We start from the raw sequence: 57,295 nt of genomic DNA on the forward strand, positions 1-57,295 counted from the left end.
CGGGTCCCCCGCGACGAACGGGTTGTCGCGGAAGCGCTCATCGGCAGTGGTGTCGTCGATGATCACCGGGGCGTCGGTTCGCACGGTGAGGTCGCAGAACGAGGCCTCGCGCGGCGCCTCACGGGTGAGCCCGAGGTGCGACTTGCGCCACTGGCGGTCGTCGTCGAGCAGGGTGATGCTGACCATCGGGACCCCGAACAGCTGCTGCGCCATCCGGGTGATCCGGTCGAACCGGTCCTCCGGGGCCGTGTCGAGGATCTCCAGAGCCTCCACCGCGCTCTGCCTGCGCAGTTCCGCCTCCAGCGTCCCTACCGCCTCGATGGTCATCCGGCCTCCCGTCGTCACGTCCGTCAAGCCTATCGACGGGAGGTTCGGAACCGGCAGGCCCGGCGGATGTCAGTGGTAGTCGGCGCCGCCCGGGCAGTGGAAGAACTCCTCCAGCGTCGTCACGCCCGTGGCATGCATCTGTGTCGTGAGCGGCAACCCGACGTAGCGGAAGTGCCACGGCTCGAAGGTGAACCCGGTGACCGGGACCTTGTCGGCCGGGTAGCGCAGCAGGAAGCCGAAGCGCCAGGCGTTGGCGGCCAGCCACTGCCCCTGCGGGGTGTCGGCGAAACAGGCGGAGAGCGAGCAGCGCGCGGGCACGGCGCTGATGTCGACCGCGAGTCCCGTCTGGTGCTCGCTGTGCCCCGGGCGCGCGGTGTCGGTGTCGGCGTACGCCTGCCCGTTGCGCGCGACGTCGTCGTCGTAGACGCGGGTCTGGGAGTCGAACGAGCGGTAGGCGCTCTGCACCGAGAAGTCGAGCCCGGCCTCCTGCTTGCCCGCGTGGAACATCGCGACCAGCGCGTCCGCGACCTCGGGACGCATCGGCTGGCGGTTCACATAGGTGACGTCCGGGTAGACGAGGTCGGGCGGCGTGAAGGCGAGCGGCTGGAGGGCGCGCGGCTTGTTCACGACGACCCAGCTGCTCGCGGGGTCGTCGAACGACTGGGCGGAGGCGTCGAATCCCGCGGCGGTCGGTGCCGGGACGACGGACGGCGTCGGCCGCGGATGCGGGCGCGGGTCCGGATCGGTGTGCGGCCGGTGGTGGGTCGGCCGGCCTCCCGCCTGGCTCGACGGCACGGCGGCGCAGCCTCCGAGCGCGAGCAGCACCGCGAGGGCGCCGCCGGCGATGGCCGCGCCCAGCGTCGTCGCCCGTAGGCGGGTCACCCCCGAGATCACGCGCCGAGCATAACGCGTCCCGATGGGAGGGACGCGCGCGCCGGGCCGCTACTTGGACAGGCTCCAGAAGTGGCCGATGGCACCGGGGTGGTCGACGGTGATCGTGGTGTCGAGGTCGCGGTAGTCGGTGTCCTCGTTGTGCCCGACCATCTTGATCTGGATCTTGCCGTCCACGTTCTGCACGGAGGAGACGATCTGCACGTGATCGAGCGAGTCGTTGTCGTTCCAGTCGAACATGACGATGTCGCCGACCTTGATCTTGTCGCGCTGGTCGAGCGGGTACTCGGTGAGGCCGAGGGAGGCCGCGTTCGCCTGGAAGTAGGCGTCCATCGAGGGCACGTAGCCCCAGGCCGGGCTCCAGTCGGCGGCGGCGTTCTTGTTGTACCAGTCGTCGTTCATCGTCCACCCGCGGGCGATGAGGGTCTGGCTGACGAAGTTGGCGCAGTCGCCGCCCACCGAGTTGAGGTCGCCCCACTCGGCCGAGTTGTAGTTCTTCCAGTACGTCATCGCGTAGGCGAGCTGCTTGTCGACCGGGGTCTGCACCTGGTAGTCGTACGTCTTGCCGTCGGTCGCGACCGCCTTGCCCGACTTGTCGGTGACGGCGATCGGTACGGAGCCCGCCTGGAAGCTCTGCGAGGCGGGGACGGCGACGGTGACCTTGTCGGCCGTGGCCGCGGTCACGGCCGCGGGCTGGGTGCCGATCTGCACGCTCGCCACGTTCTGGAGGTTCGAGCCGGTGAGGGTGATGGTGCCGCCGGAGACGCTGCCCGCGGCGGGCTCGACGGCCGAGACGCTCGCGGTGTCGGGCGTGGCCTTCGTGGTCGCGCCGACGAGGGCCTTCGTCGCGGGGGACGGCTCACCGGCGCATCCCGTGAAGAGGAGCGCGGCGGAGGCCGCCACGGCGATCACGCCGGCGATGCGGCGGGATCGAGGGCGGTGCGGGCCGCGTCCGGGGGAACGCAGCGTGGAGATGAGAGAACTCATACGTCCTTCGGAGGGGATTCGGAGGGTGACGGGTTCGGGTACTCATCACGGTACGCCTCCTACCTATGCGCCACCTGGACGGGGGACATCCGGCGGCGTAGCGTCGCGGGAGTTCCGCATGATTCCGCGGATCGCGTGCGTGCGTTCGCCCCTCGCGAACGCGCGCGGGAACGTGGTCCCCGCGTTGCTCGAAGACGCGCACCGGGTGTAACTTTGCACTCTCCGCAAAAATCTTCACGACTCTCACACCGGTGTGACGCCCGAGCGCCGGGCGTCGCGCTTTCGACTCTCGACTCGGAGTTCAATGTCCAGCACTGCCCCCGCGGCTCCCGCCGCACCCAAACCGATCATGTCGCACCGGCAGATCCTCTTCGTGATCTTCGGTCTCATGGCCGGCATGTTCCTCTCGGCCCTCGACCAGACGGTCGTCGGCACGGCCATCCGCACCATCGGCGACGACCTCCACGGTCTGAGCCAGCAGGCGTGGGTGACCACCGCGTACCTCATCGTCTCGACCATCGCGACGCCGATCTACGGCAAGCTCTCCGACATCTTCGGCCGGCGCCCGCTGTTCATCTTCGCGATCGTCGTCTTCATCATCGGCTCGATCCTCGCCAGCTTCTCGACCTCCATGATCGAGCTGGCCGCGTTCCGCGCCATCCAGGGCCTCGGCGCCGGTGGCCTGATGTCGATGCCGCTGGCGATCATGGGCGACATGCTCGCCCCCCGCGAGCGCGCCAAGTACCAGGGGTACTTCCTCGCCGTGTTCGGCATCTCGAGCCTCATCGGCCCGCTGGTCGGCGGCCTGTTCGCCGGCGCGGACCAGATCCTCTGGATCGCCGGATGGCGCTGGGTCTTCCTCATCAACGTGCCGATCGGCCTCATCGCCCTCGCGATGGTCCTGCGGTTCCTGCACCTGCCCAAGCGCGAGCGCGGCTCGGTGCGGATCGACTGGTGGGGCGCGACGGCCGTCGTGGTCGCCCTCGTCCCGCTGCTCCTCGTCGCAGAAGAGGGTCGCGAGTGGGGCTGGGACAGCGTGGGGGCCATCGGCTGCTACGTGCTCGGCGCCATCGGCATCCTGGCCTTCATCCTCATCGAGATGCGCATGAAGGACGACGCGCTCATCCCGCTGAAGCTGTTCCGCTCGAACACCTTCTCGATGGCCACCATCATCGGCGTCTTCGTCGGCTTCGGGATGTTCGGCGCCATGCTGACCCTCCCGCTGTACCTGCAGCTGGTGCTCGGCGCGACCCCGACCGAGTCGGGTCTGCAGATGCTCCCGATGATCCTCGGTCTGATGATCTCCTCGATCGCCTCTGGCCAGATCATCGCGCGCACCGGTCACTACCGGCAGTTCCCGATCATCGGCACCGCGCTGCTCTCCGGCGGGTTCTTCTACCTGACCTTCATCAAGTACGACGACTCCTACTGGTTCATCGCCGGCGCCATGCTGCTCATCGGCCTCGGCCTCGGCCAGCTGATGCAGACCCTCACGATCGCCAGCCAGAACTCGGTCGGCGTGCGGGACATGGGCGTCGCGACCAGCGCGTCGACGTTCTTCCGCCAGATCGGTGGAACCCTCGGCACCGCCGTGCTCCTGTCGCTGCTGTTCACGGTCATGCCGGGCAACATCAAGTCGTCCCTCGCGGACGAGCCGACGCTGAACAGCGCGCTGAACGCCGCGCTCGACCCGGCCGTGGCCCAGGCTCCCGAGAACAAGCAGATCATGGAGCAGAGCTACAACAAGATCGTCTCCGGCATCGAGGACAAGACGACGGCGGGCCTCCAGGCCGGCGTCACCAAGGCGCAGGACGCGGCCAAGCAGGCCGTGGCCGACGCCGTGGCTGCGGGCCAGATCCCGGCCGCCGCTCAGGAGCAGGCGACCGCCGCCGCCGTCGAGAAGGCGACCGCCGCGGCGGGCACCGCGATCACGGCGAAGGCCCCGTACGCGACCGTCGCCCCCGACGGCACCGTCACGCTCGACTTCTCGAACGACACGGTCCGTCAGGACTTCGTCGACACGGTGGCCCCGAGCCTGTCGAGCAGCCTCAAGAAGTCGACCGCGGCCACCGGCAGCGGCAACCTCGACGACACGTCGTTCCTCAACAACGCCGACCCGCGTCTGGCCAAGCCGTTCCTGGTGGGCTTCAACGCCTCCGCGATCCAGGTCTACTGGGTGGCGCTGATCGTGGTGCTGATCGCGTTCGTGCTCACCTGGTTCTTCAAGACCCCGCCGCTGCGCGCCAAGTCGGCTCTGCAGGAGGCCGCGGACGCGAAGGCGGAGAAGGACGCCGCCGACCGCGAGGAGGAGGAGAACGAGGACGTCGGGATCCTCGCCAGCCGCGCGGCCGCCGAGGTCGGCGCGCTGATCGAGCCCGGGGCGGACACCGCCTCGGTGCGCGCCCAGCGCCCGCAGGCCTCCGCCGGCGAGTAGCACCGCACCAGCAGCTCAGCCTCGATGGCCGTCGTCCCCCGGGACGGCGGCCATCGTCGTCTCCGGGGCCGTCCTGCGCAGGACGAGCGGTGCGGCGACGCCGTGGAGCAGGATGCTGCCCACGACGGTCAGCACGGTGACGCCCAGCACGTCGCCGCTGTCGGCCTCCGGGAGGCGGTTGAAGGCGAGGAGGCCGAAGACGATCGACGCGGTCCCCCGCGGCCCCAGGAGCCCCAGGAAGGTGCGATCGCGCCAGCCGATCGGCGAACCCAGCATCGACAGATAGACGGGCACCGCGCGGAAGGCCGTGAGCGCCAGCACCGCGATCACCAGCAGGCGCCAGTCGATGCCGTCCGCGATCACGGCCGTCGTCATCCCGCCGAGGATGAACCAGACGAAGTTGGAGGCGACGGCACTGGCCTCCTCCACGAGCAGGAGCTCCTCGTGCGGCACCGAGCGCAGCTCCGTGCGCCGCGTGCGTGCCACGCGGTAGATCGCGCCCGCCACGAACGCCGCGACGAACCCGTTGGCGCCGAGCCCGTGGAGCGTCGCGATGCCGTAGGCGAGCAGCGGCGTGAGGAGCGTGACGAACCGGATGCCGGTCGAATCGGCCCAGCCGCGGCGCGCGGCCCAGCGGGTCAGGAGGCCGAACGCCCCTCCCAGCAGGACCCCGACCACGACGGCGGACAGGGTGGCGGGCACCGCCCCGAAGAAGGCGTCGAAGAAGTCGGTGAAGTCCTTCTCGAGCTGACTCTCGTCGCCGGCGGCCTCCCCTCCCGTGTCGACGATGCGGAGGAGGGTGGGGAGCGCCACGGCGATGGCCAGCGACATCCCGAACACCGGGGAGACGAGGCCGTCGTTCCAGCCGCTCTCGACGTTGAGGATGCGGCGCACACGAGCCGGGATGCGCTTCGAGCGGAGCAGGGCGGTCGCCGGCGCGAAGTCCGTCGGCATCACGATGCAGGCGATCACGATCAGCACGAAGACGCCCGTCTGCGGCAGCAGCCAGATGCCGGTGACGACCACCAGCGCGAGGGAGAGCGGCAGGGCGATGAGCACGAGGCGGGCGAGCGAGCGACCCTCCCCGCCGAAGAGCCCGCCGCGCACCTCGCACGCGTCGACGAAGAGCAGCACGGCCAGGATGAGCTCGACGACGTGCTGGGCCACGTCGCTGTCGATCGCGTCGGTGAAGGCGGAGACGTTCGGGAGCACGACCAGGGCGCCGAGCACGGCGAGACCCGCCGGGCCGGCGATGCCGACGCGGTCGAACCGGTGCGCCACGAGCGACCAGAGGGCGACCGCGGCGAACCCCAGGAGGATGATGATCGGCATCCACGGACTCCCCTCGTCGTCGTCCAGTCTGCTCGGCGGACGCCCGGCCACCGGGACCGGACACGAGTCCGATCAGGTCACGATTAGGTCACGGCGTGGAGGGAGGCGCCGCCGAGTCCCGCGGAATTCCGCGGTCCTGAGTTCCCCGTGTTTTCAACGATGAGAGCGCGATCACGGCTGCGCTTGACAATGCCACCTGACTCGTTCTAGATTCTCCAGCAACGCGTGAGAGCGCTCTCACGGTCGCGAACTGAGAGCGCTCTCACAGCGCCTCATCAGACCCAGCACACACCACAAGGGAGTGAACCGTGAAGCTTTCACGACGCACCAAGGTCGCGGCCGCCATTGCCGGCGCCGCGTCCTTCGCCCTCCTCGCCGCCGGCTGCTCATCCAGCGGCAGCGACGGCGGGAGCAGCTCTGACCCCATCACGCTGACCGTCACGACGTTCGGCACGATGGGCTTCGACAAGCTCTACTCGCAGTACGAGAAGGAGCACCCGAACATCAAGATCAAGGCGACCAACATCGACACCGGTGACAACGCCCTGACCGACTGGCAGACCAAGGAGGCGGCCGGCAGCGGCCTCCCCGACGTCCAGGCCGTCGAGGAGGGCTGGCTCTCCAAGGTCATGCAGGTCTCCGACCAGTTCAACGACCTCAAGGACTACGGCGCCGACAAGATCAAGGACCGCTGGGTCGACTGGAAGCTGAAGCAGGCCACCGACAAGGACGGCCGCATCATCGGCTACGGCACCGACATCGGACCGGAGGGCCTCTGCTACAACAGCAAGCTCTTCGCCGCGGCGGGCCTGCCGAGCGACCGCGACTCCGTCGCCAAGCTCTTCGGCGGCGACAGCGCAACCTGGGCCGACTACTTCAAGATCGGCGAGCAGTACAAGGCCGCGACCGGCAAGGCCTTCTACGACCAGTCCGGCTTCCTCTGGAACGCCATGGTGAACCAGCAGCCCGAGGGCTACTACACCAAGGACGGCAAGCTGAACATCGAGGACAACTCCGACCTCAAGGCGCTGTGGGGCCAGCTGGCCGACGGCGCAGCGGCCGGCCTCTCCTCCAACCAGACCCAGTGGGACTGGGGCAAGGGCAAGGCGTTCACCGACGGCTCGTTCGCCACGTTCGTCTGCCCGGGCTGGATGCTCGGCGTCGTCAAGGGCCAGGTCGAGGCGGGCGGCGGCAACGCCGACACCGGCTGGGACTTCGCCAACGTGTTCCCGGGCGGCGCGGCCAACTGGGGCGGCTCGTTCCTGACCGTGCCGAAGCAGTCGAAGCACCCGAAGGAGGCGGCCGACCTCGCCGCCTGGCTGACCACCGCCAAGTCGCAGGTCGCCACCTTCCAGGCCGCGGGAACCTTCCCGTCGGTGACCGCAGCGCAGAGCGACCCGGGCGTGACCGGTGAGAGCGACCTGACGAAGTTCTTCGACAACGCTCCGATCGGCCAGATCCTCGGCGAGCGCGCCAAGGGCGTCGTCGCCCAGTACAAGGGCCCGGACGACTCGGTCATCCAGTCGCAGGTCTTCGGCCCGTCCGTCCAGGAGCTCGACTCCGGCAAGGCGAACGGCGACCAGGCCTGGGCCAACGCCATGACGCTGCTGAACCAGCTGGTCGTCAACAAGTAAGCACGACCCTCCCGGGCCCCCGCCGCTCGCCGGCGGCGGGGGCCCGTACCCCGCACGACCCGACCCACCGGAGATCCGCATGACAACCGTCACCCGCCCGGAGACCGCCTCCGCGGCCCGGCGCGACCGGGATGCGCGCAACGCGCTCACCTTCAAGCAGAAGCTCAACCGTTTCGACGTCAAGGCGTCGCCGTACTTCTACGTGGCGCCGTTCTTCATCCTCTTCGCCCTCGTCGGCCTGTTCCCGCTGGTGTACACGTTCGTCGTGTCGCTGAACAACTGGAACCTGCTCACCGGCCCCGGCGAGTGGGTCGGCTTCAGCAACTACCTCACCGAGCTGAAGGACCCGTTCTTCTGGAACTCGCTCTTCAACACCCTCAGCATCTTCCTGCTCTCCGCCATCCCGCAGCTGATCGGCGCCGTCTTCATCGCGGCCATCCTCGACCAGAACATCCGCGCCAAGACCTTCTGGCGGATGAGCGTCCTGCTCCCTTACGTGGTCACTCCGGTGGCCGTCACCCTGATCTTCTCGAGCGCGTTCGACGAGAAGTACGGCCTGATCAACAACATGCTCCAGGCGATCGGCCTCGACCCCGTGATGTGGAAGACCGAGACGTTCCCGTCGCACGTCGCCATCGCGACGATGGTCAACTGGCGCTGGACCGGCTACAACGCGCTCATCCTGCTCGCCGCCATGCAGGCCGTGCCGCGCGACATCCACGAGTCGGCCTCCCTCGACGGGGCGGGCGCGTTCCGCCGCTTCTTCTCGATCACGCTGCCGAGCATCCGCCCGACCATGATCTTCGTCATCATCACGGCGACCATCGGCGGCCTCCAGATCTTCACCGAGCCGAAGCTGTTCAACCCGTCGAGCGCCGTGCCCGGCGGTCCCCAGCGGCAGTACCAGACCACCGTGCTCTACCTGTGGGACATGGCCTTCAACCGGCAGAACTTCGGCAAGGCGTCCGCGATCGCGTGGATGCTGTTCCTCCTGATCGTGCTGTTCGGCCTCCTGAACTTCCTGATCTCGCGCCGCATCGCCTCCACCGAGGCGCGGCTGCACACCAAACGGACGGCGAAGCGGCTCGCCCGCAGCCGGGCCGCCGCATCCGACACCCGCATCGACGGCGGCATCGACAGCGGCGAGTCCACCGCCGAGGGCGCCCGCGCTCTCGCCGCCGCCAGCGAGGAGAAGAACCTGTGACCACGACCGCCTCCAAGCCGCGCCCGACCACCGCGCAGCGGCCCCCGAAGCGCAAGGCTCTCGGCATCGACCGGCGCCCCGGCTTCCTCACCTACGGCATCCTGTTCGTCCTCTTCGTCGGCAGCGCGTACCCGCTCTGGTGGTCGGCGGTCGCCGGCTCCAGCGACAGCACCGTCCTGACCGCCACCTGGCCGCCGCTGCTGCCGGGCGGGCAGTTCTGGAAGAACGTGGGCGAGGTGCTCGGGACCGTGCCGTTCTGGCAGGCGCTCGGCAACTCGATCATCGTCTCCACCGTCATCACCGTCTCGGTCGTGCTGTTCTCGACGCTCGCCGGCTACGCATTCGCCAAGCTGCGCTTCCGCGGCCGCGAGGGGCTCATGGTGTTCGTCATCGCGACCCTTGCGGTCCCGACGCAGCTCGGCATCATCCCCCTCTTCATGGTGATGAAGCAGTTCGGCTGGACCGGGACGCTCGGAGCGGTGATCGTGCCGACCCTCGTCACCGCGTTCGGCGTGTTCTTCATGCGCCAGTACCTCGTCGACGTGATCCCCGAGGAGCTGATCGAAGCGGCCCGCGTCGACGGCGCCAGCATGATCCGCACCTTCTGGCACGTCGGGGTGCCGGCCGCGCGGCCCGCCATGGCGATCCTCGGCCTCTTCACCTTCATGACGGCCTGGACCGATTACCTCTGGCCGCTGCTCGTCGCCCCCCAGAACCCCACCCTGCAGGTCGCCCTCAGCCAGCTGCAGTCCGCGAAGTACGTCGACTACTCGATCGTGCTCGCCGGCGCGGTGCTCGCGACCATCCCCCTGCTCATCCTCTTCGTGCTCGCCGGCCGGCAGCTGGTCTCCGGCATCATGGCCGGCGCGGTGAAAGGCTAAGAATGACCGACAACCGCTGGCCCGACGGCTTCCTGTGGGGCTCCGCCACCGCCGCCGCGCAGATCGAGGGCGCCGCCCACGAGGACGGCAAGGAGGACTCCATCTGGGACGCCTTCGCCCGCGTGCCGAACGCGATCGCCGGCGGCGACACCCCCGAGCGCGCGGTGGACCACTACCACCGCATGCCGGAGGACGTCGCCCTGATGGCCTCCCTCGGCCTCCAGTCGTACCGCTTCTCGACCTCCTGGGCCCGTGTGGTGCCCGGCGGCCGCGCGGTGAACCCGGCCGGACTCGACTTCTACAGCCGGCTGGTCGACGAGCTGCTCGGCGCGGACATCCTGCCGTGGCTGACGCTCTACCACTGGGACCTGCCGCAGGCGCTGGAGGAGAAGGGAGGCTGGGCGAACCGCGACACGGCCTACCGCTTCCGCGACTACGCCGTGGCCGTCTACGACGCGCTCGGCGACCGGGTCGACCACTGGACGACCTTCAACGAGCCGCTGTGCTCCTCCCTCATCGGCTACGCCGCGGGCGAGCACGCACCCGGCCGGCGCGAGCCCGACGCCGCCCTCGCCGCCCTGCACCACCAGCACCTGGCGCACGGCCTCGCTGCCCACGCCATCCGCGAGCGGGCGACCATCGCGTCGGCCGGCGCCGGGGGCGACTCCGGGCGGCTGGATCGCCTGCGCCTCGGCATCACGCTCAACCTCACCACGGCCGTGCCGAACGACCCGAGCGACCCCGTCGACCTCGACGCCGCCCGCCGCATCGACGGGCTCTGGAACCGGATGTACCTCGAGCCGCTGCTGCTCGGCGCCTACCCGACCGACGTGCTCGACGACCTGCGCGAGCACCGGTTCGAGGCGCTCGTGCACGACGGCGACCTGGAGACCATCGCCCAGCCGATCGACTTCCTCGGCGTGAACCACTACCACGACGACAACGTCAGCGGACATCCCCTGCCCGCCGATGCCCCGGCCGCCGTGGTGCCCACCGACAGCCCGAAGGCGTCGCCGTTCGTCGGCAGCGAGTTCGTCACCTTCCCGTCGCGGCACCTGCCGACCACGGCGATGGGCTGGGAGGTCAACCCCGACGGCCTGCGCGCCCTGCTGGTGCGCCTCACCGCCGACTACCCGACCCTCCCGCCGCTCTACATCACCGAGAATGGCGCCTCCTACGACGATGCCACCGACCCGGACGGTCACATCCGCGACACCGAGCGCGAGGCGTACATCCTCGCCCACATCGACGCCGTGCACGCGGCGATCGACGAGGGCGCCGACGTGCGCGGCTACTTCGTGTGGTCGCTGCTCGACAACTTCGAGTGGGCGTGGGGCTACGAGAAGCGCTTCGGCATCGTGTCGGTGGACTACGAGACGCAGGTGCGCACGGTGAAGGGGTCGGGTCACGCGTTCGCCCGGCTCATCGCGGACGCGCGCGCCGCGGAGTCGTCGGACGTCGGCGCGGCGGCGGCGCGCGCTTAGCATGGACGACGGACGAGGAGGAGAGCGATGACCACGGATTCGGTGGATGCCGTGGCCGTCCCGACCCTGGAGGCGGTGGCGGCACGCGCGGGAGTCTCGCGCGCCACGGTCTCGCGCGTCGTCAACGGCTCGACGAAGGTCACGCCCGAGGTCGTCGCCGCGGTGACCGCCGCCATCGCCGACCTCAACTACGTGCCGAACCGCGCTGCACGCTCGCTGGCCTCCCGCCGCACGCAGGTGATCGCGCTGGTCGTGCCGGAGTCGACGGCCAAAGTCTTCGCCGACCCGTTCTTCGCCTCCATCGTGCAGGGCGTCGCGCTGAGCCTCGCCGACACCGAGTACACGCTCAACATGGTCATCTCGTCCGAGACGAACCCCGACAAGACCCGGCGCTACCTCATGGGCGGCAATGTGGACGGCGCGCTGGTCGTGTCACATCACTCGGGCGACCACTCCTACGTCGCGCTCGGCGCCTCCCTCCCGATCGTCTTCGGCGGCCGGCCGGTCGGCGACGAGACCGGGGAGTCGTACTTCGTCGACGTGGACAACGTGTCCGGGTCGGCGGGAGCCACCGAGCACCTCATCGCGCGCGGGCGGCGGAACATCGCCCTCATCACCGGCCCGCAGGACATGCCGGCCGGCCTCGACCGGCTGACCGGCTGGCGCCGGGCGCTCGACGCGCACGGGCTGGACGCCTCCCTCGTCGAGCTCGGAGACTTCTCGCCCCTCTCGGGCAAGGAGGCCATGCGCCGGCTGCTCGCCCGCGGGGTGCCGATCGACGGGCTCTTCGCGGCGAACGACCAGATGGCCGCCGGGGCCTACTCGGCGATCCGGGAGGCGGGCCTCCGCATCCCGGACGACATCGCCGTGGTCGGCTACGACGACGACAACTTCGGCATCACCGCCGCGCCGCCCCTCACGACGGTGCACCAGCCGTCCATCGGCCTCGGCGAGGCGATGGCGCAGGTGCTGGTGCGGCGCATCGCCGGCGAACCTGCCGAGCGCGTGACGCTGCTGCCGACCGAGCTGGTCGTCCGCGAGTCGACCTGACGCTGCTGTTGCTGCCGCACATTCGGCACGAATCTGGACTTAGCGCGCCGCTTTCACGACATTCGTGCCGAATGTGCGCGGCGGTTCGCGACGCGTGACGCCCCGCCTCGCCTCGGCACGCCACGCCACGCCGCGGGCGAGAGCGCTGAGGATTCGTGACGAATGTGGAGTTAGCGCGCCGCTTTCGCGACATTCGGCACGAATGTCGCAAGAGCGGCGGCGGCGGGGGTCAGCGCAGGAACGCGGTGAGCTCGGCGGGGGTCGGGTAGGAGGCCTGCGCTCCGGCGCGGGAGGCGGCGAACGCGCCGACCCCGACCGCGAAGCGGGCCGCGTCGAGCAGGGCGTCGCCGTCGGCGAGACGGAGGAGCAGCGCGCCCATGAAGGCGTCGCCGGCGCCGGTCGTGTCGACCGCATCCACCCGCACGGCGGGCACCGCGACGGGCTCGCTGTCGCCGTCGACGACTACGCAGCCATCGGCTCCCCGCGTCACGACGGCGCGGGTCACGCCGAGCGCGGCCAGGCCGTCGCGCAGAGCTCCGGGAGTCGCGTCCTCGGCCACACCGAGCAGTGCGGCGGCCTCCCCCTCATTGACGAGGAGGACATCCACCAGGGGCAGCAGCTGGCGCGCGCCGTCGTGGAACGGGGAGGGGTTCAGCACGACCGCGAGCCCGGCGGCACGAGCGCGCTCGGCGGCATCCACCACCACCGCCTCCGGCACCTCGAGGCAGAGTCCGAGGACGGAAGCGCCGGCGAGCACGGCGTCGTCGAGATCGGCGGGACCGAGCGTCCCGTTGGCGCCCGGCGAGACCACGATCGTGTTCTCGCCGTGCGCGTCGACGGTGATGAGCGCGGTGCCGGTCGCCACACCGTCGCGCACGGCGACCGACGAGACGTCGACCCCGGAGGCGGCGACGGCCGAGCGGAGGAGCTCGCCGTGCGCATCCGCGCCGACCGCACCGACCATGCTCACCGCACCGCCGAGCCGTCCGGCGGCGACGGCCTGGTTCGCGCCCTTGCCGCCGGCGCCCGTCGAGAGGTCGCCTCCCGAGACGGTCTCGCCCGGCTTCGGGAAAGCGGCGGTCTGCACGACGAGGTCGGCGTTCAGCGAGCCGACGACGACGATCCGGCCGCGGTCCGGGGTGCTGCTCATCGGGAGGCCGCCGTGGCCGTGACCTCGGCCGAGTCCGGCCGGGGGATCAGGAACGACACCGCGAGGGCGACGGCGGTGATGGCGGCTCCGAGCATCATTCCGGCAGAGTATCCGGTCGTGGAGTCCGGCGCCGCCGATGTCGCGACCTGCAGGGCGGGCAGCAGGGCGAAGCTCAGCCCGGCGCCGAGGTTGAACGCGCCCGCGTTGAGCCCGGGGAGGAAGCCGGGGTTCTCGGCCGGCGACAGCACGATCCCGAGGCCGTTGAGCATGATGTTGCCGATGCCGGCGTAGCCGATCCCGATCACGACGGTGGTCGCGATCAGCACGGGCAGCGAGTGCACGCCGACGAACGCCATCACGACGGTCGCGACGATGGTGCCCGAGAGGCCGATGCGCAGGATGCGGCGGTAGCCGAGCACGGGCGCGAGCCGGCCGGCCAGCGGGCCGACGATCCAGCCGACCAGGGCGTACGGGGTGAGGAAGGCCAGCGAGGCCAGGTCGGGCGCCATCCCGAAGCCCGCGTCCGCGTTCTGCGCGAGGGAGGTCACCAGGCCGTTCACGACCGCGAAGACGCCGGTCATCGTGAGCAGGGTGGTCGCGAGGAGCGCCCAGGTCGAGCGGCGGCGCAGCAGCGGGGTCGGGACGAGCGGCTGCGCGACCCGGTTCTCCACCCGCCAGAAGATCACGAAGGAGACGACCGCGACGGCCAGGGACAGCCCGACGAGCACCCAGTTCGCGGAGGCGAGACGACCCGCCTCGTTGAGGCCGGTGAGCAGCGCACCGATCGAGACGACCAGCGGGAGCACGCCCCACCAGTCCATCCGCACGCCTTCAGAGGGCCGGGACTCGGCACCCCAGACGACCACCATCACGAGCGCGACGACGGTGACGACCGCGATCGCCCAGAAGACGGAGCGGAAGCCGAAGGTCGTGGCGAGCCAGCCGCCGGCGATCGCGTCGATGCCCGCGATGCCGCCGTTGACCGCGGTGAGGAGGCCCATCGCCGCGCCGTACTTGCGCGGGTCGGAAATCTCGGCTCGCAGCATGAGCAGGCAGATCGGGACGACCGGGCCGGTGACGCCCTGGATGAGGCGGCCGGCGAACAGCATCCCCACGTTCAGCGCGAGCGCGGCGACGACGCTGCCGATCAGCATGACCGCGAGCATCGCGAGCAGCACCCGCTTGCGGCCGACGATGTCGCTCAGCCGCGGGAGGAACAGCGAGAACAGGGCCGCGATGGTGAAGAAGAGGGTCTGCGAGAGGCCGATGGTGGCCTCGTCGGTGTTGAGCTCGTGCGACATGGTGACGAGCACGGGGCTCAGCATGCTGGCGTTGAGCTGGAAGGCCACGCAGGCGGCGAGCAGCGCCGCGGTCAGAGCGGCGATGCGGACGGGGCGCCCGGTGGGCGAGGAGACGGGGGTGGGGGCCGTGATGCTCACGCGGTGGCTCCCGCGGTCTCGGCCCCAGCGTCGGCCTCGGTCCCGGCGTCCGACGGGTCGCCGATGCGCTCGAGGGCGTCGACCACGAGGTCCCAGAAGCCGGTGTGGTCGAGCTCCATCGCGGCCCAGGTCGGGCAGTCGGCGGGGGCGGACGAGCGGAGGTCGGCAACGGTCATCCCCGTGGTCAGGCGTCCCTGCGTCTCGATGGCGATCGGCATCTGCACGGCGCGCACGACGGTCGGGTCGATCACGTAGGCGACGGCGACGGGGTCGTGGACGGGCGGGCTGTCGAAGCCCTGCACGTCGGCGTAGGTGCGGCCGAAGAACTCGAGCAGCTCGCCGACGAATCGCGCCGGCGCGGTGCCGATCCCGGCGATGCGCGCGGCGACCTCCGGGGTCGCGAGCGCCTGGTGCGTGACGTCGAGGCCGCACATGACGACCTTCCAGCCCGCGCTGAAGACGATGTCGGCGGCCTCCGGGTCGATGACGATGTTGAACTCGGCCACCGGGCTCCAGTTGCCGACGTGCACGCCACCGCCCATGAGCACGACCTGCTTGACGCGCTCGACGAGGCGCGGCTCCTGCCGCACGGCGAGCGCGATGTTGGTGAGCGCACCGGTGGGGACGAGCGTGACCGTGCCGGGCTCGTGCGCCATGACCGTGTCGATGATGAGCTGGACCGCGTGGCGTCCGTCGAGCTCGAACGACGGCTCGGGGAGCTCGGGGCCGTCGAGACCGGACTCGCCGTGGATGCTGGGGGCGACCTCCACGGGCCGCGTGAGCGGACGGTCGGCTCCGGCGGCGAACGGCACGCCGGCGATCCCGGCGACGCGCGCCACGGCGAGCGCGTTGCGGGTCACCTTCTCGAGGGTCTGGTTGCCTGCCACGGTGGTGACCGCGAGCAGGTCGATGTCGGGATTGCCGTGGGCGAGCATGAGCGCGATCGCGTCGTCATGCCCCGGGTCGCAGTCCAGGATGATCTTCTCCATGGGGAGCCTTCCGCTTCGTCGGGGACGTCAAACGCTTGACACTGTAAGCGTAAAGCGCTTGACGCCGCAAACCGGCGGATGCCCACCGATACGATCGAGACCATGTCCACGCTCCCTCCCGCGCCCCGCCGGGTGACCGCCGCCATGGTCGCCGAGCGGGCGGGGACGAGCATCGCGACCGTCTCCCTGGTCGTCAACGGCAAGGCCCGCGGGCGCATCTCGGACGAGAACGCCGCGCGCGTGCTCGCCGCCGTCGCCGAGCTCGGGTACGTGGTCGACGGCGCCGCGAGCGCGCTGGCCCGCGGGACGAGCGACATCGTCGTGCTGCTGGCCCCCGACCTCCCGAACCCGTTCTTCGGTCGCGTGATCAAGGGGGTGCAGGAGGAGCTCGGCTCGCGCTACCAGCTGCTGCTGTCGGCCGCCGCGAGCGGTGCGCAGCCGAACGCCACGGATGTGCGGCGCCTCTCGTCCCTCCGCCCCGCCGGGCTGCTCGTCTCGGCGCCCGGCCCCGACTTCCTCGACGACCTGCCCACCGGCACCCCGCTCGTGCTGCTGGACGCCCCCGGGCTCGAGGCGCGCGCCGCCGTCGTCAACTACGACCTGGCTCCCGGGGTGGAGGAGCTCGCGCGTCACCTCGCCGAGCGCGGCCACCGCGTCATCGGCTACCTGGACGGCGCGACGCCCGCCGCGACCTACCTGCTGCGGCGCGAGCTGCTGCGCGAGGCGGCCGCCCGGCACGGGATGACGCTGCTGGCCGATCCCGACGTCCGCAGCGGGCCGGACCTCGCCGAGGCCGCCGCTGCGACGCTCGCGGCGCTGCCCGCGTGGCGCGAGGCGGGGGCGACCGCCATCGTCGCCGCGGCGGACACGCTGGCCCACGGCGTGCTCGCCGCCTGCGCGGAGGCCGGGCTGCGGGTTCCGGAGGACGTCGCGGTCGCCGGCTTCGACGACCTCCCCGCGTCGGCGGTCACCGCACCGAGTCTCACGAGCGTGGCGCTGCCCGGCGACGCGCTGGGCCGCGCGGCGGCGCACCGGCTGCTCGCGCTGATCGCGCCCGACGAGGCGGCTCCGGAGGAGGCTCCCGGCCCCCTCGCCGCGACGCTCACGGTCCGCGCCTCGACCTGACGCGCGCGCCCGACATTCGTGCCGAATGTGGGGAATGGCGCCGCTATTCGCGACATTCGGCACGAATGTCGCGGCGGCGCTACGGCAGCGCGCGGTAGACGCGGTTGCCGAGCACGGCGAGCGTCAAGCCGGAGGCGACGATCGCGGCGACCCCGCCGGCGTAGGCGATGAAGAGGTGCGACGACCCGTCCAGCGACGAGAAGTACGTGACCAGCAGCGACACCAGCGCGCCGATCGCGCAGACGGCCGCGATCCACAGCAGCGGCCACAGCTTCGTGCGCACCGGAGGGTCTGCGGGACGCAGCCGCAGCTGGCTCAGCACGAGACCGGCGATGCACGCCCAGAACGCCACGACCAGCATCCCGGCGATGACGTCGCTCGGCCGGTGCCACTGCTCGACGAGGGTGGAGGCTCCCGCCGCGATCGTGAAGACGGCCCCGACCACCGCGGCGAGCGGCCGGTAGCGGGGCGACGCGACGAGGAAGACGACCAGCGCCGCCGAGGCCGCGACGGCCGTGTGACCGGAGGGCAGCGAGTTGGACAGCCCCGCATCCACTCCTTTCTCCGGCCGGGACAGGATGGAGTACTTGAGCACCTGCGTGCTCACGTTCGCGCCGATCGCCGCGCCGACCGCCACCGCGAACACCAGCCAGTTGCGGCGCACGAGCACCACGACCACGGCGATCACAGCACCGATGAAGACGGCGGCGACGGGGAGGGCGTTGAGGAAGGTGTGGGCGAAGTCGATCAGGTCGCCCTTCCACGCGTCGGCCCCGGCGAAGGCGCGCTCGTCGATCACCTGGCCGACATAGCTGCGCACGAACAGCAGATAGACGCCCGTGAAGGCGAGCGCGGTCCCGATCGCGCCCCACAGGAAGGGCAGGGCTCGCAGGACCGGTCGCATAGTCATCAACCTTTCCACACGCGCCTCGGAAATCTCCGGACGGAGGCCGGGAAGGCGCCGGTCGGGAGCGCGCGCCGCTAGCCTGGTCCCGTGCGCAACGTCTCGATCGACGCGCTGGACCACCTGCCCGTCGATGTGCTCCCCGTGGGCACCGAGTATCCGCCCGATCATCTGCTCGCGCGGCACCGGCACCGGCGCGCGCAGCTGCTCTACGGCGCCAGCGGTGTGATGCAGGTCGTCACCGACGACGGATCCTGGACGGTCCCGACCGACCGCGCCGTGCTTATCCCGCCGGGCGTCGGCCACGAGGTGCTCATGCGCGGGGTGACGACGTGGAGCCTCTACATCGAGCCCGACGCCGTGCCCTGGTGGCCGGCCGTCTGCACGGTGGTGGAGGTCGGCCCCCTGCTGCGGGAGGTGCTCCGCGCCGCCAACGAGCTGGAGGCCGACTACGACACGGCGGGACGCGACGGGACGCTCGTGCGGCTGGCGCTCGACGAACTGCAGCGGGTCTCCCCCGCGCCCTTCGCCATCACCCTCCCGCGGGAGGAGCCCTTCCGGTCGCTCTGCCGCGACTACCTCGCCGCGCCGGATGCCGGCGTGACGAACGCGGTGTGGGCACGCCGGGTCGCGATGAGCGATCGCAGCTTCGACCGCCACTTCCGGGCGGCGACCGGCACGGGCCCGGCGACCTGGCGCTCCCGCGCCCGGCTGCTCGCGAGCCTCCCGCTGCTGCAGTCGCGGAGCGTGACGAGCGTCGCGGGGCAGCTCGGCTACGCGTCTCCGGCGGCGTTCACCGCCGCGTTCACGCGGGCGTTCGGCGCTCCCCCGTCGCGGTTCGGCGCCGCGGTGATTGGCTGACTCTCAATCGCATCGGGCGCAACTACGATTGCTCGCCAGCATCGTCCGGGATGGGATGGACGGGTGTCCTTCCTCATCCTCGCTCTCATCGGCCTCCTCGTCGGCGTCACCACCGTGCTCTTCGGCTTCGGCGGCGGCTTCGTCACCGTTCCCGTCATCGTCATCGCCGACCTGTCCCTCGGCGCGGACGCGGTGCGCGTGGCGACCGCGACCTCCGCCCTCGTCATGCTCGTCAACGCCGTCGTCGCGACGGTCTCGACGCGACGGGAGGTCCTGCGCCGGCTGTCAGGACGCGGGGCGCTGTTCGCCCTGCTCGCCGCGGGCGGGGCCGTCGGTGCGGCGCTCGCCCGCGTAGCCCCGGACGCGATCATCCGCTGGGGCTTCGTGCTCTACATCGGCGCGACGATCGTCGACCTGATCGTGCGCCCGGGGTTCCTGCGGCCGGCACCGGCGATCGAGAGCCACGGCGCAAGCACGAGCGCCACTGCAGCCGCCGGCCTCCCGACGTGGCTCGGGCTCCCGATCGGCTCGGTCGCCGCCTTCCTCGGGGTCGGCGGGAGCGTGATGACCGTGCCGCTCATGCGCCGCGCGGGCGCGCCGATGCCGATCGCCACCTCCCTCGCCAATCCGCTCACGCTCGCGATCGTCGCGCCCGCGCTGGCGGTGTCCCTGCTCCTGCGCGGTGCGGTGCCCCCGACCCCCGGGCTCGTCGGGTCGGTGGACGTGCTCGCCGCGGTCGCCCTGCTGCTCGGCTCGATCCCGGTGGTCGTGCTCCTGCGCCGCCGCCCGCCGCGCATCCCGGACGGCGTGCACGCGTGGTCCTATGTCGCGCTGCTGGCCGCTGCCGGGATCACGGTCGCCGCGACGGGATGACGTCAGTCGACGAAGCGGACGTCGCGCTCGTCCCGAGCGAACCGCTCGCGCATGACTGCGACCGCCTCCCGGTTGCTGTCGACGAGCAGGAAGCGCCGGCCGAGCGCCGCAGCGACCGCGCCCGTCGTGCCGCTGCCGGCGAAGAAGTCGAGCACCCAGTCGCCCTCACGGCTCGACGCCTGCACGATGCGGCGCAGCACGCCCTCCGGCTTCTGGGTCGGGTAGCCGGTCTTCTCGCGGCCGGTCGGCGAGACGATGGTGTGCCACCAGACGTCAGTCGGCAGCTTGCCGAGCTCCGCCTTCTCGGGCGTCACCAGACCCGGCGCCATGTAGGGCTCGCGGTCGACGGCCGAGGAGTCGAAGAAGTACGCGGACGGGTTCTTGACGTACACGAGGATGGTGTCGTGCTTCGCCGGCCAGCGCGTCTTGGACTTGGCGCCGTAGTCGTACGCCCAGACGATCTCGTTGAGGAAGCTCTCCCGGCCGAACAGCGCGTCGAGCAGCACCTTGGCGTAGTGCGACTCGCGGTAGTCGAGGTGGAGGTACAGCGTGCCGTCGTCGGCGAGCACCCGCCAGGCCTCGATGAGCCGCGGCTCGAGGAACTCCCAGTAGTCCTCGAACCGGTCGTCGTAGCTCAGGAGGTCGCCCTTGATACGCTCGTAGCTGCGGCCCTTGAAGCCGATCACGCTGCCGCCGGCGCCGGGCTCGGACCGCTTCGACGTCATCGCCTGCCGCGCCTGCGACCGCCCGGTGTTGAAGGGCGGGTCGAGGTAGATCAGCCGGAACGACTCGTCCGGCAGCGCGGCGACCACGTCGAGGTTGTCGGCGTGCACGACGGTGCTCGGTGCGGCGGGATGCCACAGGGGCGCCGCATCGTCGGCGGCGGGGACGGTCTCGAGCATGGGTCCATTCTCGCAGCGCCCCGGGGCGACCGGAGTAGCGTGGCCCCCATGAGCCTCACGGTGCAGAACGAGCCCGACGCGTCCCGGTACGCGCTCTACAAGGACGGCGAGCGCATCGGCGTCGCCGAGTACGACCTCCGGGACGACGCGATCGTCTTCACCCACACCGAGGTCGACCCGGAGAAGCGCGAGAAGGGGATGGCGTCGACGCTCGTGCAGACGGCGCTCGACGACGTGCGCGACAACTCCGAGCGACGCGTGATCGCCTCCTGCCCCTACGTGCGGAGCTGGATCAGCGAGCACCCCGAGTACGACGCCCTGCAACGGCGGTAGCCCGGCCGTCGTCGTCGACCGCGCGGCCCTCGGCCCGCTGGCCGTTGCCCTGGGAGCCGACGTCGATCGTGATCTTGCCGCCCTCCCAGACGCCCTTCTCCCCGTCGCCGGGAAGCGGGGCGGGCGCCGGCAGGAACGACTGGCGGTCGAGCTCCTGCTGGGCCTCGTGACGGGTGGGCGCGAAGATCTCGTCGAACGATCCGCCGATGGCGCCGCTCATCGTCCCCGAGCCGCGCTGCGCCTTGTTGGAGAGGTCGATCCAGCCGAGCTTCACCGCCACGACGATCACCGCGACGAGCGCCACGACGACGCCGACGACCCACCAATTCACCCCTCGATGGTACCGGAGGGTCGCCGCACACCCTGTGGACGCACAGGAAGCACCAAGGGTGCGCCGCTCTCCGGGTGCAGGATGACGTCGACCGGATACGCGTACACGTCGGCCAGCCGGTCGGCCGTGAGGACCTCCTCCGGCGTCCCCTCGGCGACCACTCGACCGTCGCTCAGGAGGACGACCCGGTCGGCGTAGGCGGCCGCGAGATTGAGGTCGTGCAGCACGGCAAGAACGGCGCAACCGGCGCGCGCCAGCTCGGCCGCGAGGGTGAGCACCTGCTCCTGGTGGCCGAGGTCGAGCGCGTCGGTCGGCTCGTCGAGCAGGACGATCGGGCAGCGCTGCGCGAGCACCCGCGCCAGCGAGACGCGGGCGAGCTCGCCGCCCGAGAGCGTGGTGACATCGCGGTCGGCGAGGTGGGCGGTGGAGGTGCGCTCGAGCGCGTCCGCGATGATCGCGGCGTCGTCGTCGCTCTGCGGCGTGCGCGCCCAGGGCATGCGGCCCATCGCGACGACCTCGCGCACCGGGTAGGAGAACGAGACGCCCTTCTGCTGCAGGAGCACGGCGCGCAGCCTCCCGAGCTCCCCGACCTTCACGGTGCGGGCATCCCGCCCGTCGATCAGGGCGGTGCCCGACTCGGGTGCGGTGTCCCCGGCGAGCACGCCGAGCGCGGTGGACTTGCCGGCACCGTTCGGCCCGATGAGCGCGACCAACTCGCCGGCGCGGACCGCGAGGTCGACGCCGTCGAGGATGCGGCGGCCGGCGATCGTCACGCCGACGCCGCGCAGCTCGGCTCCCGCGGTGGTGGCGACGGCGGTCCCGGTGACGGCGCTCATGCGCTCTCCCCCGCCGCGACGGTGCGCCGCAGCAGCACGAAGAAGACGGGACCGCCGACGAGCGCCGTGAACATCCCGATCGGGAGGTCGGCGAACGGGATGGCCGTGCGGGCCACGACGTCGGCGACCGAGATCAGCAGTGCGCCGCCGAGAGCGCTCGCGGGGAGCAGGGCGCCGTGGCCGGGCCCGATCAGCAGGCGCAGCAGGTGCGGCACGATCAGGCCGACGAACGCGATGATCCCGGCGAACGACACGGCCACCGCGGTCAGCAGGGCGACAAGGAGGATGGAGACCAGCCGCACGCGCTCGACCGGCACCCCGAGGTGGCGGGCGCTGCGGTCGCCGAGCGCCAGCGCATCCAGCCGCCGCGACATCAGGCACGCGCAGAGCACACCGACGATCAGCAGCGGGAGGGTCACCCCGACCGCGGACCAGGTCGCGCCGTTGAGGGAGCCCAGCTGCCAGAACATGATCTGCTCGCGGCTGGCGGTGTCGGCGAGGAAGACGAAGAGGGCGATCACCGCGTTGGCGATCGCGTTCACGGCGATGCCGGTGAGCACGAGCATGAGCACGCGGGTGCGGCCGCGCGCGCGGGCGAGCACGTACACGAGCACGGTGGTGATCACACCGGAGATGAACGCCGCGGCCGGGACCGTGGCGGCGCCGAAGGTCTGCAGGCCGAAGACGATCGCGGCGCAGGCCCCGACCGCGGCGCCCGCCGAGACGCCGACGACCGCGGGCTCGGCGAGCGGGTTGGCGAACACGCCCTGCATCAGCGCGCCCGCGACGCCGAGCGCGGCGCCCACGATCAGGCCGAGCACGATGCGCGGGAAGCGGACGTTCCAGAGCGCTCCGTCGGCATAGGCGTCGGCGGGCGCGGTGGGCGCGAGTCCCAGCCGGCGCGCGAACGAGGCGAAGATCTCGGCCGGCGACAGCGAGAACTGCCCGAGTGCGGACGAGGTCAGCACGACGGCCAGAAGCAGCACGATCATCGAGCCGATGACGAGCGCGCGCCTCCCTCGCGCCCGGGTCACCGCAGCGACGGCGACCCGGTCGGCGCGGGAGGCGCGACCCGCCCGTTCGGTGCGGGTGGCCTGCGCGGTCATCCCGTCGCCCCGGGCCGGTACAGCGCGTCGGCGAGCGAGCGCAGCACAGCGGGAGTGGTCGGGCCGAAGGAGAGGATCTGCCCGTCGGACATGTCGACGATGCGGCGGTGCTGGCCCGCGAGCGTGTCCGCGACACCGGGCCGCTTCAGGAGGCCGTCGACGCCGCCCGTGGACTCCAGCCCGTCGGTCATCATCAGGAAGACGTCGGGGTTGGTCGCCAGCAGTGCCTCGCTGTTCGCGGGTTTCGCGCCGGTGATGCCCGCCGCGGTCGCCACGTCCACGGCTCCGACGCCGGAGATCAGATCGTCGGCGCCCATCCCCTTGCCGAAGAGGAAGAACACGCCGGCCGTGCCACGCACGTAGAGGAACGCGACGCGCAGCTTGTCGGCGTCGGATTCCGGGGCGAGCTTCGCGATGTCGGCCTTCGCCGTCACGAGCTCCTCGTCGGTGCGCTTCACCAGCTTGTCGCCGACGGCGTCGAGGCCGACCGCGTGCGCGACCGCCTTCGTCTGCGCGCCGATGGTGGCGATGCTGCGCTTGGGGTCGAAGAACACGACGGGCACGCCGGAGGCGCGGAGCTGGTCCTGCACCTCGCGCGGGCCGAGGGTCGTGTCGGTGAGCACGAGCGTCGGGCGCAGGGCGAGGATCGCCTCGCCGTTCAGCTCGTGGCCGTTCTGGGTGACCAGCGGGAGGTCCTTCATCACGTCGAGCGTGTTGGAGGAGCCGCGGCCGACCAGTTTGTCGCCGAGACCGAGCCCGACGACCGTCTCGGCGAGGGTGCCGTAGATGTCGAGGGCCAGGATGCGGCTGGTGTCGGTGACGGTCACGGAGGTGCCGGACGCGTCGGTGACGGTGACCGGCAGCGACGGCTTCGGTTTCTTCTCGACCGGCTCGATCTCGGCGATGGAGGCGGCGGTCGACGGACCGGTGATGGTGCGCGGATCGGGCAGCGCCTTCCCCGTGGCGGTCGCAGAAGCCGAAGGGCTCGCGGTCGTCGGTTTGGCGGCGGGCGCGCCGGCCGCGCACCCCGTCAGGACCGCCACGAGGGCGGCGACGGCGACGGCGCGGGCGGCGCGCATCCGGGTGGTGCGGGAACGCCCATGGGCGGCGCCGGAAGCGCCGCCCATGGTCTTCGTGCCTGTCGAGGTCACACGGCCTCCACGTCCGCGCGCGCGGCCCGGCGGCGCACGACCGCCACCGCGGCGATGCCCGCGAGGATCAGCAGGCCGCCGAACAGCGGAGCCGAACCCGATCCGGTGCTGCCTGTCGAGGCCAGGCCCGAGGTCGTGGTGCTGTCGCACGCCACCTCGGCGCCGAGCGGGAACCGGAACGAGATCGGGTCGAGCGCCTCTCCGGCGTCGTAGAACCCGGCGAAGGCCTTCGCGCCGTCCGCGGTCAGCGCGGTGGCCGCGCCGTCCACCGAGAACGTCGAGCCGGATGCCGTCCCGCCGCCGAGCGCGATCGTCGCGAAGGAGACGCCCGAGTAGTCGCTCGGCTTGCCCGCCATGTCGGTGGAGTGCACGTCGGCGATGAGCGTCGCCTGGGTCGGGCTGGTGACGCGGATCGCGAGGTTCGAGAGCACCAGGTTCAGCACCCCGTCGTGTCCCGTGAACGAGACCGAGCCGGAGTACCGCACGAGACCGCGGGTCTCATCCGGGTTGAAGGTGCCCTTGCCGCCGCTCCAGCCGTACTGGCCGCCGGCGTAGGTGACGCCGGCGAGGGTCCACGAGCCGTTCGCGATGCCGCCGCTGATGTAGTTGCGGAAGCTGGTCTTCACTCCCCAGTTCAGCGACGCGTCGCTCACGGCGCGGGCCACGCAGGTCGGCTGCGCCGCGGCGACGGGGGCCGGGGCCTCCGGGGTCACGACGGCGGCCGGGGCGATGACGACGTTCACCTGCGGCGAGACGGTCGGGGTGAACAGGCTCGGGTCGTCCGGCGTGAAGCTGGCCGAGAAGGCGTGCGTGCCGGAGGTCAGGCCGGGTACGCGAGCGCTCACCGAGGACGAGCTCGCAGCGAGGGCGGCGAAGGCCGTCACGCCGGCGACGGGAGCGGACACATCCGGGACCAGCCGAAGGCCGCTGGCGACGACCTTGCCGTTGTCCAGGATGCTGATCGTGCCATCGGCCGCCGGCGTGACGCGCACGGTGACGTCGACCGGGTCACCGGCGTTGCCGGTGCTGCCCGAGGTGGTCAGGGTGATCGTCGGCGTGATGGCGGTGCCGGCCGCGGCGTAGGTCACGGGAGTGATGGTGTTCTGCGACGTGTCCGCGATGCCCTGACCGTGCGCCTTCGAGGTGTAGAGCGCATAGGCCGGGATGGCCGTGCTCGCGGCGGGCACCGTGATGGCGACGGAGAAGGTCCCGTCGGCGTTCAGCGGGGCGGTACGGGTCGTCCCCGTGGGTACCGACGGGTTGCCGACGGCGATCCAGACGGTCTCGCTCGGGATGAGCTTGGCCGAGTCCGCGTAGAAGCCGCCGAGGCCTGCCGGGCCCAGGCCCAGGTAGATGCCGGGTGCCGTCGTGGAGAAGCCGCTTCCCGTGACGGTGATGGTGCCGCCGCCGGCCGGGACCTGCGGGACGTTCACGGTCGGGACACCCGCCGGGTTCACGGTGACGGTCACCGCCGCCGACCTCGACGGCTCAGCGAGGGTCGCGTCGGTCGGCGTGAAGGTCGCGGTGATGGCGTGGGAGCCGATCGACAGTGCGCTCGTGCTCAGCGACGCGACGGTGCCCGACACCGTCGCGGTGCCGAGGGAGGCGGTCCCATCGAAGAACTCGACCGATCCCGCCGTCGGGGGCGCCACGGTGGCCGTGAGAGTGACGGACGTTCCCACGGTGAGGCTGGAGGCGCTGCTCGTGACCGCCACCGCCGTCAGAGCCGGCGCCGCGAAGGTGATGGGCGTGTACGTGTCCTGGCTGCGGTCGGCCGAGCCGTGCGCGGCGAATGTGTAGACGCCGCACTCGACGGCGGCGCAGTCGACCGTCGCGCCGTTCGAGCTGAACACGCGCTTGAGCCCCGAGAGGCCGATCGTGAACGAGCCGTCGGCGTTGATCTTCGCGCCGTAGGTGCCGGCCGTGGTCGCCCACTTGACGCCCTGGTAGTACTTCGCGTTCGTGGACCAGTCCGCGTTGTCCTTGGCCGACTTCGGTCCGACGCCGATGTAGAAGCCGGGGCCGGTGGTGGCGAATCCGGTGCCGTTGACGGTCACGGAGCCGGCCGCCGGGTCGAGCCCGCTGGTGGGGCTGAGGACGACGGCGGGGGTGGCGACAGCGGTGACGGTCACCGTGGTGGCCGGAGCGGTCGACGGTGCCGCGACGGTCGCATCCGTCGGCGTGAAGACCGCGGTGATCTGGTGCGGTCCGACCGCGAGGGCGCTCGTGTCGAGGGTGGCGGTCGTGCCGCTGCTGATCGAGGAGGTGCCGAGGGAGGTGGTGCCGTCGAAGAACTCGACGGAGCCCACGGCGGCCGGCGACACAGTGGCCGTCAGCGTGACGGATGTCCCGGTGACGACGGAGGAGGCGGAGCTCGAGACCGAGAGCGACGTCGCCGTCGGAGCGGCGAACGCGATCGGCGTGTAGGTGTCCTGGCTGCGGTCGGCGGAGCCGTGCGCGGCGAAGGTGTAGACGCCGCACTCGACGGCGGCGCAGTCGACGCTGGTGCCGTTGGAGGTGAAGACGCGCTTGAGCTTGGTGAGCGCGATCGAGATCGAGCCGTCGGCGTTGATCTTCGCGCCGTAGGTTCCGGCCGTCGTGGCCCACTTGACGCCCTGGTAGTAGGCGGCGCTCACGAACCAGTCGGCGTTGTCCTTGGCCGACTTCGGGCCTACGCCGACGTAGAAGCCGGTGCCGGTCGTCGAGAAGCCGGTCCCGTTCACCGTCACCGTGCCCGCGGCGGGGTCGACGTCGGTGGAGGGGCTGACGGTGACGGAGGGTCCGGTCGGCTGCGGCGTGGCGTTCACCGTGACAGTTGTCGCCGAGGAGGTCGAGCCGGTGTGCGTCGCGGTGTCCGCCGGAGCGAAGACGGCGGTGATGCTGTGCGATCCGACCGTCAGCGCGCTGGTCGTCAGCGAGGCGGTGCCGTCGGCGACGGGCTTGGTGCCGAGTTCGGTCGAGCCCTCGGAGAAGGTGATCGTGCCGTCGGCGGCGGGGCTGACGGTCGCGGTCAGCGTGACGGCGGCGCCCTCCTCGACGCTCGAGGCATCGCTGGTGAGCGTCACCGAGGTCGTCGTGGGCTCGGGAGCCGCGTAGGTGAGGGCCGTGATCGTGTTCTGCGACGGGTCGGCGAAGCCCTGCCCGTGCGCCTTCGACGTGTAGATCGCGTACGCGGGCGTCTCGGCGGTGGCGGCCGGGACGGTTAGCTTCACCGTGAAGGTGCCGTCCTCCGCCATCGGCTCCTGCCGCGCGGTGCCGGTGGGGACCTGCTCGTTGCCGGGAGCGATCCAGACCGTCTCGGTCGGCAGCAGGCTGGAGGCGCCCTGGTAGAAGCCGCCCAGTCCGGCCGGGCCGACGGCGAGGTAGATGCCGGGGGCGGTCGCAGCGAAGCCGCTGCCCGTCACGGTGATCGTGCCGCCGGCGGCGGGCACCTCCGGAGCGGAGACGGCGGGGCCGGCGGCCATCGCCGGCGCGGCGCCGATGGCGCTCAGGCCGGCGGCCGCAAGCAGGGTCGCGAGGGCGGCGGCGAGGACCCGGCGCGCACGGCGCGGACCGTGCGGCCTCTCGCGATCGAGGGCTGGCGAAGCAGTTCGGGACGCTGTCATGGCACTCCTGGCAGCGGTCGGCACGGGCCGATCCGCAGCGATCTGTGAGGGTGAGGTTTAGGTAAGGCTCAGCTAACTAAGCCATGCCTAACCTAACAGAACCCTCAGGCGCGAATGCAAGTGGCCCACACGAAAAAACCCGTATGCCGGTGAGGGCATACGGGTTTCTCTCAGGTCGCGGGAGGCTCACGGCACGCGGTAGAGCCACTCGTCCGTGCCGAACTTCTCCTCGACCAGGCGCTCGGCCTCCGCGTACTCCTCGTCGGTGAGGTCGCCCTCCGTCGCGCCGTACAGGCTCGTGAAGGTCTGCTTCATCCGGTCGATGATCTCGGCCCGGCTCAGGCCGGTCTGGCTGCGCAGCGGGTCGACGCGCTTGGCCGCGCTGGTGATGCCCTTGTCGCTGATCTTCTCGCGGCCGATGCGGAGCACCTCCGTCATCTTCTGGCCGTCCATGTCGTAGCTCATGGTCACGTGGTGCAGCACTGCGCCCGAGCCGAGACGCTTCTGCGCGGCGCCGCCGATCTTGCCCGACGGGCTCGTGATGTCGTTGAGCGGCTGGTAGACGGCGTCGATGCCGAGCGACTTCAGGGCCACGATCGCCCACTCGTCGAGGAAGGCGTAGCTGTCGGCGAAGCTCATCCCCTGCACCAGGTCGGCCGGCGCGTAGATCGAGTAGGTGACGACCGAGCCGGCCTCCATGAACATCGCGCCGCCTCCCGTGATGCGGCGCACGACCTGGATGCCGTACTTCTCGGCGTTCTCGGGATCGACCTCGTTCTTCACCGACTGGAAGCTGCCGATGACGACGGCGGGCTGGTCCCACTCCCAGATGCGCAGCGTCGGGCCGCGGCGGCCATCGCCGACCTCGTTCGTGAGCACCTCGTCGAGCGCCAGGTGCATCAGGGGCGAGACGGCCTTGGCGTGCACGATCTCCCACGGGTAGTCGCGCCAGCTCGTCGCCTTGGCGAGCGCGCGGCGGATCGCCACCGCGACCGCGTCCGGCGAGAAGCCGAGAAGGCTGGCGCCCTCGGGCAGCGCATCCTTGACGGTCGCGGCGATCGTCTTGGCGTCGGACTCGGCGGGGAGGCCGTTCACCGCGGCGTCGATGGCCTCCAGGGCCGTGTCGGGCTCGAGGAAGAAGTCGCCGGCGAGCCGGAATCCGCTGATCCGCCCGTCCACGACCTCCAGGTCGACCACCACGAGCTTGCCGCCGGGAACCTTGTACTCACCATGCATGCCCCCAGCCTAAGTCCGCCGGGGCCGCCCTCGTCGAGTGGTCGAAAAGTCTGCCGTCTCGGCGAATCGGCGTGCAGTTCTCGCCGCCTCGGCGACGCCGTCAGGCGCGGGCGGGGAAGCGGTCGCCGAGCCAGGCGGTCAGGTCGGCGATGACCTCGGCGCGGTTCGTCTCGTTGAAGACCTCGTGGCGGGCGCCCGGGTAGACGATCGTGGTGACGTCCGTGAGTCCCGAGCGGTCGCGGTAGGCGCGCTCCAGCTTGCGCGCGGACGCCTCCCCGCCGAGCGGGTCGTCCGCGCCCACCTGGATCAGCAGCGGGAGGTCGCGGGCGAGGTGCCGCGCGGGCCGCCCGAGCAGCCGCGCCGCGTCCGCCATCCCGAAGAGCTTCTGCAGCGGCGTCAGGGTCGTGAGCGGGTCGTCGACGAACTCCTGCGCCACCGTCGGGTCGCGGCTCAGCCATTCCGCGCCGGTGGTGCCGAGGTGGGCGTGCCGCTTGTTGAGGTCGCCGCTGTTCATCGAGCCGACCATCCGATACGCGGTGCCGGTGAGCACGGCGGCGTCGTAGTCGTCGCTGTGCCGGTTCAGGATGATCTGCCCGATCAGCGAGCCCCAGCTGTGCCCGAGGTACACCAGCGGCAGGTCCGGGTTCTCCCCGCGGATCAGGCCGCTGAACTGCCGCACGTCGCGGATCGCCGCGCGCAGGCCGCCCGGCCCGAGCCGGCCGATCTGCGAGGCGTCGCCGCCCCACTGCTCCATGCCGGTGCGCCCGTGCCCGCGGTGGTCGTCGGCGTAGACCGCGTATCCGAGGCTCGCGAGGTGGTCCGCGAGCGGGCGGTAGCGGGCCGCGTGCTCACCCACCCCGTGCGCGATCTGCACCGCGGCGCGGGCCGGGCCCTGGGCCGGGTACACGTCGTAGTGGATCCGGATGCCGTCGTCGTCGGTGAAGGTCGCCACGCGCCCATTCTCCTGTACGCGCAGATCGGACGGGATTTGTTTAGCAAGCCTAAATTGCTAGGCTAAGTATTCATGGCATCCTCTCGTCTCTCGACGCACGACCTCAGCAGCGCGCTGCGGATCTCCGTCGCACGTCTCTCGCGCCGTCTGCGCGCGGAGAAGGAGGACGACGAGCTGAGCGACTCCCAGACCTCGACGCTCGCCTTCCTGGTGCGCGAGGGCTCCGGGACGATCGGCCGGCTCAGCGAGCACGAGCGCGTCACCCCGCCGTCGATGAACCGGATCGTCAACCACCTCGAGCAGGCGGGCTACGTCGAGCGCACCTCCGACGCGGAGGACGGCCGCAAGGTCGTCGTCGTGCCGACCGACGCCGGTCGCGCACTCATCGCCGAGACGCGCCGCCGTCGCGACGCCTGGCTGCACCTGCGGCTGCGCGAGCTCTCCCCCGAGCAACGCGCCGTGCTGGCCGAGGCCGCCGCCATCATGCGAGAGGTCGCCGACTCGTGAGCGCGATGTTCCGTTCGCTCGCCGGCGTCAACTACCGCATCTGGGCCGGCGGGGCCCTGGTCTCCAATGTCGGCACGTGGATGCAGCGCACCGCGCAGGACTGGATCGTCCTGACCCAGCTGACCCACAACAACGCCGCAGCCGTCGGTTTCGTCATGGCCCTGCAGTTCGGGCCGCAGCTGCTCCTCCTGCCGGTGACGGGATGGGCGGCCGACCACCTCGACCGCCGCAAGCTGCTCATGGCGACGCAGGGGGCGATGGGCGTCCTGGGTCTGGGGCTCGGCCTCCTGACCGTCACCGGTGTCGTGCAGCTCTGGCACGTGTACGTGTTTGCCCTGCTGCTCGGCGTGGTGGCGGCGTTCGACGCCCCAGCGCGGCAGACCTTCGTCTCCGAGCTCGTGGCGGGCCCTAACCTCTCCAACGCGGTCGCCCTCAATTCGGCCTCGTTCAACGCGGCGCGACTCCTCGGTCCGGCGGTCGCCGGCCTCCTGACCGCCGCCGTCGGCGCCGGCTGGGTCTTCCTCATCAACGCCGGGACGTTCGCCGCGGTCCTGATCTCCCTGATGACGCTGCGGCGCGAGCAGCTCTACCGCACCGAGCGGGCGAAGCGGACGCGCGGCGGACTCGTCGAGGGCTTCCGGTACGTCCGCAGGCGTCCCGACATCATGGTCATCCTCATCATGGTGTTCCTCATCGGCACCTTCGGCCTCAACTTCCCCATCTTCATCTCCACCATGTCGGTGACGGTGTTCCACCAGGGCGCAGGCGAGTACGGCATCCTGTCGTCCGTCATGGCGATCGGCTCGGTGGTCGGGGCCCTGCTCTCGGCCCGGCGGGAACGTCCGCGGGTCGCGCTGCTGTTCGCCGGCGCCGCGCTGTTCGGCGCGGGGTGCACCATCGCCGCCGTGATGCCGACCTACTGGCTGTTCGCGATCGCCCTCATCCTGATCGGCGTCTCGTCGCAGACCCTGATGACCACCGCGAACGGCACCGTGCAGATGACGACAGACCCGATGCTGCGCGGCCGGGTCATGGCCATCTACATGGCGATCTTCATGGGCGGCACCCCGGTCGGTGCGCCGATCGTCGGCTGGGTGGCCGACACCTTCGGGCCGCGCTGGGCGATGGGGGTCGGCGGGGCGAGCGGGTTCGCGGCCGCCCTGGTCGGCGTCTTCTACCTCGTGAAGTACCGCGGCCTCCGCGTGCGGTTCACCGGGATGCGCCCGCACGTCACCGTGAACGCGCGCGAAGAGCTGCGCGAGGAGCTCGCCGACACCGAGGCCACCGCCACCCGCACCTCCTGAAACGCCGAAGTTCACGAAGTGGCGCCCATTCGCGCCGGAATGAGCGCCACGTCGTGAACCTCGACGACCGGAAAGTCACCCCTTGACCGAGCCGGCGGCCAGGCCCTTCATGACGCGCTGGTTCAGGAAGAGGTACAGCAGCAGGGTGCCGAAGATGCTGACGCAGATCGCCGCGAACAGCGGACCGTACTGGACCGCGCCGTACTGGCCCGTGAAGTTCAGCAGGCCGACCTGGATGGTGCGCAGGTTCTCGCTGTTCGTGAAGGTCAGCGCGATGAGCAGGTCGTTCCAGAGGAAGAAGAACTGCACGAGCGCCACGGTGAAGATCGCGTTGCGCACGACGGGCACCCCGATCGACCAGAACTGCCGGATCACACCGGCCCCGTCCAGGGTCGCGGCCTCGAACATCTCACGCGGGACCGCACGGAAGTAGGTGGCCACCATGAACACGGTCAGCGGCAGTCCCGACGCCACGTAGGTGATGATCAGCGGCCAGAGGGTCCCGGTCAGCTGGAGGTTGAAGTAGATGGAGAACAGCGGCAGCAGCACCATCTGCCCCGGCACCATGATGCCGGCGAGGAAGAGGAGGAGTACCGTCCCCCGTCCCTTCCACACCAGGACCTCGAGCGCGAACGCGGCCGCGACGCCCAGCAGCAGCATGATGAACAGCGCCGGGAAAACGGTCAGCACGCTGTTGAGGATGTACTGGCCGAGGTTTCCTGTCGTGAACGCGCTGACGTAGTTCGAGACGTCCCAATTGGCGGGCAGCGTCCAGAACGGGTCGTTGAGGAACTCGTTCTGGGTTTTGAACGACCCGAGCAGAATCCACACCAGGGGATAGATCTCGACGATGAGGAGCAGTCCGATGAGGATGTTCATCGGCAGGCGGCGCAGGAAGCGCCCGGGCGTTCCGCGCTCCTGGGCGGGGCGCTTGAAACTGACGTCGTGGTCGAGTTCGTCGGTGACGGCGGTCATGGGGTCAACCCTTCGTCAGGTCGCGTCGGGAGCCGCGGAAGATGAAGACGGTCACGATCAGGCAGAGGATGGTCAGCATCAACGCGATGGTCGAGCCGTACCCGTAATCGCCGTAGGTGAACGAAGTCTGGAACATGTAGAGAGTCAACGGCGTGGTGGCGTTGCCCGGCCCTCCATTCGTCAACGCGACGACGGAGTCGAAGACTTTCAGCGTGCCGTTGATGGAGAAGATGATCGAGGAGAGCAGCACCGGCGCCGACAGGGGCAGCACGATGTTCCGCACGAGTGACCAGCGGCCGGCTCCGTCGAGCCGGGCCGACTCGATGATCTCGTCGGGGATGTCGACCACGCCGGCGAACAGCAGCACCGCGTAGAAGCCCATCGACCGCCAGATGTCCATGATGATGAGCACCCAGAACGCACTGTCGGCGTGGCCCAGGAAGTCGGTGCCCGTACCGCCGAACGCCTGGAGGAGCGCGTTGGCCGGTCCGGGCTGCGGGGTGAGCTGGAACATCCGCTGGAAGAGCAGTGAGACCGCGACCGTCGGCAGGACGACCGGGAAGAAGACGACCGTCCGCACGAATCCGGACGCGCGCTTGAGGAAGAACACGTAGAGCAGCGCGAGCAGGTAGCCGACGGCGACCTGGCCGATCGTGACGATCAGCGCGTACTTGAGGGTGAACCCGAGGGCGTTCCACGCGTTCGGGTCGGTGAAGAAGGTCTGGAAGTTCTTCAGGCCGGCGAACGTGAAGCCCTGGATGAGGCCGCCCGAGAAGAACGTGTACCCGAACGACCAGAAGATCGGGATGAGGGTGATCGCCGTGTAGAAGAGCAGCGCGGGGCCGACCAGCAGGAGGATCGTGCGTTTGCTCGCGAGCGCAGAGTTCATGGTGCGGTTGCTTTCTCGTAGGACGGGATGCGGCGGACGGGGTTCCGCCGCATCCCGCCGAGCGGGCTACTGGCCGAGAGCGGTCTGGACCTGCTGCATGAAGTCGGCGCCGGAGAGCGAGCCGTTGCCGAGCGATCCGCCATTGGTCTGGCTGGCGGTGGTGGCCTTGGAGCTGAAGAGCGCCTCGAACCAGAGCACGGCCGACTTCGAGTTGTTCACCGTGTCCTGAACGCCCTTGGTGAGCGCCGAGACGTCCGAGTGGTCCTTGCTGAGCTTGAAGCCCGAGACGACGCCCGACTTCGAGAGCACCTCGTCGCCGTAGCCCTGCGCGATGCACTTGAGCCACGCGGCAGAGCCGTCGTTATAGGCCGCCTTGCTCATCATGAGCGGCTGGCCGACGTTCGCGGGGGTCTGGTCGACGCTGCCCTTACCGCCGGAGACGGCCGGGAACGGCATGAACCCGATGTTGTCGGCGCCGATCTGGTTCTGGGTCTTGTCGTTGAAGGCGGACACGATCCAGGAGCCCATGTAGAACATCGCGGCCTTGCCCGTCAGGAACTGGTTGGTCGCACCGTTGTAGTCGGTGGAGGCGACCCCGGCTCCGAACGCTCCGGCCTTGCCGAGCTTCGAGACCTCGTCGGCGGCCTTCACGTAGTCCGCGTCGGTCAGCTTGGCCTTGCCGTCGGCGACGGCCTGCATCGCGTCCGGCCCGAGGTCGCGGAAGATGTAGGCGCCGACCAGGCGGGTGATCGGCCAGCCGTCCTTGCCGTCGCCGGCGAAGGGCTGGATGCCCTTGGCGAGGAGCTTGTCGCTCGCGGCGGTCAGCTCGTCCCAGGTGCCGGGGACGTCGATCCCGTTGTCCGTGAAGATCGTCTTGTTGTACCAGATGCCCTCGATGTTGAGCTCGTTGGGCAGGGCGTAGCTGTCCTTCTGGCCGTAGAGCTTCTGCATGGTGGAGGAGGCGATCGGGAGGATCGCGTCGTCCAGCCCGTCCTTCTTCAGCTCGGCCGAGATGTCGACCAGCTTGCCGCCGGAGATGAACTGCTTGGCGAGGTCGGGCGTGCCGGGGCTGACGAACAGGCTCGGGAGGGCGTTCTGGCCTGCGAGCAGCTGGAGCTTCTGATCGTGCTGGGTCTGGTCGTCGGCGTCCGACTTGATCGGCGCCGCCTTCTGCGCCGCCTCGCAGGTGCCGGTGCTCAGCGCCTTGAGGGTGTCGTTCGGCGTGGTGTTGCTGGTGAGGCCGAGGGTGGTGAAGTCGCCGCCCTTGCTGGCTCCTCCCCCGCTCGAGCAGGCGGTCAGAGCGAGGGCTCCGGCCGCGAGGACGGCGCCGATGACGGCGATCCGCCGGTGGCGTCGGGTTGCTGTGATCACTTTTCCTCCTTGAAAAGGGTCGCGTCCGGAGTCGCGAACGTGATTAGAACGTTTCAACGGGTATGAAAGCACAAGCTTCCGCGCAGTGTCAACAGCTCGGACCCTCGGTGTATCCGAATCGTGACCCCGACTGGCGCTTTTGTCTTGAAACGTTCTAAGGTGGCCGGAAACCACCACTCGAGGAGGAGTACATGACCGTCGTCGTCGAACGGCCGCGCTTCGAACGCCGCGCCGCGAGCCCCGCGCGCACCCTGGGGATCGGCGTCGCCGCCCCCCGCCTGAGCTGGCGATCGTCCTCCCCCGATCCGTCCTGGACACAGGCGGCCTACGAGGTGGAGGTCTCCCGCCGCGGCCTCGTCGAGGTGTTCGCGGTCGAGTCCCGCGAGTCGGTCTTCGAGCCGTGGCCCGGTGCCCCGCTGACCTCACGCGAGGAGGCGGAGGTCCGCGTCCGCGTCCGCGCCGGCGACGACTCCCCGTGGTCGGAGTGGTCCGCCCCCGCCCGGGTCGACGCCGGGGTGCTCGACGCCGGCGAGTGGATCGCGCAGGCGGTCGGACCCGGGCCTCAGCCCGCCGACCGCGATGGGCGCCCTGCCCTCCTGCGCCGCGAGTTCGAAGTGCCCGCGGGGATCACCCGCGCCGTCCTGCGCGCCACCGCGCTCGGCCTGTTCGAGGCCGAGATCAACGGGCGACGCGTGGGTGACGACACGCTCGCCCCGGGATGGACGGCGTACGAGCACCGCCTCCGGGTCATGTCCTACGACGTGACCGACCTCATCCAGCCCGGCCCCAACACCATCGGCGCCTGGCTCGCCGACGGCTGGTACCGGGGCCGCATCGGATTCGACGGCGGCGTGCGCGAGCTGTACGGCGACCAGACCGCCTTCTTCGCCGAGCTCGAGCTCACCGGCCCGGATGGCGGGACGACCGTGGTCGCCACGGACGGCTCGTGGGTCACCCACCCCTCGCCCATCCTCCGTTCCGGGCTCTACGACGGCGAGCGCTTCGACGCCGCGGAGCGCCTGCCCGGCTGGTCGCGGCCCGGCTTCGACGCCACCGCGTGGTCGCCTGTGACGGTGACCACGCTCGACCCCGCGCTCCTCGTCGCCCCCGATGGTCCGCCCGTCCGGTGCACGGGCGAGCGGACCCCCGTCTCGATCACGCCGCTCGACGGCGGCCGCCTGCTGCTCGACTTCGGCCAGAACCTGGCCGGCCGGCTGCGGCTTCGCGCCGCGCATTCCACGGCCGGCGAGACGATCACGCTGCGGCACGCGGAAGTGCTGCAAGGCGGCGAGCTCTATACGCGGCCCTTGCGTGAAGCCGCGGCGATCGACGAGTACGTCGCCGACGGCGGACCGATCGACTGGGAGCCGCGCTTCACCATCCACGGCTTCCGGTACGCCGAGGTGGCCGGCTGGACGGGCGACCCGCGCGACCTGGAGGTCGTCGCCCGCGTGCACCACTCGGACATGACCCGCACGGGGACGTTCGAGACGTCCGACCCCCTGGTCAACCGCCTCCACGAGAACGTGCTCTGGAGCATGCGCAGTAATTTCGTCGACATCCCGACCGACTGCCCGCAGCGGGACGAGCGGCTCGGCTGGACCGGCGACATCCAGGTCTTCACACCGACCGCCGCCGGCCTCTACGACGTCTCCGGCTTCCTCGCGTCGTGGCTCAAGGACGTCGCCGCCGAGCAACTGCCCGACGGCACCGTCCCCTGGTACGTCCCGGTCGTGCCGGGCGGACCGTACTGGACGCCCATCCGGCCGGGTGCGGTCTGGGGCGACGCCGCTGTGCTCACCCCCTGGGACCTGTTCCAGCACTACGGCGACCGGCGCGTGCTCGCCGACCAGTACGACAGCGCCCGGGCGTGGGTCGATCTGATCGAACGCGAGGCCGGCGCGTCGCGCCTGTGGGAGTCGGGACAGCAGCTCGGCGACTGGCTCGACCCAACGGCGCCGCCGGAGGATCCGACGGTCGCGCAGACGGACAAGTACCTGGTGTCGACCGCGTACTTCGAGCACTCGGCGCGCATCCTCGGGCGCATCGCCGCGGAGCTCGGGAACGACGCGGACGCCGTCCGCTATTCGGGCCTGGCGGACGAGGTCCGCGTCGCATTCCGCGCGAAGCATATGCTTGCGGGAGGCGCCCTCGCCAACCACGCGCAGACCGCCTACGCACTCGCCATCTCGTTCGGACTGTTCGACGCCGACGAGCTGCCTGCCGCGGGCGAGCGGCTACGCGACCTCGTCGCAGAGAACGGCTACCGGATCGGCACCGGGTTCGCCGGAACCCCTCTCATCGCCGGAGCGCTCAGCACCGCAGGCCAGACCGACGCGGCCTACCGCCTCCTCCTGGAGCGCGAGTGCCCGTCCTGGCTCTACACGGTGCTCTCCGGCGGAACAACGATCTGGGAGCGCTGGGACAGCCAGCTGCCCGACGGCACGGTGAACCCGGGTGAGATGACCTCGTTCAACCACTACGCGCTCGGATCCGTCGCCGCGTGGATGCACGACACCGTCGCGGGCGTCTCCGCGCTGGAACCGGGCTTCCGCCGGTTCCGCGTCGCGCCGCAGCCGGGCGGCGGCCTGACCTGGGCGCGGCGCACGCTCGAGACCCCGTACGGCCCGGTCACCTCGTCGTGGACTATCGCGGACGGTGTGTTCGACCTGGTGGTGGACGTGCCGACCGGGACCACGGCCGAGATCGTCCTCCCGAGCGGCGCAGCGACGACCGCGGCTCCCGGGCGCCACCGCTTCGCCGAGCCGGCCACGGCCGGAGAACCGGTGACGGTGCCGTGACCTGGTACTACCCACCCCACCAGCGCGAGCTCGGGATGCTGCACACCCTCGTGCGCGAAGGTTTCGCCGCCAACAGGCACGTCGACTACGCGCTGAACTTCGCGGGCACGGCTCGTGTCGCGGAGTTCCGGGTCGACGACGGCGAGACCCTGCTGGTGGAGACGGAGGAGGGCGAGCCTCCCGCGCTGCACCTCGCGCATCCCGCGGCGTCGGTCGTGACGCGCGCGCCTGGCGAGACCGAGTGGATCGCGGCCGTCCCGATCGAGGGGGACGCGGACGCACCGCCCCACCGCGTCCTCGAGCCGCGCGTCCCTGTCGCGCTCGCATCGCGTGACGGACTCTGGGAGGCGGAGGGGCCGCTGCTCGGTCGTCCCGTCTTCCGGAGCGCCGCCCGTCCGACCGTGGCGTCGGGCGAGTCGCGCGAGGAGGCGCTGGCCGATCCCGCGACGGCCGAGACCCGGCACGACGTCGTCGCGCTCCCGGACGGCAGCTGGACGACGGTGCACGAGCTCGGTTTCCGCTTCCTCCGGATCGACTCCCCCGCCGGGGACGTGGCAGAAGTGACGGTCGACGCGTCCCGCCGCCCTGCGCCGCGCCGCGGGGCGTTCGCGTGCTCGGACGACACCCTCACGCGCATCTGGCAGGTGAGCGCCGACACTCTCCACGCGTGCATGCACGGGCTGATGATCGACGGCGTGAAGCGCGACCGGATGCCCTGGATCGGGGACCAGGCGCTCAACACGCTCTCGAACGCCTACGCCTTCGGCGACCGACGGATCGTGACCGACGGGCTCACCGCGCTCGGCCGCCCGCGCCACGGCTACGTGAACGGCATCGCCGACTACTCCCTCTGGTGGCTGATCGGCACGGGGTTCCTCACCCGCACCTTCGACGCCGCCGGGTACCTCGCAGCCGAAGCCGACCACATCCACGGCTTCACCGAACGACTCGCCGCGCAGACGGGCGCCGACGGACTGTTCCGCCCGATTCCCACCGACGACGACTTCCACGCGCTGGTGTTCATCGACTGGGGCGTGGAGACCGACCCTGACCGCGACTCCACGGCCCTGCAGATCCTGTGGCTCTGGGCGCTGCGGACCGCGGCCTCCGGCCTCCACTCGACGGCGCACCCCGGTGCCGCGCGCTGGGACGCTCTCGCCGATCACGTGCTCGCGACCCTCCGAGCGGCCGCGTGGGATGACGCCACCGCCTCCTGGCGTGAGTACGTCGACGGGGCCTCCGCCCCCTCCCCGTACCCCAACCTGCTCGCCGTGCTCGCCGGGCTGAACGGAGCGCACGATCGAGGAGTGCGCGACCTCCTGCTCGGCACCGAGCGCGCGGGGACACCCTTCATGACCGGGTTCCTGCTCCGTGCCCTCATCGAGGTCGGCGAGCCCGAGGCGGCCGTCCACCGCATCCACGATCTCTGGGGCGGGATGCTCGACGCCGGCGCCCGCAGCTTCTGGGAGGAGTTCGGCGACGACGGCTCGCCCTACGCCATGTACGAGCGACCCTTCGGCAAGAGCCTCTGCCACGCGTGGTCGTCGGGACCGGCCGCCCTGCTGCCGGACGCGGTGCTCGGGCTGCGCCCGCTCGCCGACGGGTGGTCGCGCTTCACGGTCGCGCCACGTCTGGGCTCATTGGAGTGGGCCGAGGCGAGAGTCCCCGCACCGCCGGGCGACATCATCGCCACCGCCCGCGACGGCGTCGTGACGGTGGAGGTGCCGGCGGGCGCGACCCTGGTGACCGACGCCGGGGAGCATCCCGGACCCGCGTCGGTGCGCTGGACCGCCTAGCATGATCGACATGACGCGGACACCCTCCGCCCGGGCCGAGAACTCGGGCCCACCGAATATGCACCACGTGGCCGAGCTGGCCGGTGTGTCGGTGGCGACGGTCTCCAACGTGCTCAACCACCCTGAGAAGGTCGCGGAATCGACGCGCACCAAGGTCGAGGACGCCATCGACCAGCTCGGCTTCACCCTCAACCAGACCGCCCGCGCCCTGCGCTCCGGCGAAGCGCACACCATCGGGCTGGTCGTCATCGACCTGACGAACTCGCTCTTCGTCGACGTCGCCCGCGGCGCGCAGAGCCGCGCCCAGTCGAACGCCTTCAGCCTCCAGCTGGCGAGCGCCAACAACGATCTCGGGATGCAGGACGACCACCTGCAGTTCTTCGACAGCGCCCGCGCCTCGGGCATCATACTCGCCCCGATGCAGGAGTCGGACGAGCAGATCCGGCGCGTGCGCCGGCACGGTCGCCCTGTCGTCGTGGTCAACTTCGACTCCCGCCTCACCGATTCCTGCCGCGTCCTCATCGACAACGAGCGCGCGGGCTACGTCGCCGCCAAGCACCTCATCGAGCAAGGCCGCACCCGCATCGCGTTCGTCGCCGCCCGCGACGACTACCAGCCCGTCCGCGACCGGCGGACGGGCGCTCGAGCGGCGGTCGCCGAGGCCGGCGGCGCGGTCGAGCTCGTCGAGGTGCAGACCAGCGACCTCGATCCCACCGGCGGCACGGAGGCCGGCAAGCGCCTGGCCGCCATGCCGGCGGAGTCGCGGCCGGACGCCGTCCTCGCCGTGACCGACCTGCTCGCGATGTCCATCATCAACGAGCTCACGAACGACGGCATCCGCGTGCCCGAGGACGTCGCGGTCATGGGCTGCGACCACAACTCGGCGGCGTGGGGCGGGGCCATCCCGCTGACCTCCGTCGCCATGCAGGGTGAGGAGATGGGCCGCGCCGCCGTCGACCTGCTGCTGGCCGAGCTGCGCGACGGTCACGAGGATCACATCCACCGGCGGGTCCTGCTGCAGCCGCATCTCGTGGTGCGGGAGTCGACGGTCGGCCGGGAGCGCGTCGCCGCGGCGGCCGCCACCGCCTGACCCACGGAACGCCGCTCCCGGAGCCGGGGACGATACGATTGCTGATCGATCCGGGGACGAGGGGGAAGGAGCACCGATGGCCGCAGCCAAGCGCCCGAGCGTGAAGGACGTCGCCGCGCTGGCCGGTGTCGCCGTCGGCACCGTCTCCAACGTGCTCAACCGCCCCGACATCGTCGCCGAGCCCACCCGCCGCGCCGTCGAGGACGCGATCGCGACCCTCGGCTTCACCCGCAACGAGTCGGCGCGGCAGTTGCGCGCCGGCGCGAGCCGAAGCATCGCGATGGTCGTCATGGACGTCGCCAACCCCTTCTTCACCGACCTCTACGTGGGCGCCGAGAGTTTCGCCCTCGAGCGCGGCTACTCCATCCAGCTCGGCAACAGCGGCAACAGCGGGGAGCGTGAGCAGCAGCAGCTCTCGGCGTTCGAGCAGCAGCGCGTGCGCGGGGTGCTGCTCGCGCCGATCGCCGGCGCCGAGCCCGTGATCGAGCGGCTGCGGGAGCACGGCATCCCGACCGTCCTGGTCGACCGCGTCGCCTCCGATCTCGAGGCCTGCTCGGTCGCCGTGGACGACGTGGAGGGCGGCAGGCTCGCGGTCGGCCACCTGATCGCCGAGGGCCACCGCCGCATCGCGTTCGTCGGCGGTCCCGCCGATCTGCAGCAGATCCGCGACCGCGTGCAGGGCGCGCGCATCGCGATCTCGGAGGCGGAGGCCGCGGAACCCCGCATCGCTCCGATCGACCTCGAGACCGTCGCCGTCGAGCACCTCGGCGCCGTGGATGGCCGCGACGCCGCGGAGCGGATCGTCGCCCAGGCGCCGGAGGAGCGGCCCACCGCCGTCTTCGCCGCCAACGACCTCCTCGCGCTCGGCCTGCTCCAGGGCTTCGTCGCCGGCGGCCTCCGCGTGCCGGAGGACATCGCCCTCGTCGGCTACGACGACATCGACTTCGCCGCCACCGCCGCGGTGCCGCTCTCGGCCGTGCGGCAGCCGCGCCGCGAGATCGGCTACGCCGCCGGGGAGCTGCTCTTCCGCGAGATCGAGGACATGGAGTCCGGCGCCGCGCACGTGCACCAGCACGTGCGGTTCGTTCCCGAGCTGGTGGTCCGCCGCTCCTCCTCCGTCGAGGCTCCCGCCGCGTAGCCCTCCGCCATCACCGGCGAAGTTCACGACGTGGCGCCTATTGCGCCGCGCATGAGCGCCACAACGTGAACCTCGGCGGATCGTCTTGTGCACCCGTCGCTCGCACGCTAGTCTTGAATCGTTTCAGAGCGGACCCGGTCCGCGCCGACCACGACGAAGGAGTCCCCGTGTCCGCTTCCCGCCGCGTCTGCTTCACCATGCGGTTGAAGCCCGACCGGGTCGACGACTACCTGGCCGCGCACACCACCGTCTGGCCCGACATGCTCGACGCGCTGCGCGAGACCGGCTGGCACGACTACTCCCTGTTCGTCGACGCCGCGAACGGCCTCGTCGTCGGCTACCTCGAGACCGACGACTTCGACGCCGCGGTCGCCGGGATGAACGCCCGGGAGGTCAACGACCGCTGGCAGGCGACGATGGCCGAGTTCTTCGCCGAGGAGACCGCGCCCGACAGCACCATGAACCGGCTGACCGAGTACTTCCACCTCGACTGAGGCGACCGCCTCCCCCGACATCGATCCGACCGACAGAAAGCGATATCCATGACACTCACCGATGACATCCGCTCGCAGCTGGCGCTGCAGGCGATCGAGCTGCCGAGCTGGGCGTTCGGCAACTCGGGCACCCGCTTCAAGGTGTTCAGCACGGCCGGCACCGCCCGCGATCCGTTCGAGAAGGTCTCCGACGCCGCGCAGGTGCACAAGCACACCGGTCTCGCCCCGTCGGTCGCGCTCCACATCCCGTGGGACAAGGTCGACTCGTACGCCGACCTGCGCAAGCACGCCCAGGACAGCGGCGTCGAGCTCGGCACCGTCAACTCCAACACCTTCCAGGACGACGACTACAAGTTCGGCTCGGTGACCCACCACGACGACCGGATCCGCCAGAAGGCGATCGACCACCACTTCGAGTGCATCGACGTGATGAACGAGACCGGGTCGCGCGACCTCAAGATCTGGCTGGCCGACGGCACCAACTACCCCGGCCAGGACTCGCTGCGCGCCCGCCAGGACCGTCTGGCGGACAGCCTCCAGAAGATCTACGAGCGCATCGGCGACGACCAGCGCCTCGTGCTCGAGTACAAGTTCTTCGAGCCGGCTTTCTACCACACGGACGTTCCGGACTGGGGCACCAGCTTCGCCCAGACCTCCGCCCTCGGCGACCGCGCGCTCGTCTGCCTCGACACCGGCCACCACGCGCCCGGCACGAACATCGAGTTCATCGTCATGCAGCTGCTGCGCCTCGGCAAGCTCGGCTCGTTCGACTTCAACAGCCGCTTCTACGCCGACGACGACCTGATCGTGGGCGCGGCCGACCCGTTCCAGCTGTTCCGCATCGTGTTCGAGGTCATCCAGGGCGGCGGCTACGCCAACCCCGACGTCGCCTTCATGCTCGACCAGTGCCACAACCTCGAGGCGAAGATCCCGGGCCAGATCCGCTCGGTGCTCAACGTGCAGGAGGCCACCGCCAAGGCCCTCCTCGTCGACACCGAGGCCCTCGCCGCCGCGCAGCGCGCGAACGACGTGCTCGCCGCCAACACGGTGTTCATGGACGCCTTCAACACCGACGTGCGCGCCGACCTCGCCGCCTGGCGCGAGACCCGCGGCCTCCCGGCCGACCCGATGGCCGCCTACAAGGCGTCGGGCTACCAGGAGAAGATCGAGGCCGACCGCGTCGGCGGCACCCAGGCGAGCTGGGGAGCGTAACCTCCGTGACCGACACCACCGACACCACCGACACCACCGACACCGGCAGCAACACCGGGATCACCATCCGGGATGCCGCGGCCGACGGACCGCACGGGTCCATTCCGATCCGGGTATATGCACCGTCCGCGGGCGGAGTGCACCCGGGCTTCGTGTGGAACCACGGCGGCGGCTTCGTCGGCGGCGACCTCGACATGCCCGAGGCGGACTGGGTCTCCCGGTCCGTCGCGGAGCGGGGTTTCGTGGTGGTGTCGGTCTTCTACCGCCTCGCCGTGGACGGCGTGCACTTCCCGGTGCCGTCGGACGACGTCGTCGCCGCCTTCCGCTGGGTCGCAGCCCACGCGGCCGAGCTGGGGATCGACCCGGACCGGCTCGCGATCGGCGGCGCCTCGGCGGGCGGCGATCTCACGGCCGGGGCGCTCCTGCGGCTGCGGGACGAGGGCGGCCCGCTGCCCGCTCGCGCCCTGCTCGCCTACCCGATCGTGCATCCCGAGCTGCCGCCCTTCACGGACGAACTCGCCGCCGCGGTCGAACGCCATTCCCCCGATGACCCGCCCTTCGAGCCGGGCGCCGTCCGCGAGATGAACCTGAACTTCGCGGGCGACGAGGCCACCATGGCCGACCCGTACGCGTTCCCCGGCCTGGCCGACCCGACGGGCCTCCCGCCGGTGTTCCTCCTCAACTCGGAGGTGGACACGCTGCGTGCGTCGGGCGAGGCGTTCGCCGCCTCTCTCGCCGCGCACGGCGTCACCGTGCTCTCGCTCTTCGAGCCGGGCGCCCAGCACGGCCACCTCAACCGCCCCGCCGAAGCGGCCGCGCGCCGCAGCATCGAGCGCATCGTCACGTGGCTGTCCACGCCGGCGCTCCCCTGAATCCCTGACCACCGCCCCTCCTCGCTAAGGAATCACGCATCATGACGAACGAGACCGTCGCTGCCCTCATCGGCCGCTCGAACCGCCTCGGCGCCGACCCGAAGAACACGAACTACGCCGGCGGCAACACCTCCGCCAAGGGCGTCGAGACCGACCCCGTGACCGGTGAGCCGGTCGAGCTGCTCTGGGTGAAGGGCTCGGGAGGCGACCTCGGCACCTTGAAGGAGTCCGGCCTGGCCGTCCTGCGGCTCGACCGCCTGCGTGCCCTGCAGGACGTCTACCCGGGCCTCGACCGCGAGGACGAGATGGTCGCCGCCTTCGACTACACCCTGCACGGCAAGGGCGGTGCGGCGCCGTCGATCGACACCGCCATGCACGGGCTCGTGGATGCGGCCCACGTCGACCACCTCCACCCCGACTCCGGCATCGCGATCGCGACCGCGGCCGACGGCGAGGAGCTGACGAAGACGATCTTCGGCGGCAAGGTCGTGTGGGTGCCGTGGCGCCGCCCGGGCTTCCAGCTCGGTCTCGACATCGCCGCCATCAAGGCGGCGAACCCGGAGGCCATCGGCACCGTGCTCGGTGGCCACGGCATCACCGCCTGGGGCGACACCAGCGAGGAGGCCGAGGCCAACTCGCTCTGGATCATCCAGACCGCCGCCGACTACATCGCCGCCCACGGCCGTCCGCAGCCGTTCGGAACCGCCCTGGACGGTTACGCCGCCCTGCCGGAGGAGGAGCGCCGCGCCAAGGCCGCCGCACTCGCCCCGCACCTGCGCGCCATCGCCTCCACCGACCGCGTGCAGGTCGGGCACTTCACCGACTCCGACGTCGTCCTCGACTTCCTCGCCGCGAGCGAGCACCCGCGGCTGGCGGCGCTGGGCACCTCCTGCCCCGACCACTTCCTCCGCACGAAGGTGAAGCCACTGGTCCTCGACCTCCCCGCCACCGCGTCCGTCGAGGAGTCGCTCGCGCGTCTCGAGGAGCTGCACGAGCAGTACCGCGCCGACTACCAGGCCTACTACGACCGGCACGCCACCCTCGAGTCCCCTGCGATCCGCGGCGCCGACCCGGCGATCGTGCTCATCCCGGGCGTCGGGATGTTCTCCTACGGCAAGGACAAGCAGACCGCCCGCGTCGCCGGCGAGTTCTACGTCAACGCCATCAACGTGATGCGCGGAGCCGAGGCCCTCTCGACCTACGCGCCCATCGACGAGTCGGAGAAGTTCCGCATCGAGTACTGGGCGCTGGAGGAGGCCAAGCTCGCCCGCCTCCCGAAGCCCAAGCCGCTCGCCGGCCGCATCGCGCTCGTCACCGGCGCCGCCTCCGGCATCGGCAAGGCCATCGCCACCCGCCTCGCCGGTGAGGGCGCGTGCGTCGTCATCGCCGACCTCGACCTCGAGAAGGCGCAGGCCGCCGCCGCCGAGATCGGCAGCACCGATGTCGCCATCGGCGTGGTCGCGAACGTCACCGACGAGGACGCGGTCCAGGCCTCCATCGACGCCGCTCTGCTCGCCTTCGGCGGTCTCGACCTCGTCGTCAACAACGCCGGGCTCTCCATCTCGAAGCCTCTGCTGGAGACCACGACCGCCGACTGGGACCTCCAGCACAACGTCATGGCCAAGGGCTCGTTCCTGGTCTCGCGCGCCGCGGCGAAGGTGCTCATCGACCAGAAGCTCGGCGGCGACATCGTCTACATCTCGTCGAAGAACTCGATCTTCGCCGGGCCGAACAACATCGCGTACTCGGCGACGAAGGCCGACCAGGCCCACCAGGTGCGCCTGCTGGCCGCCGAGCTCGGCGACCACGGCATCCGCGTCAACGGCATCAACCCCGACGGTGTCGTGCGCGGCTCCGGCATCTTCGCCGGCGGCTGGGGCGCCAAGCGCGCCGCGGTCTACGGCGTTCCCGAGGAGGAGCTGGGCAAGTACTACGCGCAGCGCACCCTGCTCAAGCGCGAGGTGCTCCCGGAGCACGTCGCCAACGCGGTCTTCGTGCTCTGCAGCAGCGACCTCGACCACACGACCGGCCTCCACATCCCCGTGGACGCCGGCGTCGCCGCGGCCTTCCTGCGATGAGCGCGGGTGCGATGAGCACGGGTGCGGTGAGCGGGGCGTCGCGCACGGGAGCCGTCGCTGCCGTCGACCTCGGGGCGACCAGCGGGCGCGTCATGCACGCGCGCGTCGGCGCCGACACCCTGGAGCTGACGGAGGCGGCCCGCTTCCTCAACACTCCCGTGCGGCTGTGGGAGGGCGACCGCCCGGCACTGCACTGGAACCTCGCGGGCTTGTTCAGCAGCATCCTGGACGGGCTCGGCTCGGTCGCCCGCACCGAGCCCGGGCTCGCGAGCATCGCCGTGGACTCCTGGGCCGTCGACTACGGCCTGCTGCGCGGCGGGAGGCTGCTGGGCGAGCCGTACCACTACCGCGACGAGCGCGCGGCGCGCGGCGTGGAGCTCGTGCACGCCGCCGTCGCGCCCGACGAGCTGTACCGGGAGGGCGGCCTGCAGTTCCTGCCGTTCAACTCGCTGTACCAGTTGGCGTACGACCGGTCGGCCGGCAACCTGGACGGCGCGGACCGCTTCCTCCTCGTGCCCGACCTCGTGACCTACTGGCTCACCGGGCAGGAGCACGCGGAGCGCACCAATGCCTCGACCACCGGCCTGCTGACCGCGGACGGGCAGTGGAACGACGCCCTCATCGCGCGGCTCGGCCTGCCGCGCGGCCTGTTCGCGCCGCTCGTCGACGCCGGGACCGCGGTCGGCCCCCTCCTGTCGTCGCTCTCCGCCGACCTCCCGTTCGCCGGCGCCGGCCCCACCGTCACGACCGTCGGCTCGCACGACACCGCCTCGGCCGTCGTCGCCGTGCCGATGGACGCCACCCGTGCCGCCTACATCTCGTGCGGCACCTGGGGGCTCGTCGGCGTCGAGCTGGAGCATCGCGTCGTCAGCGACGAGGGCCGCGCGGCGAACTTCACCAACGAAGGCGGGGTGGATGGACGCATCCGCTACCTCCACAACGTCATGGGGCTGTGGCTGCTCAGCGAGTCGCTGCGCGAGTGGCAGCGCCGCGGCCTGCACGTCACCCTGGAGTCGCTGCTCGCCGAAGCCGCCGAGCTGCCCCGCCCGACAGACCTCTTCGACGCCGACGACCCGCGGTTCATGGCGCCTGGCGACCTCCCCACCCGCATCGCCGACTGGTTCGCCGAGCACGGCCTGCGCGCGCCCGCGAGCCCGGCCGGCATGGTCCGCGTGATCATCGAGAGCCTCGCCGACGCCTTCGCCCGCTCGGTGCAGCGCGCCTCGGAGCTCTCCGGCGTCCCGGTCGAGACCATCCACATCGTCGGCGGCGGGGCGCGCAACGCCCTGCTCTGCCAGGCCACCGCCGACCGCGCGGGCGTGCCCGTGCTCGCCGGCCCGGTGGAGGCGACGGCCCTGGGCAACGCCCTCATCCAGGGACGCGCCGCGGGTCTGCTCAGCGGCGACCTGGAGACGCTGCGCGCACTGGTCGCGCGGCACTACGCGCCGGTGCGGTACGAGCCGGCCCTGCGCTCCGCGAGGTGACCCCGCCCTCCCCATCCCCCAAGATGGACGGGTGACCCTCGACGATCTCGTCCGCCGTGCCCTCGCCCTCGCCCCGGAGGGCGCACGGGTGGTCCTCGGGATCGCCGGCAGCCCGGGGTCGGGCAAGACGACGCTCGCCCGCGCGATCACCGAGCGGGTGAACGGGCTGGCGGGCGACGGGGTCGCCGTGCACGTGCCGATGGACGGGTTCCACCTGGCCAACGCCTCTCTCGACGCGCTCGGCCGGCGGGATCGCAAGGGGGCGATCGACACCTTCGACGCGTGGGGGTACCTCGGGCTGCTCCAGCGCCTGCTCGCCGAGCGGGACCACGCGGTGTTCGCCCCTGCGTTCGAACGGTCGGTGGATGAGCCGGTCGCCGGATCCATCGCCGTCGGCCCCGAGACGCGACTGGTGGTCACAGAGGGCAACTACCTGCTGGTCGACGCGGAGCCGTGGTCGGGCATCCCGTCGCTCCTCGCCGAGAGCTGGTTCGTGGCGACGCCCGCGGCCGAGCGCGAGGCCCGGCTGGTCGACCGGCACACCCGGCACGGCCGCACACCGGAGGCCGCCCTGGCCTGGGCGCGCGACGTCGACGGAGCCAACGCGGCGGTCATCGAGCCGACCCGCAATCGGGCCACCCTCGTCGTGGACGGAAGGCTCCCAGGCATAGGCGCTTAGGCTGAAGGCATGACCGACACGTTCGACAAGGTGACCATGTTCGGCGCGGACTGGTGCCGCGACTGCATCCGCTCCAAGGCGCTGCTCGAGCGCCTGGGCACCGACTACGAGTACATCGACCTCGTGGAGCGGCCCGAGGAGGCCGACCGCGCCAAGGCGATCAGCGGCCGCACCAACATCCCCGTCGTGGTCTTCCCCGACGGCCGCCACTTCACCGAGCCGTCCGACCAGGAGCTCGAAGCGGCACTGGCGCAGTAGCGCCCGGGCTGCGCAGCCGACGCCTCAGTCGAGAGCGGCGAGTGCGCGCAGCCGCCCCATCACACCACGCACGCGCTCGGCCAGCGTGCCGGGCGCGTCGTCGCCGATCCATGCCGCGAACGCGACCTTGAACGCCGCGACCGCCGTCTCCGCCGCGATCGACGCCTCCGGCTCCGCCACTCCGCGTGCGCGCAGCGCGTCCGCGACGGCCTCCCCGAGCTGGGCGAGCTTCAGCAGCTCCCGCTCTTGCAGGCTCGCGTTCGCGGCGATCGCCGCCGCGCGCCGCCGCGCGTACTCGCGCCGCTCCTCCAGCATCGCCGTACCGTCGGCGAGCGCCTCCCCCGCCGCGTCCAGGGCTGGGAGGGACGGATCGGTCGCAGCCAGCACTGCCAGCACGTCGTGCTCCATCTGGCCGGTCGCGTCGAACAGCACTTCGCGCTTGTCGGTGAAGTAGCGGAAGAACGTGCGCTCCGTCACGCCCGCGCGCTCCGCGATGTCGGCGACGGTCGTCTGCTCGAAGCCGGGGTCGAGGTAGAGCTCGAGCGCGGCGAGGCGCATGCGCCCCTGCGCGTCCGGCTCCCAGCGTCCCATGCTCACAGTCTAGTGATGACAGCGGCTGACATCAGTGCTATCGTCGATGTCAGTCACTGACATGACCTGGAAAGGGATGATCCCATGCGCGTTTTCGTCACCGGAGCCTCCGGCTGGATCGGCTCGGCCGCCGTACCCGAACTCCTCGCCGCCGGACACGAGGTCGTCGGCCTCGCCCGCTCCGACGCCTCCGCCGCCGCTCTCCGCGACGCCGGCGTGGAGGTGCGGACCGGCAGCCTCGACGACCTCGAGAGCCTCCGCGCCGGCGCCGCCGAGGCCGACGGCGTCATCCATCTCGCCTTCAAGCACGACTTCTCGGACTTCGAGGGCGCCGGCCGCACCGAGCGCTCGGCCGTCGAGACGATGCTCGACGCGCTGGCCGGCACGGACAAGCCGTTCCTCTTCGCCTCCGGCATCGCCATGCTCGCGCCCGGCCGCGTCGCGACGGAGGAGGACGCCGCCCACTCGTCCGACCCCGCGTCGCCGCGTGGAGGCGCGGAGGGCTTCGCGCTCGGCTCGGCCGATCGCGGCATCCGCCCGGTCGCGCTGCGCTTCGCCCCGACCGTGCACGGTGTCGGCGACCACGGCTTCAGCGCCGTCCTCGCCGGGATCGCCCGCGAGAAGGGCGTGGCCGGTTATGTCGGCGACGGCGCCCACCGCTGGCCCGCCGTGCACCACTCCGACGCCGGCCGCCTCATCGCCCGCGCGCTCGACGCAGCTCCGGAGGGCGGCGGTATCGTCCACGCCGTCGCCGAGGAAGGCATCCCGACGCGCGAGATCGCCGAGGCGCTGGGCCGCGCGATCGGCGTGCCCGCGGCCTCCATCGCCCCGGAGGACGCGGCCGCGCACTTCGGCTGGATCGGCGCCTTCTTCGGCGTCGACATCCCCGCCTCCAGCGCCCTCACCCGCGAGCGCTACGGCTGGACCCCCACCGGCCCGACCCTCTTCGAGGACATCGCGGCGGGCGCCTACCCGGGCCACTGACCCGGCCGCATCCACCCGCCCGGGCGCGGGCAACGGAGGACATCCGGAGCGGTCTCCCGCCCGTCTCCTCCGTTGCCCGTCACGGCCCGGCGTGGCGCGCGGAAGTTCCTCCGTTGCCGACGGCCCTCAGACCAGCCGATCCGGCGACCCATGCCCCGGGCACACCAGCCGGGGCCGGGAGGCGGTGATCGCCGTCAGCGTCGCCTCCGCGGCATCGCGGTCGCTGATGAGGAATCCCGGAAAGTGGACGAGCTTCCCCTGCGAGATCCGAGCCGCGTCTCCGATGAACGAGACCCCGCGCCAGCGCACCAGGTGATGCCCGGGCGTGTGTCCGGGAGCAGGCACGACCAGGACACCCGGCGCGATCTCGATCTCGGCATGGCCGGGCAGCTCGTGCAGACCGGCAGGAACTTCCGGACGGCCCAGCCAGCCCAGTCGCTGCATCGCCCGCCGAGTGGAAGTGGGAGGCTGCTGCTCGCCCCACAGGATGCGCGCGTCAGGCGCACCGATCCACACCCGCGCGCCCGTCGCCCGCTGCACGGCGGCCGCGGCGCCGGCGTGATCGGGGTCGTAGTGGGTGAGCACGACATCGGTCACCGGAGCGAGGCGCGCGCCGGCGAGCTCCGCGACCAGTGCCTTCGCACCGGACGCCAGCCCGGTGTCGACGAGCACCGAACGGCCGTCCTCCTCGATGAGGTAGGCGTTCCCGGCTCTCGCACTCTCGATCCGGTACAGGCCGTCGATCAGCAGCTTCATACGGTGGATGCTATCCCTGCGCCCGGATTGATGACCCTGATCGCACAATCCCATCCGAACCTCCTGTTGGACTTCCGTCCCACTCGGGCGGATGCTGACGACATGGAGTACACCCAGCTCGGCCGGTCCGGCCTGAAAGTATCCCGCCTCGTCCTCGGAACGATGAACTTCGGCCCGCAGACGTCGTCGGACGACGCACACACGATCATGGATGCCGCCCACGAGGCGGGCATCAACTACTTCGACACCGCCAACGTCTACGGGCAGCACGTGGGCAAGGGAGCCACCGAGTCGATCATCGGCGACTGGTTCGCCCTGGGCGGAGGCCGCCGCGAGCGCACGGTGCTCGCCACGAAGCTCTACGGCGAGATGGGCGACTGGCCCAACGAAGGCCGGCTGTCGGCGCTCAACATCCGCCGCGCGCTCGATGCCAGCCTGAAGCGGCTGCAGACCGACCACATCGACATCTACCAGTTCCACCACGTCGACAGGGACACCCCGTGGGACGAGATCTGGCAGGCGATCGAGACCGCGATCGCGCAGGGCAAGATCCTGTACGCCGGCTCGAGCAACTTCGCCGGCTGGCACCTCGCGACCGCTCAGGCGGAGGCCCGCAAGCGCAACCTGCTCGGGCTCGTCAGCGAGCAGTCGATCTACAACCTCCTCACCCGGCAGGTGGAGCTGGAGGTGCTGCCCGCCGCGCAGGCGAACGGCATCGGCGTGATCGCCTGGTCGCCGCTGCAGGGCGGCCTGCTCGGCGGAGTCCTGCGCAAGCAGAACGAGGGCAAGCGGCGCCTGGAGGGACGCGCCGCCGACACGCTCGCGAAGCACCGCGACGCGATCGAGGCGTACGAGGCCTTCGCCGAGGAGCTCGGCCACGAGCCGGGTGACATCGCGCTCGCGTGGCTGCTGAGCCGGCCGGGAGTGACCGGCCCGATCATCGGACCGCGCACGCTCGACCAGCTGAACGCGGGACTGCGCGCCCTGCACGTCGAGCTGGACGACGCAGCCCTGGGCCGCCTCGACGAGATCTTCCCGGGCCACAAGACCGCGCCCGAGGACTACGCCTGGTGACCCACGGGCCCACGACGACGACCACGCAGGGAGGAACAGAGTGAAGACACGCAGGATCGCCGACGTCGAGGTGAGCGCGATCGGCCTGGGCGGCATGCCCATGTCGATCGAGGGCCGCCCGGACCGCGAACGCTCGATCAACACCGTCCACGCCGCATTGGATGCCGGCGTCACCTTCATCGACACCGCCGACGCGTACCACCTGCACGCCGACGAGGTCGGGCACAACGAGGAGCTCATCGCCGAGGCGCTGCGCTCGTGGAGCGGCGACGCCTCCACCGTGCTCGTCGCGACGAAGGGCGGCCACCTCCGCCCGGGCGACGGCCGCTGGACGCTGAACGGCCGCCCCGAGTACATCAAGGAGGCCGCGAAGGCCTCCCTGGCGCGCCTCGGCGGCGACGCCATCGGGCTCTACCAGTTCCACCGACCCGACCCGGAGGTGCCGTACGCGGACTCCGTCGGAGCCGTGCGCGACCTGCTCGACGAGGGCGTCATCCGCCTCGCCGGCATCTCGAACGCGAACCCCGAGCAGATCCGCCTCGCGCAGGACATCCTGGGCGGACGGCTCGCGTCCTTGCAGAACCAGTTCTCGCCGGCGTTCCGGTCGAGCGCGCCGGAGCTGGAGCTGACCGGCGAGCTCGGCATCGCGTTCCTCCCGTGGAGCCCGCTCGGCGGCATCACCAACGCCGCCGACCTCGGCTCCCGGTTCGAGCCGTTCAAGGATGTGGCGGAGGCCCGCGGGATCAGCCCGCAGGTCGTCGCGCTCGCCTGGCACCTCGCGCAGGGGCCGCACGTCATCCCGATCCCGGGCTCCTCGCGCCCCGAGACGATCCGCGACTCCGTCACGGCCGCCGACGTCGAGCTCACCCCCGACGAGCTCGCGCGTCTCAACGCCGCCTGACCCGGCTCCCCAACCGCCGAGTACGCGAATTCTCTGCGTACTCGGCGGTTTCGGCCGTACTTTCTGCGTACTCGGCGGGTGGAGGGCGGCGGGGGCTCAGGAGGCGATGGTCGCGGTGAGCGCGGCGACCTCGGCGGCGCGGTCGGCGCGATCGCGCGGGGCGCCCGGGATGCCCGGACGCTGCTGCCATGGCAGCGGTCCGTCCGCGTGGCGGTACTCGACCCCGACCGCGTCGAGCCGCGCGAGGTGCGCCTCGAGCCGCGGCACGAACGCCTCCCACGACCGCTCGCCCGCCTCGTCGGCGGTCCACAACGCCTCGGCGAGCGCGGCCAGTCGCGGGAACGCGAAGTAGTCCAGCCCGCGCGGCTGGTCGATGTACTCGGTCCACAGGTTCGCCTGGGCACCCAGCACGTGGGCGCGCTGCTCGGCCGTGAGCTCGGCGGGCACCGGGTCCAGTTCGTACACGTCGCGCACGGTCGTGACCGTGACCAGCGGGATGGGCTCCTCCATCGACTCCGACTGGCGGTAGTTGAAGTAGAGGACGCGGTCCGGGCAGAACACGACGTCGTGACCCTGCCGCGCGGCCGCGACGGCACCGGTCTCACCGCGCCAGCTCGCGACGGTCGCACCCGGGGCGAGGCCGCCCTCCAGGATCTCGTCCCAGCCGTACGATCGGCGGCCGCGGGCGGTGAGGTGCTCGTCGATGCGGCGGACGAACCAGCTCTGCCCCTCCTCCTCGGTCGCGGCGCCGATCTCGCGCAGCCGCTCCTGCGTGCGCGGGTCGGCGCGCCACTGGTCCTTGCGGCACTCGTCCCCGCCGATGCCGATGTACGCGGAGGGGAAGACCTCGATGACCTCGTCGAGCACGTTGCGGAAGAACTCGACCGTCGACTCTTCGAGGTTCAGGACGTTGCGGCTGATCCCGTACCGCGTCCACACCTCGCGCGGTTCGTCCCCGCCCGCGACGCCGAGCTCGGGATACGCGGCGATCGCGGCCTGCACGTGCCCGGGCGACTCGATCTCGGGGATCACGGTGATGCCGCGCGCGGCGGCGTACGCCACGATCTCGCGGAGGTCGTCCTGCGTGTAGAACCCGCCGTGCGGGCGGCCGTCGGTCGGCGCGTCCGGCCCGAATCCGACCTGCGACTCCCGCCGCCACGCCCCGATCCCGGTGAGGCGCGGGTAGCGGCGGATCTCCATCCGCCAGCCCTGGTCGTCGGTCAGGTGCAGGTGGAGCACGTTCATCCGGTGCATCGCGAGCAGGTCGACGAAGCGGAGGATGTCGTGCTTCGGCAGGAAGTGCCGGGCCACGTCGAGCATCAGCCCGCGCCAGCGGAACGCCGGACTGTCGTCGACGCGGCACGCCGGAGCCGCCCAGCGCACGCCGTCGAGGGCGCCGCGCCGGTGCACGGCGGGCGGGAGGAGCTGCAGAAACGCCTGCGCTCCGTGCGCGAGAGCCGCGGCCGATCCGCCTCGGATGCGCACGCCGTCCGGCTCCACCGTGAGCCGGTACTCCTCGTCGGCGAGGGAGGGATCGGCGGCGAGGGTGATCGCGCCGGCGCCCCCGCCGCCCATCGAAGCGCTCGCGAGCGGCAACCCGGTCGCCGCCGCGAGCTGGGCCCGCAGCCACGCGGCGATCGGAGCTCCCGTCGTGTCGGCGACGACCGTCGTCCCGGCGTCGAGCACGAACTCGCCCGGCAGCTCCTCCACCCGCCGCGGGCGCGGCAGCAGGCGGTCGGCGATCGCGCCGGTCATCGCGTCACTCATCGCTCAGAGCGCTCGGAGCGCTCGGGCCGCACGGGACGCTGGCTGCGCACCGCCTCGTACGTCAGCCGCAGGGACTCGGTCATCTGGTCGTACATCTGCTGGGCCACCCGCACGAAGAGGAAGTCGACGAGCGCGAGCTGCGCGATGCGGCTCGACATCGCGCCCGAGCGGTAGAGGCTCTCGCGTGCCTGGGTCGTGAGCACATGGTCGCTGACGCGGCCGATGCTGGACTCCGGGAAGTTCGTGATGGAGACCGTGGTCGCCCCGGCCGCGTGCGCGACCGAGAGCGCGTGGGTGGTCTCGAGCGTCTCGCCGGAGTGGGAGAACCCGATGGCCACATTGCCCGGCTTCTGCAGTGCGGCCGACGCGAGGGCGAGGTGGGAGTCGACGGAGCAGAAGGCGGTCAGCCCGATGCGGGAGAGCTTCTGCTGGAGGTCCTGCGCGGTGAGACTGCTCGACCCCACGCCGTAGAGGTCGATGCGGCCCGCACCGACGATGGCGGCGACCACGCGGTCGAGGGCGTCGAGGTCGAGCTCGCGGGCGGTCTGCTCGATCGCCAGCGCGTCCTGGTAGGCGATCTTGGCGACGACCTCCTGCACGCTGTCGGCCGGGTCCACCTCGCTCTCGGTGAGCTCGAACCGCTCGCGCGCGGCCTGCTCGCGGCTGGTCGCGGCGGCGATGGCGAGCCGGAACTCGCGGTACCCGCTGAAGCCGATGCTCTGGCAGAACCGGGCGATCGTCGCCTGCGACGAGTCGCACACGGCGGCGAGCTCGGAGATCGTCAGATCCACGACGCGCTCGGGATGGTCGATCACCACCTGGGCGATGCGCGCCTCCGTGGCGCTGAGCCGCGGCACCGCCTGGCGCACCGCGGAGAGGACGTCAGCCGACATGTGTCCGCGTGCCCTCGGCGGCGTCGACGGCCGCGAGTGCGTCGCGCAGTCGTCCGCCGTGCTCGGCGAGGAGCCGCACGGCGGCGTCCGCATCGAGGGTCGTCTCGCTCATCAGGATCGCCGCCTTAATCCAGCCACCGGTCGCGTCGAGCGCTTCCGCGGCCTGCTGCGCGTCGGTGCCCGTCGCCAGCATAACGGTCCGCTCGGACCGGGCCCGCAGCTTGGCGTTGGTGGCCCGGAGGTCGACCATGAGGTTGCCGTAGACCTTGCCGAGCCGCACCATCGAGATGGTGCTGATCATGTTGAGCACGAGCTTCTGCGCGGTGCCGGCCTTGAGCCGGGTGGAGCCGGTGAGGATCTCGGGGCCGACGACGACCTCGATGCCGACCTCGGCCTCCCGACCCAGTGGGGAGTCCGCGTTGCAGGAGAGCCCGACCGTGAACGCGCCCGCGCGGCGGGCCTGGTCGATCGCACCGAGCACGAAGGGCGTGCGGCCGGACGCCGAGATGCCGACGAGCGCGTCGAGCGGGCCGATGGTGATCGAGCGGACGGCGGCGCGGCCGGCCTCCTCGTCGTCCTCCGCGTTCTCGACGGCCGTGTGCAGCGCCTCCGGGCCGCCGGCCATGAGACCGACGACGAGCTCGGGAGGGGCGCCGAACGTGGGCGGGATCTCGCTGGCGTCGAGCACGCCCATGCGTCCGGCCGTCCCGGCTCCGGCGTAGATCAGGCGGCCGCCGCGGCGCATCCGCTCGGAGACGCCGGTCACGGCGGCGACGATGCTCGCGCTCTCGCGGGCGACGGCGGCGGGCACCTCGGTGTTGGCGACGTTCATCGCGGCCACCAGCTCCTCGATCGACATGATGTCGAGGTCGCGGGTGGTCTCGCTCACCGCCTCGGTCGCGAGCGTACCGAGCGTCTCGCGGAGGTCGGCGAGGGGATGCGGCTCAGCCACGGAAGATCCTTTCATCGGTGCGTCGGTCACCGCGCCACCGCCAGGGCGGGGTCGGCGGCCAGTGTCAGCCCGGCGACGCCGCGCAGGCGGCGGCCGGGGACGGAGTCGGGGGCGAGGGTCAGTCGCCCGAGGACGCGCGCGCGTCCGGCCGGAGTGCCCGGCAGGTCGGCGGGCACACCGTGCCAGCTGAGGTAGCCGACGAACGCGAAGAGCAGCGACTCCTTGTGGTCGGCGTCGATGCCGAGCGCGTCGCTGCTGGTCACGTCCACGCCGTGCAGCCCGAGCACCGCGCTGAGGGCGCGCATGAGGGCGGGGTTGCGCGTGCCGCCTCCCGAGACGATCGCGCGCGACGGGATGTGCGACGACGATGACCGCACCGCGTCGGCGACCGTGCGGGCGGTGAGGGAGGTCA

General features: G+C 71.3%; 51 protein-coding genes (2 of these 51 only partly in view). 26 read left to right on the top strand and 25 right to left on the bottom strand.

Features of this window, described 5'->3' with window-relative positions; translation table 11 throughout:
• The 3 genes in view from FHX33_RS10120 to FHX33_RS10130 are tightly spaced (at most 51 nt apart) and all read right to left on the bottom strand, a layout consistent with a single transcriptional unit that may run on beyond the window.
• On the bottom strand, positions 1 to 345 hold the beginning of the coding sequence (locus FHX33_RS10120; protein ID WP_338092020.1) for a PP2C family protein-serine/threonine phosphatase. It extends 846 nt beyond the left edge of the window; the window shows 345 of its 1,191 coding nt (coding positions 1–345); its start codon is at positions 343 to 345; the stop codon falls past the left edge of the window.
• 51 nt (positions 346 to 396) lie between these two features.
• A complete protein-coding gene (locus FHX33_RS10125) occupies positions 397 to 1,221 on the bottom strand; it encodes a M15 family metallopeptidase (protein WP_338092021.1) in 825 nt (274 codons plus the stop codon).
• Positions 1,222 to 1,269: 48 nt separating this feature from the next.
• Positions 1,270 to 2,205 carry a DUF1287 domain-containing protein gene (locus FHX33_RS10130; RefSeq protein ID WP_051337026.1) on the bottom strand — a complete coding sequence of 312 codons (936 nt, stop codon included), beginning with the start codon at positions 2,203 to 2,205 and terminating at the stop codon, positions 1,270 to 1,272.
• Between the two features lie 304 nt (positions 2,206 to 2,509).
• Here FHX33_RS10130 and FHX33_RS10135 point away from each other — a divergent pair, with 304 nt between their 5' ends.
• Positions 2,510 to 4,639 (top strand): MDR family MFS transporter, encoded by a 2,130-nt coding sequence (locus FHX33_RS10135; RefSeq protein ID WP_183428462.1) that lies wholly within the window; start codon positions 2,510 to 2,512, stop codon positions 4,637 to 4,639.
• 15 nt (positions 4,640 to 4,654) lie between these two features.
• On the opposite strand, the gene FHX33_RS10140 is transcribed toward FHX33_RS10135, so the two are convergent.
• A complete protein-coding gene (locus FHX33_RS10140; RefSeq protein ID WP_021762698.1) occupies positions 4,655 to 5,971 on the bottom strand; it encodes a cation:proton antiporter domain-containing protein in 1,317 nt (438 codons plus the stop codon).
• A gap of 308 nt (positions 5,972 to 6,279) precedes the next feature.
• Here FHX33_RS10140 and FHX33_RS10145 point away from each other — a divergent pair, with 308 nt between their 5' ends.
• The 5 genes from FHX33_RS10145 (at position 6,280) to FHX33_RS10165 (ending at position 12,224) form a co-directional block, all read left to right on the top strand.
• Positions 6,280 to 7,605, top strand: coding sequence for an ABC transporter substrate-binding protein (locus FHX33_RS10145; RefSeq protein ID WP_021762699.1), 1,326 nt, complete (start codon positions 6,280 to 6,282; stop codon positions 7,603 to 7,605).
• A 79-nt stretch (positions 7,606 to 7,684) separates the two neighbouring features.
• Entirely contained in the window at positions 7,685 to 8,809 is a 1,125-nt protein-coding gene (locus tag FHX33_RS10150) for a carbohydrate ABC transporter permease (RefSeq protein WP_021758006.1), read from the top strand.
• Positions 8,806 to 9,690: a carbohydrate ABC transporter permease gene (locus FHX33_RS10155; protein ID WP_021758005.1), complete on the top strand. Its 885-nt coding sequence runs from the start codon at positions 8,806 to 8,808 to the stop codon at positions 9,688 to 9,690. Before FHX33_RS10150 ends, FHX33_RS10155 begins: the two co-directional genes overlap by 4 nt.
• Before the next feature lie 2 nt (positions 9,691 to 9,692).
• A complete protein-coding gene (locus tag FHX33_RS10160; RefSeq protein WP_183428463.1) occupies positions 9,693 to 11,174 on the top strand; it encodes a GH1 family beta-glucosidase in 1,482 nt (493 codons plus the stop codon).
• Between the two features lie 27 nt (positions 11,175 to 11,201).
• On the top strand, positions 11,202 to 12,224 hold the full coding sequence (locus FHX33_RS10165; RefSeq protein ID WP_183428464.1) for a LacI family DNA-binding transcriptional regulator: 1,023 nt from the start codon (positions 11,202 to 11,204) through the stop codon (positions 12,222 to 12,224).
• 229 nt (positions 12,225 to 12,453) lie between these two features.
• Here FHX33_RS10165 and FHX33_RS10170 read toward each other — a convergent pair whose 3' ends face one another.
• The 3 genes from FHX33_RS10170 to uriH are packed head-to-tail and all read right to left on the bottom strand — an operon-like array spanning position 12,454 to position 15,802.
• Entirely contained in the window at positions 12,454 to 13,374 is a 921-nt protein-coding gene (locus FHX33_RS10170) for a ribokinase (protein WP_021763699.1), read from the bottom strand.
• Positions 13,371 to 14,807 (bottom strand): uridine transporter UriT, encoded by a 1,437-nt coding sequence (uriT, locus tag FHX33_RS10175; RefSeq protein WP_039922735.1) that lies wholly within the window; start codon positions 14,805 to 14,807, stop codon positions 13,371 to 13,373. The genes FHX33_RS10170 and uriT overlap by 4 nt, the downstream gene beginning before the upstream one ends.
• 2 nt (positions 14,808 to 14,809) lie before the next feature.
• On the bottom strand, positions 14,810 to 15,802 hold the full coding sequence (gene uriH / locus FHX33_RS10180) for a uridine-preferring nucleoside hydrolase UriH (protein ID WP_021763697.1): 993 nt from the start codon (positions 15,800 to 15,802) through the stop codon (positions 14,810 to 14,812).
• A gap of 102 nt (positions 15,803 to 15,904) precedes the next feature.
• Here uriH and FHX33_RS10185 point away from each other — a divergent pair, with 102 nt between their 5' ends.
• Positions 15,905 to 16,927, top strand: a complete 1,023-nt coding sequence (locus FHX33_RS10185; RefSeq protein ID WP_183428465.1) for a LacI family DNA-binding transcriptional regulator — start codon at positions 15,905 to 15,907, stop codon at positions 16,925 to 16,927.
• A gap of 79 nt (positions 16,928 to 17,006) precedes the next feature.
• Here the strand turns inward: FHX33_RS10185 and FHX33_RS10190 are convergent, their stop codons facing one another.
• Positions 17,007 to 17,837, bottom strand: coding sequence for a phosphatase PAP2 family protein (locus tag FHX33_RS10190; RefSeq protein ID WP_246397248.1), 831 nt, complete (start codon positions 17,835 to 17,837; stop codon positions 17,007 to 17,009).
• A gap of 84 nt (positions 17,838 to 17,921) precedes the next feature.
• On the opposite strand from FHX33_RS10190, the gene FHX33_RS10195 reads away from it, so the two are divergent.
• Both FHX33_RS10195 and FHX33_RS10200 read left to right on the top strand, forming a co-directional pair.
• Positions 17,922 to 18,692, top strand: coding sequence for a helix-turn-helix domain-containing protein (locus FHX33_RS10195; protein ID WP_183428466.1), 771 nt, complete (start codon positions 17,922 to 17,924; stop codon positions 18,690 to 18,692).
• A 63-nt stretch (positions 18,693 to 18,755) separates the two neighbouring features.
• Entirely contained in the window at positions 18,756 to 19,565 is an 810-nt protein-coding gene (locus tag FHX33_RS10200; RefSeq protein ID WP_021754514.1) for a sulfite exporter TauE/SafE family protein, read from the top strand.
• Positions 19,566 to 19,567: 2 nt separating this feature from the next.
• Here the strand turns inward: FHX33_RS10200 and FHX33_RS10205 are convergent, their stop codons facing one another.
• On the bottom strand, positions 19,568 to 20,467 hold the full coding sequence (locus tag FHX33_RS10205; RefSeq protein ID WP_021754517.1) for a DNA-methyltransferase: 900 nt from the start codon (positions 20,465 to 20,467) through the stop codon (positions 19,568 to 19,570).
• A gap of 48 nt (positions 20,468 to 20,515) precedes the next feature.
• On the opposite strand from FHX33_RS10205, the gene FHX33_RS10210 reads away from it, so the two are divergent.
• The gene (locus tag FHX33_RS10210) at positions 20,516 to 20,800 is read left to right on the top strand and encodes a GNAT family N-acetyltransferase (RefSeq protein WP_021754519.1); all 285 of its coding nucleotides are present in this window, start codon (positions 20,516 to 20,518) and stop codon (positions 20,798 to 20,800) included.
• Here the strand turns inward: FHX33_RS10210 and FHX33_RS10215 are convergent.
• The 7 genes from FHX33_RS10215 to FHX33_RS10245 form a co-directional block, all read right to left on the bottom strand.
• On the bottom strand, positions 20,760 to 21,131 hold the full coding sequence (locus FHX33_RS10215; protein ID WP_021754521.1) for a hypothetical protein: 372 nt from the start codon (positions 21,129 to 21,131) through the stop codon (positions 20,760 to 20,762). The genes FHX33_RS10210 and FHX33_RS10215 overlap by 41 nt on opposite strands.
• Entirely contained in the window at positions 21,128 to 21,967 is an 840-nt protein-coding gene (locus FHX33_RS10220) for a heme ABC transporter ATP-binding protein (protein ID WP_183428467.1), read from the bottom strand. Before FHX33_RS10220 ends, FHX33_RS10215 begins: the two co-directional genes overlap by 4 nt.
• Entirely contained in the window at positions 21,964 to 23,073 is a 1,110-nt protein-coding gene (locus tag FHX33_RS10225) for a FecCD family ABC transporter permease (protein ID WP_183428468.1), read from the bottom strand. Before FHX33_RS10225 ends, FHX33_RS10220 begins: the two co-directional genes overlap by 4 nt.
• The gene (locus FHX33_RS10230) at positions 23,070 to 24,224 is read right to left on the bottom strand and encodes a heme/hemin ABC transporter substrate-binding protein (protein ID WP_338092022.1); all 1,155 of its coding nucleotides are present in this window, start codon (positions 24,222 to 24,224) and stop codon (positions 23,070 to 23,072) included. The genes FHX33_RS10225 and FHX33_RS10230 overlap by 4 nt, the downstream gene beginning before the upstream one ends.
• The gene (locus tag FHX33_RS10235; protein WP_183428469.1) at positions 24,221 to 27,829 is read right to left on the bottom strand and encodes an HtaA domain-containing protein; all 3,609 of its coding nucleotides are present in this window, start codon (positions 27,827 to 27,829) and stop codon (positions 24,221 to 24,223) included. Before FHX33_RS10235 ends, FHX33_RS10230 begins: the two co-directional genes overlap by 4 nt.
• Positions 27,830 to 28,015: 186 nt before the next feature.
• Complete coding sequence (locus FHX33_RS10240; RefSeq protein ID WP_021765505.1) at positions 28,016 to 29,065, bottom strand: lipoate-protein ligase LplAB; 1,050 nt, start codon at positions 29,063 to 29,065, stop codon at positions 28,016 to 28,018.
• Positions 29,066 to 29,165: 100 nt separating this feature from the next.
• Positions 29,166 to 30,017 (bottom strand): alpha/beta hydrolase, encoded by an 852-nt coding sequence (locus tag FHX33_RS10245; protein WP_338092023.1) that lies wholly within the window; start codon positions 30,015 to 30,017, stop codon positions 29,166 to 29,168.
• Between the two features lie 72 nt (positions 30,018 to 30,089).
• Here FHX33_RS10245 and FHX33_RS10250 point away from each other — a divergent pair, with 72 nt between their 5' ends.
• Together FHX33_RS10250 and FHX33_RS10255 are read left to right on the top strand one after the other, a co-directional pair.
• Positions 30,090 to 30,524, top strand: coding sequence for a MarR family winged helix-turn-helix transcriptional regulator (locus FHX33_RS10250; protein ID WP_021763057.1), 435 nt, complete (start codon positions 30,090 to 30,092; stop codon positions 30,522 to 30,524).
• A gap of 5 nt (positions 30,525 to 30,529) precedes the next feature.
• Positions 30,530 to 31,828, top strand: coding sequence for an MFS transporter (locus FHX33_RS10255; protein ID WP_021763058.1), 1,299 nt, complete (start codon positions 30,530 to 30,532; stop codon positions 31,826 to 31,828).
• Positions 31,829 to 31,903: 75 nt separating this feature from the next.
• Here the strand turns inward: FHX33_RS10255 and FHX33_RS10260 are convergent, their stop codons facing one another.
• From FHX33_RS10260 to FHX33_RS10270, 3 genes are all read right to left on the bottom strand, one after another.
• Positions 31,904 to 32,803, bottom strand: coding sequence for a carbohydrate ABC transporter permease (locus FHX33_RS10260; protein ID WP_021763059.1), 900 nt, complete (start codon positions 32,801 to 32,803; stop codon positions 31,904 to 31,906).
• A 4-nt stretch (positions 32,804 to 32,807) separates the two neighbouring features.
• Positions 32,808 to 33,692, bottom strand: coding sequence for a carbohydrate ABC transporter permease (locus FHX33_RS10265; RefSeq protein WP_021763060.1), 885 nt, complete (start codon positions 33,690 to 33,692; stop codon positions 32,808 to 32,810).
• Between the two features lie 66 nt (positions 33,693 to 33,758).
• A complete protein-coding gene (locus FHX33_RS10270) occupies positions 33,759 to 35,063 on the bottom strand; it encodes an ABC transporter substrate-binding protein (RefSeq protein ID WP_021763061.1) in 1,305 nt (434 codons plus the stop codon).
• Positions 35,064 to 35,254: 191 nt separating this feature from the next.
• Between FHX33_RS10270 and FHX33_RS10275 the strand changes: the two genes are divergently transcribed.
• The 11 genes from FHX33_RS10275 (at position 35,255) to FHX33_RS10325 (ending at position 48,965) form a co-directional block, all read left to right on the top strand.
• Entirely contained in the window at positions 35,255 to 37,864 is a 2,610-nt protein-coding gene (locus tag FHX33_RS10275) for a glycoside hydrolase family 78 protein (protein WP_183428471.1), read from the top strand.
• A complete protein-coding gene (locus FHX33_RS10280) occupies positions 37,861 to 39,660 on the top strand; it encodes an alpha-L-rhamnosidase-related protein (RefSeq protein ID WP_021764192.1) in 1,800 nt (599 codons plus the stop codon). Before FHX33_RS10275 ends, FHX33_RS10280 begins: the two co-directional genes overlap by 4 nt.
• A gap of 10 nt (positions 39,661 to 39,670) precedes the next feature.
• Positions 39,671 to 40,750: a LacI family DNA-binding transcriptional regulator gene (locus FHX33_RS10285; protein WP_221209563.1), complete on the top strand. Its 1,080-nt coding sequence runs from the start codon at positions 39,671 to 39,673 to the stop codon at positions 40,748 to 40,750.
• 76 nt (positions 40,751 to 40,826) lie between these two features.
• Entirely contained in the window at positions 40,827 to 41,888 is a 1,062-nt protein-coding gene (locus FHX33_RS10290; protein WP_021764676.1) for a LacI family DNA-binding transcriptional regulator, read from the top strand.
• A 167-nt stretch (positions 41,889 to 42,055) separates the two neighbouring features.
• Complete coding sequence (locus tag FHX33_RS10295) at positions 42,056 to 42,382, top strand: L-rhamnose mutarotase (protein ID WP_039923490.1); 327 nt, start codon at positions 42,056 to 42,058, stop codon at positions 42,380 to 42,382.
• Between the two features lie 48 nt (positions 42,383 to 42,430).
• Positions 42,431 to 43,594: an L-rhamnose isomerase gene (gene rhaI / locus FHX33_RS10300; protein ID WP_021764673.1), complete on the top strand. Its 1,164-nt coding sequence runs from the start codon at positions 42,431 to 42,433 to the stop codon at positions 43,592 to 43,594.
• A 5-nt stretch (positions 43,595 to 43,599) separates the two neighbouring features.
• A complete protein-coding gene (locus tag FHX33_RS10305) occupies positions 43,600 to 44,466 on the top strand; it encodes an alpha/beta hydrolase (RefSeq protein ID WP_338092024.1) in 867 nt (288 codons plus the stop codon).
• A 41-nt stretch (positions 44,467 to 44,507) separates the two neighbouring features.
• Entirely contained in the window at positions 44,508 to 46,544 is a 2,037-nt protein-coding gene (locus tag FHX33_RS10310; RefSeq protein WP_021764795.1) for a bifunctional rhamnulose-1-phosphate aldolase/short-chain dehydrogenase, read from the top strand.
• Positions 46,545 to 46,555: 11 nt separating this feature from the next.
• A complete protein-coding gene (locus FHX33_RS10315; RefSeq protein WP_183428472.1) occupies positions 46,556 to 48,028 on the top strand; it encodes a rhamnulokinase in 1,473 nt (490 codons plus the stop codon).
• Positions 48,029 to 48,059: 31 nt separating this feature from the next.
• A complete protein-coding gene (locus FHX33_RS10320; protein ID WP_338092025.1) occupies positions 48,060 to 48,707 on the top strand; it encodes a nucleoside/nucleotide kinase family protein in 648 nt (215 codons plus the stop codon).
• A gap of 9 nt (positions 48,708 to 48,716) precedes the next feature.
• Positions 48,717 to 48,965 carry a glutaredoxin family protein gene (locus FHX33_RS10325; RefSeq protein ID WP_021762606.1) on the top strand — a complete coding sequence of 83 codons (249 nt, stop codon included), beginning with the start codon at positions 48,717 to 48,719 and terminating at the stop codon, positions 48,963 to 48,965.
• Positions 48,966 to 48,989: 24 nt separating this feature from the next.
• On the opposite strand, the gene FHX33_RS10330 is transcribed toward FHX33_RS10325, so the two are convergent.
• Positions 48,990 to 49,556, bottom strand: a complete 567-nt coding sequence (locus FHX33_RS10330; protein ID WP_021762607.1) for a TetR family transcriptional regulator — start codon at positions 49,554 to 49,556, stop codon at positions 48,990 to 48,992.
• A gap of 84 nt (positions 49,557 to 49,640) precedes the next feature.
• Here FHX33_RS10330 and FHX33_RS10335 point away from each other — a divergent pair, with 84 nt between their 5' ends.
• Entirely contained in the window at positions 49,641 to 50,540 is a 900-nt protein-coding gene (locus tag FHX33_RS10335) for an SDR family oxidoreductase (RefSeq protein ID WP_183428473.1), read from the top strand.
• A gap of 126 nt (positions 50,541 to 50,666) precedes the next feature.
• On the opposite strand, the gene FHX33_RS10340 is transcribed toward FHX33_RS10335, so the two are convergent.
• A complete protein-coding gene (locus tag FHX33_RS10340; RefSeq protein ID WP_021763884.1) occupies positions 50,667 to 51,296 on the bottom strand; it encodes an MBL fold metallo-hydrolase in 630 nt (209 codons plus the stop codon).
• 102 nt (positions 51,297 to 51,398) lie between these two features.
• On the opposite strand from FHX33_RS10340, the gene FHX33_RS10345 reads away from it, so the two are divergent.
• Both FHX33_RS10345 and FHX33_RS10350 read left to right on the top strand, forming a co-directional pair.
• On the top strand, positions 51,399 to 52,370 hold the full coding sequence (locus tag FHX33_RS10345; RefSeq protein WP_039922899.1) for an aldo/keto reductase: 972 nt from the start codon (positions 51,399 to 51,401) through the stop codon (positions 52,368 to 52,370).
• A gap of 40 nt (positions 52,371 to 52,410) precedes the next feature.
• Positions 52,411 to 53,271 (top strand): aldo/keto reductase, encoded by an 861-nt coding sequence (locus tag FHX33_RS10350; RefSeq protein ID WP_021763882.1) that lies wholly within the window; start codon positions 52,411 to 52,413, stop codon positions 53,269 to 53,271.
• Positions 53,272 to 53,367: 96 nt separating this feature from the next.
• On the opposite strand, the gene FHX33_RS10355 is transcribed toward FHX33_RS10350, so the two are convergent.
• The 4 genes in view from FHX33_RS10355 to FHX33_RS10370 are tightly spaced (at most 26 nt apart) and all read right to left on the bottom strand, a layout consistent with a single transcriptional unit that may run on beyond the window.
• Positions 53,368 to 55,026, bottom strand: a complete 1,659-nt coding sequence (locus tag FHX33_RS10355; RefSeq protein WP_183428474.1) for a beta-N-acetylhexosaminidase — start codon at positions 55,024 to 55,026, stop codon at positions 53,368 to 53,370.
• An 8-nt stretch (positions 55,027 to 55,034) separates the two neighbouring features.
• On the bottom strand, positions 55,035 to 55,931 hold the full coding sequence (locus FHX33_RS10360; protein WP_021764397.1) for a MurR/RpiR family transcriptional regulator: 897 nt from the start codon (positions 55,929 to 55,931) through the stop codon (positions 55,035 to 55,037).
• On the bottom strand, positions 55,921 to 56,883 hold the full coding sequence (gene murQ / locus FHX33_RS10365; protein ID WP_021764398.1) for an N-acetylmuramic acid 6-phosphate etherase: 963 nt from the start codon (positions 56,881 to 56,883) through the stop codon (positions 55,921 to 55,923). The genes FHX33_RS10360 and murQ overlap by 11 nt, the downstream gene beginning before the upstream one ends.
• A 26-nt stretch (positions 56,884 to 56,909) precedes the next feature.
• Positions 56,910 to 57,295, bottom strand: partial view of an anhydro-N-acetylmuramic acid kinase gene (locus tag FHX33_RS10370; RefSeq protein ID WP_183428475.1) — the final stretch only. The gene runs 835 nt beyond the window's last position; the window shows 386 of its 1,221 coding nt (coding positions 836–1,221); the start codon falls outside the window, past its right edge; its stop codon occupies positions 56,910 to 56,912.

This window comes from Leifsonia aquatica (genome assembly GCF_014190775.1).
GTDB lineage: Bacteria > Actinomycetota > Actinomycetes > Actinomycetales > Microbacteriaceae > Leifsonia > Leifsonia aquatica.

Excerpts from the sequence above, each read along its gene's own strand:
- FHX33_RS10130 (WP_051337026.1), bottom strand. The coding sequence starts at position 2,205 with ATGAGTTCTCTCATCTCCACGCTGCGTTCCCCCGGACGCGGCCCGCAC.
- FHX33_RS10165 (WP_183428464.1), top strand. The coding sequence starts at position 11,202 with ATGACCACGGATTCGGTGGATGCCGTGGCCGTCCCGACCCTGGAGGCG.
- FHX33_RS10360 (WP_021764397.1), bottom strand. The coding sequence starts at position 55,931 with ATGTCGGCTGACGTCCTCTCCGCGGTGCGCCAGGCGGTGCCGCGGCTC.
- FHX33_RS10150 (WP_021758006.1), top strand. The coding sequence starts at position 7,685 with ATGACAACCGTCACCCGCCCGGAGACCGCCTCCGCGGCCCGGCGCGAC.
- FHX33_RS10140 (WP_021762698.1), bottom strand. The coding sequence starts at position 5,971 with ATGCCGATCATCATCCTCCTGGGGTTCGCCGCGGTCGCCCTCTGGTCG.
- FHX33_RS10225 (WP_183428468.1), bottom strand. The coding sequence starts at position 23,073 with ATGACCGCGCAGGCCACCCGCACCGAACGGGCGGGTCGCGCCTCCCGC.
- FHX33_RS10185 (WP_183428465.1), top strand. The coding sequence starts at position 15,905 with ATGTCCACGCTCCCTCCCGCGCCCCGCCGGGTGACCGCCGCCATGGTC.
- FHX33_RS10290 (WP_021764676.1), top strand. The coding sequence starts at position 40,827 with ATGGCCGCAGCCAAGCGCCCGAGCGTGAAGGACGTCGCCGCGCTGGCC.
- FHX33_RS10250 (WP_021763057.1), top strand. The coding sequence starts at position 30,090 with ATGGCATCCTCTCGTCTCTCGACGCACGACCTCAGCAGCGCGCTGCGG.
- FHX33_RS10260 (WP_021763059.1), bottom strand. The coding sequence starts at position 32,803 with ATGACCGCCGTCACCGACGAACTCGACCACGACGTCAGTTTCAAGCGC.
- FHX33_RS10315 (WP_183428472.1), top strand. The coding sequence starts at position 46,556 with ATGAGCACGGGTGCGGTGAGCGGGGCGTCGCGCACGGGAGCCGTCGCT.
- FHX33_RS10345 (WP_039922899.1), top strand. The coding sequence starts at position 51,399 with ATGGAGTACACCCAGCTCGGCCGGTCCGGCCTGAAAGTATCCCGCCTC.
- FHX33_RS10235 (WP_183428469.1), bottom strand. The coding sequence starts at position 27,829 with ATGACAGCGTCCCGAACTGCTTCGCCAGCCCTCGATCGCGAGAGGCCG.
- FHX33_RS10205 (WP_021754517.1), bottom strand. The coding sequence starts at position 20,467 with ATGCTCGAGACCGTCCCCGCCGCCGACGATGCGGCGCCCCTGTGGCAT.
- uriH (WP_021763697.1), bottom strand. The coding sequence starts at position 15,802 with ATGGAGAAGATCATCCTGGACTGCGACCCGGGGCATGACGACGCGATC.
- FHX33_RS10265 (WP_021763060.1), bottom strand. The coding sequence starts at position 33,692 with ATGAACTCTGCGCTCGCGAGCAAACGCACGATCCTCCTGCTGGTCGGC.
- FHX33_RS10335 (WP_183428473.1), top strand. The coding sequence starts at position 49,641 with ATGCGCGTTTTCGTCACCGGAGCCTCCGGCTGGATCGGCTCGGCCGCC.
- FHX33_RS10170 (WP_021763699.1), bottom strand. The coding sequence starts at position 13,374 with ATGAGCAGCACCCCGGACCGCGGCCGGATCGTCGTCGTCGGCTCGCTG.
- FHX33_RS10330 (WP_021762607.1), bottom strand. The coding sequence starts at position 49,556 with ATGGGACGCTGGGAGCCGGACGCGCAGGGGCGCATGCGCCTCGCCGCG.
- FHX33_RS10220 (WP_183428467.1), bottom strand. The coding sequence starts at position 21,967 with ATGAGCGCCGTCACCGGGACCGCCGTCGCCACCACCGCGGGAGCCGAG.
- FHX33_RS10325 (WP_021762606.1), top strand. The coding sequence starts at position 48,717 with ATGACCGACACGTTCGACAAGGTGACCATGTTCGGCGCGGACTGGTGC.
- FHX33_RS10210 (WP_021754519.1), top strand. The coding sequence starts at position 20,516 with ATGAGCCTCACGGTGCAGAACGAGCCCGACGCGTCCCGGTACGCGCTC.
- rhaI (WP_021764673.1), top strand. The coding sequence starts at position 42,431 with ATGACACTCACCGATGACATCCGCTCGCAGCTGGCGCTGCAGGCGATC.
- FHX33_RS10255 (WP_021763058.1), top strand. The coding sequence starts at position 30,530 with ATGTTCCGTTCGCTCGCCGGCGTCAACTACCGCATCTGGGCCGGCGGG.
- FHX33_RS10160 (WP_183428463.1), top strand. The coding sequence starts at position 9,693 with ATGACCGACAACCGCTGGCCCGACGGCTTCCTGTGGGGCTCCGCCACC.
- FHX33_RS10310 (WP_021764795.1), top strand. The coding sequence starts at position 44,508 with ATGACGAACGAGACCGTCGCTGCCCTCATCGGCCGCTCGAACCGCCTC.
- FHX33_RS10275 (WP_183428471.1), top strand. The coding sequence starts at position 35,255 with ATGACCGTCGTCGTCGAACGGCCGCGCTTCGAACGCCGCGCCGCGAGC.
- FHX33_RS10340 (WP_021763884.1), bottom strand. The coding sequence starts at position 51,296 with ATGAAGCTGCTGATCGACGGCCTGTACCGGATCGAGAGTGCGAGAGCC.
- FHX33_RS10240 (WP_021765505.1), bottom strand. The coding sequence starts at position 29,065 with ATGCATGGTGAGTACAAGGTTCCCGGCGGCAAGCTCGTGGTGGTCGAC.
- FHX33_RS10285 (WP_221209563.1), top strand. The coding sequence starts at position 39,671 with ATGACGCGGACACCCTCCGCCCGGGCCGAGAACTCGGGCCCACCGAAT.
- FHX33_RS10190 (WP_246397248.1), bottom strand. The coding sequence starts at position 17,837 with ATGACTATGCGACCGGTCCTGCGAGCCCTGCCCTTCCTGTGGGGCGCG.
- FHX33_RS10355 (WP_183428474.1), bottom strand. The coding sequence starts at position 55,026 with ATGACCGGCGCGATCGCCGACCGCCTGCTGCCGCGCCCGCGGCGGGTG.
- FHX33_RS10135 (WP_183428462.1), top strand. The coding sequence starts at position 2,510 with ATGTCCAGCACTGCCCCCGCGGCTCCCGCCGCACCCAAACCGATCATG.